Source organism: Mesorhizobium sp. M0029 (assembly GCF_040323735.1).
Classification (GTDB): domain Bacteria; phylum Pseudomonadota; class Alphaproteobacteria; order Rhizobiales; family Rhizobiaceae; genus Mesorhizobium.
In genome coordinates this window covers 498,927-556,367 of record NZ_JAMYVF010000002.1, presented here as the reverse complement: position 1 = coordinate 556,367, position 57,441 = coordinate 498,927, and the positions used below count along the sequence as shown (strand labels likewise).

The 57,441-nt window shown below is 63.7% G+C and carries 48 protein-coding genes and 1 pseudogene (1 of these 49 cut by a window edge); 19 read left to right on the top strand and 30 right to left on the bottom strand.

Features of this window, described 5'->3' with window-relative positions; genetic code table 11:
- On the top strand, positions 1–705 hold the 3' end of the coding sequence (locus NKJ76_RS05960) for a vWA domain-containing protein (RefSeq protein WP_352536986.1). The gene continues 1,407 nt to the left of window position 1, outside the view; 705 of the gene's 2,112 nt are visible here — the last part of the coding sequence; its start codon lies off the left edge, out of view; it ends in the stop codon at positions 703–705.
- A 240-nt stretch (positions 706–945) separates the two neighbouring features.
- Positions 946–1,212, top strand: a complete 267-nt coding sequence (locus NKJ76_RS05955; RefSeq protein ID WP_023753429.1) for a hypothetical protein — start codon at positions 946–948, stop codon at positions 1,210–1,212.
- 8 nt (positions 1,213–1,220) lie between these two features.
- Here the strand turns inward: NKJ76_RS05955 and bmt are convergent, their stop codons facing one another.
- Both bmt and NKJ76_RS05945 read right to left on the bottom strand, forming a co-directional pair.
- Positions 1,221–2,243, bottom strand: a complete 1,023-nt coding sequence (gene bmt, locus NKJ76_RS05950; protein ID WP_352536985.1) for a betaine--homocysteine S-methyltransferase — start codon at positions 2,241–2,243, stop codon at positions 1,221–1,223.
- Between the two features lie 115 nt (positions 2,244–2,358).
- Positions 2,359–3,216 carry a helix-turn-helix domain-containing protein gene (locus NKJ76_RS05945; RefSeq protein ID WP_023681768.1) on the bottom strand — a complete coding sequence of 286 codons (858 nt, stop codon included), beginning with the start codon at positions 3,214–3,216 and terminating at the stop codon, positions 2,359–2,361.
- Between the two features lie 223 nt (positions 3,217–3,439).
- Between NKJ76_RS05945 and NKJ76_RS05940 the strand changes: the two genes are divergently transcribed.
- On the top strand, positions 3,440–4,450 hold the full coding sequence (locus NKJ76_RS05940) for a fatty acid desaturase (protein ID WP_031197693.1): 1,011 nt from the start codon (positions 3,440–3,442) through the stop codon (positions 4,448–4,450).
- A 91-nt stretch (positions 4,451–4,541) separates the two neighbouring features.
- Positions 4,542–5,369: a phosphate/phosphite/phosphonate ABC transporter substrate-binding protein gene (locus tag NKJ76_RS05935; RefSeq protein ID WP_023741575.1), complete on the top strand. Its 828-nt coding sequence runs from the start codon at positions 4,542–4,544 to the stop codon at positions 5,367–5,369.
- Here the strand turns inward: NKJ76_RS05935 and NKJ76_RS05930 are convergent.
- The 4 genes from NKJ76_RS05930 to NKJ76_RS05915 all read right to left on the bottom strand — a co-directional run bounded on the left by NKJ76_RS05930 (position 5,334) and on the right by NKJ76_RS05915 (position 12,532).
- Positions 5,334–6,641 carry a M24 family metallopeptidase gene (locus NKJ76_RS05930; RefSeq protein ID WP_352536999.1) on the bottom strand — a complete coding sequence of 436 codons (1,308 nt, stop codon included), beginning with the start codon at positions 6,639–6,641 and terminating at the stop codon, positions 5,334–5,336. The two genes, NKJ76_RS05935 and NKJ76_RS05930, sit on opposite strands and share 36 nt — an antisense overlap.
- A gap of 55 nt (positions 6,642–6,696) precedes the next feature.
- Complete coding sequence (locus NKJ76_RS05925; protein WP_352536984.1) at positions 6,697–8,226, bottom strand: ArnT family glycosyltransferase; 1,530 nt, start codon at positions 8,224–8,226, stop codon at positions 6,697–6,699.
- An 84-nt stretch (positions 8,227–8,310) separates the two neighbouring features.
- Positions 8,311–10,881 (bottom strand): GcvT family protein, encoded by a 2,571-nt coding sequence (locus NKJ76_RS05920; protein WP_352536983.1) that lies wholly within the window; start codon positions 10,879–10,881, stop codon positions 8,311–8,313.
- Positions 10,882–10,954: 73 nt separating this feature from the next.
- On the bottom strand, positions 10,955–12,532 hold the full coding sequence (locus NKJ76_RS05915; RefSeq protein WP_352536982.1) for a trimethylamine methyltransferase family protein: 1,578 nt from the start codon (positions 12,530–12,532) through the stop codon (positions 10,955–10,957).
- 272 nt (positions 12,533–12,804) lie between these two features.
- On the opposite strand from NKJ76_RS05915, the gene NKJ76_RS05910 reads away from it, so the two are divergent.
- The 4 genes from NKJ76_RS05910 (at position 12,805) to NKJ76_RS05895 (ending at position 17,677) form a co-directional block, all read left to right on the top strand.
- Positions 12,805–13,923, top strand: a complete 1,119-nt coding sequence (locus tag NKJ76_RS05910; RefSeq protein ID WP_352536981.1) for an MFS transporter — start codon at positions 12,805–12,807, stop codon at positions 13,921–13,923.
- 97 nt (positions 13,924–14,020) lie between these two features.
- Positions 14,021–16,090 carry a prolyl oligopeptidase family serine peptidase gene (locus NKJ76_RS05905; protein WP_352536980.1) on the top strand — a complete coding sequence of 690 codons (2,070 nt, stop codon included), beginning with the start codon at positions 14,021–14,023 and terminating at the stop codon, positions 16,088–16,090.
- Between the two features lie 32 nt (positions 16,091–16,122).
- On the top strand, positions 16,123–16,245 hold the full coding sequence (locus tag NKJ76_RS05900; RefSeq protein ID WP_023670422.1) for a hypothetical protein: 123 nt from the start codon (positions 16,123–16,125) through the stop codon (positions 16,243–16,245).
- A gap of 52 nt (positions 16,246–16,297) precedes the next feature.
- Positions 16,298–17,677, top strand: a complete 1,380-nt coding sequence (locus NKJ76_RS05895) for an aspartate aminotransferase family protein (protein ID WP_023706071.1) — start codon at positions 16,298–16,300, stop codon at positions 17,675–17,677.
- Between the two features lie 423 nt (positions 17,678–18,100).
- Here the strand turns inward: NKJ76_RS05895 and mmsB are convergent, their stop codons facing one another.
- The 3 genes from mmsB to NKJ76_RS05880 form a co-directional block, all read right to left on the bottom strand.
- Positions 18,101–18,985, bottom strand: a complete 885-nt coding sequence (mmsB, locus tag NKJ76_RS05890; protein WP_352536979.1) for a 3-hydroxyisobutyrate dehydrogenase — start codon at positions 18,983–18,985, stop codon at positions 18,101–18,103.
- Between the two features lie 98 nt (positions 18,986–19,083).
- Complete coding sequence (locus tag NKJ76_RS05885) at positions 19,084–19,452, bottom strand: four helix bundle protein (protein ID WP_352536978.1); 369 nt, start codon at positions 19,450–19,452, stop codon at positions 19,084–19,086.
- A 28-nt stretch (positions 19,453–19,480) separates the two neighbouring features.
- Entirely contained in the window at positions 19,481–20,650 is a 1,170-nt protein-coding gene (locus NKJ76_RS05880; RefSeq protein WP_352536977.1) for an isobutyryl-CoA dehydrogenase, read from the bottom strand.
- A gap of 149 nt (positions 20,651–20,799) precedes the next feature.
- On the opposite strand from NKJ76_RS05880, the gene NKJ76_RS05875 reads away from it, so the two are divergent.
- On the top strand, positions 20,800–21,408 hold the full coding sequence (locus NKJ76_RS05875; RefSeq protein ID WP_352536976.1) for a dimethylsulfonioproprionate lyase family protein: 609 nt from the start codon (positions 20,800–20,802) through the stop codon (positions 21,406–21,408).
- A gap of 2 nt (positions 21,409–21,410) precedes the next feature.
- The gene (locus NKJ76_RS05870) at positions 21,411–22,886 is read left to right on the top strand and encodes a cobyric acid synthase (RefSeq protein ID WP_352536975.1); all 1,476 of its coding nucleotides are present in this window, start codon (positions 21,411–21,413) and stop codon (positions 22,884–22,886) included.
- 107 nt (positions 22,887–22,993) lie between these two features.
- On the opposite strand, the pseudogene NKJ76_RS05865 reads toward NKJ76_RS05870, so the two are convergent.
- The 3 genes and pseudogenes from NKJ76_RS05865 to NKJ76_RS05855 form a co-directional block, all read right to left on the bottom strand.
- Positions 22,994–23,212: pseudogene (locus NKJ76_RS05865) on the bottom strand (AraC family transcriptional regulator); the annotation flags it as partial.
- 98 nt (positions 23,213–23,310) lie between these two features.
- A complete protein-coding gene (locus NKJ76_RS05860) occupies positions 23,311–23,481 on the bottom strand; it encodes a hypothetical protein (RefSeq protein WP_023670429.1) in 171 nt (56 codons plus the stop codon).
- 52 nt (positions 23,482–23,533) lie between these two features.
- Positions 23,534–24,319, bottom strand: a complete 786-nt coding sequence (locus tag NKJ76_RS05855; RefSeq protein ID WP_352536974.1) for a TSUP family transporter — start codon at positions 24,317–24,319, stop codon at positions 23,534–23,536.
- Positions 24,320–24,515: 196 nt separating this feature from the next.
- On the opposite strand from NKJ76_RS05855, the gene NKJ76_RS05850 reads away from it, so the two are divergent.
- Complete coding sequence (locus tag NKJ76_RS05850) at positions 24,516–24,947, top strand: TerB family tellurite resistance protein (protein WP_023691035.1); 432 nt, start codon at positions 24,516–24,518, stop codon at positions 24,945–24,947.
- A 115-nt stretch (positions 24,948–25,062) separates the two neighbouring features.
- Here NKJ76_RS05850 and NKJ76_RS05845 read toward each other — a convergent pair whose 3' ends face one another.
- The 5 genes from NKJ76_RS05845 to NKJ76_RS05825 all read right to left on the bottom strand — a co-directional run bounded on the left by NKJ76_RS05845 (position 25,063) and on the right by NKJ76_RS05825 (position 31,617).
- Positions 25,063–26,685 (bottom strand): ABC transporter ATP-binding protein, encoded by a 1,623-nt coding sequence (locus NKJ76_RS05845; RefSeq protein ID WP_352536973.1) that lies wholly within the window; start codon positions 26,683–26,685, stop codon positions 25,063–25,065.
- Positions 26,682–27,551: an ABC transporter permease gene (locus tag NKJ76_RS05840; protein WP_352536972.1), complete on the bottom strand. Its 870-nt coding sequence runs from the start codon at positions 27,549–27,551 to the stop codon at positions 26,682–26,684. Before NKJ76_RS05840 ends, NKJ76_RS05845 begins: the two co-directional genes overlap by 4 nt.
- Complete coding sequence (locus tag NKJ76_RS05835) at positions 27,548–28,495, bottom strand: ABC transporter permease (RefSeq protein ID WP_352536971.1); 948 nt, start codon at positions 28,493–28,495, stop codon at positions 27,548–27,550. The genes NKJ76_RS05840 and NKJ76_RS05835 overlap by 4 nt, the downstream gene beginning before the upstream one ends.
- Before the next feature lie 244 nt (positions 28,496–28,739).
- Positions 28,740–30,215, bottom strand: a complete 1,476-nt coding sequence (locus tag NKJ76_RS05830; protein WP_352536970.1) for an ABC transporter substrate-binding protein — start codon at positions 30,213–30,215, stop codon at positions 28,740–28,742.
- A 121-nt stretch (positions 30,216–30,336) separates the two neighbouring features.
- Positions 30,337–31,617: an acetylornithine deacetylase/succinyl-diaminopimelate desuccinylase family protein gene (locus NKJ76_RS05825; protein WP_352536969.1), complete on the bottom strand. Its 1,281-nt coding sequence runs from the start codon at positions 31,615–31,617 to the stop codon at positions 30,337–30,339.
- A gap of 223 nt (positions 31,618–31,840) precedes the next feature.
- On the opposite strand from NKJ76_RS05825, the gene NKJ76_RS05820 reads away from it, so the two are divergent.
- Entirely contained in the window at positions 31,841–32,272 is a 432-nt protein-coding gene (locus NKJ76_RS05820) for a L,D-transpeptidase (RefSeq protein WP_352536968.1), read from the top strand.
- Positions 32,273–32,285: 13 nt separating this feature from the next.
- Here NKJ76_RS05820 and NKJ76_RS05815 read toward each other — a convergent pair whose 3' ends face one another.
- The 7 genes from NKJ76_RS05815 to NKJ76_RS05785 form a co-directional block, all read right to left on the bottom strand.
- Complete coding sequence (locus tag NKJ76_RS05815) at positions 32,286–33,293, bottom strand: lipid A biosynthesis lauroyl acyltransferase (RefSeq protein ID WP_031246103.1); 1,008 nt, start codon at positions 33,291–33,293, stop codon at positions 32,286–32,288.
- Positions 33,294–33,296: 3 nt separating this feature from the next.
- Positions 33,297–34,325 (bottom strand): zinc-binding dehydrogenase, encoded by a 1,029-nt coding sequence (locus NKJ76_RS05810; protein ID WP_023706062.1) that lies wholly within the window; start codon positions 34,323–34,325, stop codon positions 33,297–33,299.
- A gap of 36 nt (positions 34,326–34,361) precedes the next feature.
- Entirely contained in the window at positions 34,362–35,633 is a 1,272-nt protein-coding gene (locus NKJ76_RS05805) for a beta-ketoacyl-ACP synthase (protein ID WP_352536967.1), read from the bottom strand.
- A 42-nt stretch (positions 35,634–35,675) separates the two neighbouring features.
- A complete protein-coding gene (locus NKJ76_RS05800) occupies positions 35,676–36,866 on the bottom strand; it encodes a beta-ketoacyl-ACP synthase (protein WP_023681743.1) in 1,191 nt (396 codons plus the stop codon).
- A 55-nt stretch (positions 36,867–36,921) separates the two neighbouring features.
- The gene (locus NKJ76_RS05795; protein WP_010909964.1) at positions 36,922–37,203 is read right to left on the bottom strand and encodes an acyl carrier protein; all 282 of its coding nucleotides are present in this window, start codon (positions 37,201–37,203) and stop codon (positions 36,922–36,924) included.
- A 209-nt stretch (positions 37,204–37,412) separates the two neighbouring features.
- Entirely contained in the window at positions 37,413–37,961 is a 549-nt protein-coding gene (locus NKJ76_RS05790) for a histidine phosphatase family protein (protein WP_023670442.1), read from the bottom strand.
- A gap of 99 nt (positions 37,962–38,060) precedes the next feature.
- Positions 38,061–41,111, bottom strand: a complete 3,051-nt coding sequence (locus NKJ76_RS05785) for a caspase family protein (RefSeq protein WP_352536966.1) — start codon at positions 41,109–41,111, stop codon at positions 38,061–38,063.
- 145 nt (positions 41,112–41,256) lie between these two features.
- Between NKJ76_RS05785 and NKJ76_RS05780 the strand changes: the two genes are divergently transcribed.
- From NKJ76_RS05780 to NKJ76_RS05770, 3 genes are all read left to right on the top strand, one after another.
- Positions 41,257–42,207, top strand: a complete 951-nt coding sequence (locus NKJ76_RS05780) for an AEC family transporter (RefSeq protein WP_023681741.1) — start codon at positions 41,257–41,259, stop codon at positions 42,205–42,207.
- Positions 42,208–42,458: 251 nt separating this feature from the next.
- Positions 42,459–43,916, top strand: a complete 1,458-nt coding sequence (locus tag NKJ76_RS05775) for an NAD-dependent succinate-semialdehyde dehydrogenase (protein ID WP_023670445.1) — start codon at positions 42,459–42,461, stop codon at positions 43,914–43,916.
- A 193-nt stretch (positions 43,917–44,109) separates the two neighbouring features.
- The gene (locus NKJ76_RS05770; protein WP_352536998.1) at positions 44,110–45,135 is read left to right on the top strand and encodes an aldose epimerase family protein; all 1,026 of its coding nucleotides are present in this window, start codon (positions 44,110–44,112) and stop codon (positions 45,133–45,135) included.
- A gap of 9 nt (positions 45,136–45,144) precedes the next feature.
- On the opposite strand, the gene NKJ76_RS05765 is transcribed toward NKJ76_RS05770, so the two are convergent.
- Entirely contained in the window at positions 45,145–46,065 is a 921-nt protein-coding gene (locus NKJ76_RS05765) for a sugar kinase (protein WP_023735256.1), read from the bottom strand.
- Positions 46,066–46,219: 154 nt separating this feature from the next.
- On the opposite strand from NKJ76_RS05765, the gene NKJ76_RS05760 reads away from it, so the two are divergent.
- Together NKJ76_RS05760 and NKJ76_RS05755 are read left to right on the top strand one after the other, a co-directional pair.
- Positions 46,220–46,663 (top strand): FixH family protein, encoded by a 444-nt coding sequence (locus tag NKJ76_RS05760; protein WP_023735257.1) that lies wholly within the window; start codon positions 46,220–46,222, stop codon positions 46,661–46,663.
- A 4-nt stretch (positions 46,664–46,667) separates the two neighbouring features.
- Positions 46,668–47,867 (top strand): cytochrome-c peroxidase, encoded by a 1,200-nt coding sequence (locus tag NKJ76_RS05755; protein WP_027050313.1) that lies wholly within the window; start codon positions 46,668–46,670, stop codon positions 47,865–47,867.
- Between the two features lies 1 nt (position 47,868).
- Here the strand turns inward: NKJ76_RS05755 and NKJ76_RS05750 are convergent, their stop codons facing one another.
- Entirely contained in the window at positions 47,869–48,321 is a 453-nt protein-coding gene (locus NKJ76_RS05750) for an Lrp/AsnC family transcriptional regulator (RefSeq protein WP_023688158.1), read from the bottom strand.
- A gap of 163 nt (positions 48,322–48,484) precedes the next feature.
- Between NKJ76_RS05750 and putA the strand changes: the two genes are divergently transcribed.
- Positions 48,485–52,093, top strand: a complete 3,609-nt coding sequence (putA, locus tag NKJ76_RS05745; RefSeq protein WP_023735259.1) for a bifunctional proline dehydrogenase/L-glutamate gamma-semialdehyde dehydrogenase PutA — start codon at positions 48,485–48,487, stop codon at positions 52,091–52,093.
- A gap of 87 nt (positions 52,094–52,180) precedes the next feature.
- Positions 52,181–53,245: a glycosyltransferase gene (locus tag NKJ76_RS05740; protein WP_023673855.1), complete on the top strand. Its 1,065-nt coding sequence runs from the start codon at positions 52,181–52,183 to the stop codon at positions 53,243–53,245.
- Between the two features lie 45 nt (positions 53,246–53,290).
- Here the strand turns inward: NKJ76_RS05740 and hmuQ are convergent, their stop codons facing one another.
- Genes hmuQ through NKJ76_RS05720 form a run of 4 tightly spaced genes read right to left on the bottom strand, consistent with a single transcriptional unit; the run spans position 53,291 to position 57,318 of the window.
- Positions 53,291–53,605 (bottom strand): heme-degrading protein HmuQ, encoded by a 315-nt coding sequence (hmuQ, locus tag NKJ76_RS05735; protein ID WP_023673856.1) that lies wholly within the window; start codon positions 53,603–53,605, stop codon positions 53,291–53,293.
- A 50-nt stretch (positions 53,606–53,655) separates the two neighbouring features.
- Positions 53,656–54,747 (bottom strand): energy transducer TonB family protein, encoded by a 1,092-nt coding sequence (locus tag NKJ76_RS05730; RefSeq protein WP_352536965.1) that lies wholly within the window; start codon positions 54,745–54,747, stop codon positions 53,656–53,658.
- A 1-nt stretch (position 54,748) separates the two neighbouring features.
- Positions 54,749–55,183: a hypothetical protein gene (locus tag NKJ76_RS05725; RefSeq protein WP_023714381.1), complete on the bottom strand. Its 435-nt coding sequence runs from the start codon at positions 55,181–55,183 to the stop codon at positions 54,749–54,751.
- Between the two features lie 5 nt (positions 55,184–55,188).
- On the bottom strand, positions 55,189–57,318 hold the full coding sequence (locus NKJ76_RS05720) for a TonB-dependent hemoglobin/transferrin/lactoferrin family receptor (protein WP_352536964.1): 2,130 nt from the start codon (positions 57,316–57,318) through the stop codon (positions 55,189–55,191).
- Positions 57,319–57,441 lie beyond the last annotated feature (123 nt).

Sequence of the window (57,441 nt, the reverse complement as noted above, 5' to 3'; positions counted from 1 at the left end):
TCGGTGTTCGGCTTTGGACGCGGCAATCTGAACGACCAGATGATGCAGACCATCGCCCAGAACGGCAACGGCACCGCCGCCTATATCGACACGCTGGCCGAGGCCGAGAAGGTTCTGGTCGAGGATGCTTCCTCGACGCTGTTCACCATCGCCAAGGACGTCAAGGTCCAGGTCGAGTTCAATCCGGACAAGGTCTCGGAGTACCGGCTGATCGGCTATGAAACCCGCGCCTTGAACCGCGAGGACTTCAACAATGATCGCGTCGATGCCGGCGATATCGGCTCCGGTCATTCGGTGACCGCCATCTACGAGATCACGCCGAAGGGCAGTGGCGGCGAGCAGATGGATCCGCTGCGCTACGGCCAGGCGACGGTCAACAATGGCGGTGTCGCCAATGCCGACGAATATGCCTTCGTGAAAATCCGCTACAAGCTGCCGAACGACGACGTCTCGAAGCTGATCACCACGCCGGTGACGTCGGCCAACGAGGTCGCGTCCTTCGACCAGGCCAGCACCGACCAGCGTTTCTCCATCGCTGTCGCCGCCTTCGGCCAGAAGCTGCGCGACGAGGATGCGACCGCGAAGTTCGGCTACGACAAGATCATGGAGATTGCCACCGCCGCCCGAGGAGCCGACCCGTTTGGGTACAGGTCCGAGTTCCTTTCGCTTGTGCGCCTTGCCTCGGCGCTCGGCGGTAACCGGTAGTGGCAATACAGCCGGTTCCTTTCAGACGGGGGTCGTTCTGATACGGGGAACCGGCTACGGGCGGGTGAGGCAGGCCGGCGGGGGAAACCCTGCCGGCCTTTTTTCGGATCGATTGATCCGAAGCGCACAGATGATCCGCCTGATCGTTAAATTGCGCGGCTTTTCCGGAACGTCATCGCAATGCCCTGCTATTATTGCATGGGGTCGGGACTGGGCTTGGGGAGCCGGGAATTGCAGATCATGAACATTGGAAACACGACGCCGGCGGTGAGACACACGCAGGCGTCGGGAACGCTGTCGCCAGAATCCAGGCGCATCATGGATGACGTCGACGCAGCCCGGAATACCGCAAAGTCGGCGCTGACCAATGACCGCTTTCGTGTCATGCTGGAGCAGATCGGCAATCCGCAGTCGTCGGGTGACCTGGTGACGATGAATGAAAGCGCCGACAGCACCGCCCTGGATTTCAAGACGGCGCTATCGCGTTACGCTGAAAACAGCGAATAAGTTCGATATCAGGCCCGGGTGCGGCGGCGTTCGCGGCGGGCTTCGCTGGTCTCGGCGGTGTTTTCCGTCGCCACCTTGTTGCGCATCGGACCGATGCGCTCGACGATCGCCGCGACGGTCGGGCGTTCGGATTTGGTGTGCGCGTCGAGCGCCTTGCGCATGGCGGCAAGGTGCTGGAACGACGTGCCGCAGCAGCCACCGATGATCTTCGCGCCGCCATCCACCGCCAGCCGGACATAGTCGGCCATCAGCTCCGGCGTGCCGGAATAATGGATCTCGGTGCCACGAAATTCGGGAATGCCGCAATTGCCCTTGACGATCACCGTCGCTTCCGGCTTCGCCTCGGTCATGTCGAGCAGCGAGGCCAGGATGTCGGAGGCGCCGACACCGCAATTGGCGCCGACACCGAGCGGTGTCTCTGAAAGTCCGTCGACGACGCCGTGGATATCCCTGGGCAGCAGGCCCATCATGGTGCGGCCGGCAGTGTCGAACGAACCGGTATAGGTGTAGGGCAGGCCGACGCGGATGGCGGCCTCCGCCGCGGCGCGGATTTCGTCCGGCGCAGACATGGTCTCGATCCAGGCGACTTCGGCGCCGCCTTCCTTGAGACCCTCGATCTGCTCGGCAAAAGCCTCGACTGCTTCGTCATAGGTCATGGCGCCGAGCGGCACCAGCAACTCGCCGGTCGGACCGACCGAGCCGGCGACGATGACTTTCCTGTCGGCCTTGTCGGCGACCGCGCGGGCAATCTCGGCGGCGCGCTTGTTCAGCGCATGCACGCGGTCCTGCGCATGATGCAGCTTCAGCCGGTGGCGGGTGCCGCCGAACGAGTTGGTGAGGATGATATCGGCGCCGGCGTCGACGAAATTCTGGTGCAGGCTGGTGATGGTGTCGGGCGCTGCCTCGTTCAGCAACTCCGGCGCTTCGCCGGCCTCCAGACCCATGGCGAACAGATTGGTGCCGGTGGCGCCATCGGCGAGCAGCACGCCCTTTTCGGCCAGCAGAGCATCGATGGGATTGTTGGCGGGCATCGGATCGACTTTCAAATATTTGAATGGAATAAGGATATAAAGAAGTCTTTATGTCCAGTCAATGTGTTTGCGACCTGCAATTGCCGCGCGGCGCACCTTTCCGGGGCGTTGGGGATCAGGCAGAACCCGATGGAAATGACGCGCCGGCCAGATTGCGCGCGTAGGCGGCGGCCTCATGCGGGTTGATGTCGGCGGCCCGGATCAGATTGTCGAAATGCTGGGTCAGCGCTTGGACCGGCTGGGTGGCGTTCAGCACGACATACATGTCGCCGACATAGATGGCGGCGCGATAAGGGCCGAAGATGGTCAGCGGGATGGAATAGCGCATGCGGCCGTCATAGAGGAACAGGCGGAAGGTGGGGTAGAGATCGTCAAGCAGCGTCGCCATATGGGCAAGCTGCTGCCGGCGGTCAGCCTCGGGAAAGCGGTCCCAGACGCCCAGGCCGCGGGCAAAGATCTCAAGCGTATGGCGCGGCATGCAGACCTCCATGTCGGTCTCAGGGCGCCGGTTGTACTCGATGCGGTACTGCGTCTCGCTGGCCTGCGCCAGACGGCTGCGGTTGGTGATGTTGGCTTCGTAGTCGACCAGCTGGCGTGTGCGCAGGAGATCGGGAATGCCGGCCGGCACATAGCGGATCTTGGTGCCTGCGGCCTCGGCGAACCATTTGGCGAGCAGCGTGCGGTCGAAGCCGTCGGGCGCCTCTTCGATCTCCAGGCTTTCGCGGATTTCGCCGGTGACGCCTTCGTCCTGGGAGAGGCCGAGCAGCCAGTCCAGCGAGATCTTGAATTCGGCGGCGATGTTGAGCAGCGTTTCGGCGCGTGGCAGGCGCGTCGAGGCGCCGGACATCAGTTGCGACAGCGCCGACCGGTCGATGCCGACTGCTGACGCGAAAGCTGACTGGTTGAGATCGGACCGTGTCAGGAGCAGCTTCAGGCGCTCCCGGAAGATTGCCGAAAGGTCCCGTTTGTCCACTGTTCGTTCTCCGCACTCTCTTAGGAAAAATTTGCGCCCGAGCCGTCGAATCAGCACTTCCAGCGTAAATGAATCCGTAGGGTTGTTTACAATGTATAACATCTGCGGCTAAAAATGCGCAATCGCAACATTTTGTACACTTTGTCTCGTTGAGCGGAATCGCTTCTCCTGACACTATGCTGTCAGGAACAATTCCGGCGACTGAGGGACAGTGGTCGACAGCATGACAGGCAAGCGCATCAAGCGACGCGACGCAGCGGCCATCGAGTGGCCGACCGTGGTCCTCGCTTTCTTCTGTTACGGAATGTGGCTCGCTGCCGGGCTCCTGCTCTGGCCCTCTTATCCGACCCCGGCACTTCTTCTCCTCGGCTTCATCCTGGCCTTGCAGTCGTCGATCATGCACGAAGTGCTGCATGGCCATCCGACGCGCAGCGCGCTCATCAACGAAGCCTTCGTCTTCCTGCCGATCGGCCTGGTCTGGCCGTTCCGTCGCTTCAAGACGCTCCATTTGCGCCACCACGCCGACGAGCGCCTGACCGATCCGCTCGACGATCCCGAGAGCTATTACCAGGCGTTGTGGATGCATGACGATCTGCCGCCGACGATGAAATTCCTGCTCAAGATCAACAACACCATGGCCGGCCGTTTCTTTCTCGGCCCCTGGCTGTCCTGCATCGGTTTCTTCGTCGACGACGCCAGGCATGTGATTGCCGGCGACAAGGTGATCGGCAAGGCATGGCTGCTGCATGCGATCGGCCTCGCCATCGTGGTGCCGATCGTGCAGTTCGGCTTCGGCATTCCGGTATGGCTCTACATTCTGGTGCCGGTCTGGCTCGGCCAGTCGCTGATCGCGGTCCGGACTTTCGCCGAACATCAGTGGTCCGAGCACCCTGAAGGACGCACGGTGATCATCGAGCGCTCGCCGCTGTCGTTCCTGTTCCTCAACAACAATCTGCACTTCGTTCACCACAAGACCCCGACCGTTGCCTGGTACAGGCTGCCAAAACTGTTTGCCGACCGCCGCGACGAGTGGCTGCGGATGAACAATGGCTACGCCTATCCGAACTATTTCGCACTGATCAAAGCCTACGCCTTCAAGGCCAAGGAGCCGATCGTGCACCCGGTGCTGCGCCGCCAGCCCGAGCCGGGCAGGGCGTTCAAGCCGCGCATCAGGGCGCGCAGCATCAGCGGGCTTGGCAGCGCGCCGGTTCCGGCCGAGCCGCCGAAGGAATAATCCCCGGACTTCCCGAACCCGTGTCGGCCAATTCTGATTGGACGCCGCGTTTTTGCGATCCTTTCCCGAGCCATGATGATTGAGTGTCGGCATGAGTGATTTGGTTGCGGCATTGCCGATGTATGACTGGCCCGAAGTGCGCGGCGAGGTCGACGCGCAATGGGCAGCGTTGCGCGATGCTTTTCGGCACAAGGGCGTCGATGGGCCGCAGACAATCGTGCGCCGCAATGGCGACCTGCCGCCGGTGCCGGGCGGTATCCACGACGCCGAGGGCAGACTGATCGCGCCCGATCCGGCGATACTGCCGCCGGACGAACTCGACCATCACCAGCTTTGGCTGCATCCGGCGCTGCTGTTCGCGCAGACCTGCTGGGGGCCGATGGAACTCGGCCTGAGCAAGCATGTGCAGGTGGTCGGCCAGCCGAGCTACGACGCTTACGAGGGCGGCGAAGGCGAACTCTATTCGAGCGCGCTGGTGATGCGGACGGGCGAGGGACCGGAGGTTCGCTCGCCCGCGGATGGCAAAGCCTCGCTGCCGCTCGATCTGATGCGCGGCAAGCGTTTTACCTACAACAGCCTCGATTCGATGTCGGGCATCATTGCACTGGCGCGCGATCTGCAGGCCGCCGGCGAAAGCCTGGATATCTTTTCCTCGCGCAGCGAAAGCGGTGGCCATCGCGGCTCGATCGTCGCGGTCGCCGAGGGCAAGGCGGATATAGCTGCCATCGACTGTGAGAGCTGGGCGCTGGCGCAGCGTTTCGAACCTGCGGCAAACGCCGTGAAGGTCGTCGGCTGGACGGCAAGGCGCAAAGGCCTGCCCTACATCACCGCCAGGACGACGCCGGAAAAGACGCTCAAGGCTCTGCGCGAGGCGCTTGCCGGATCAGCCGAGCAGCCTCGCATCCAACGGGTAGGTTGAAAGCTGCTCGTTACCGGTCTCGGTGATCAGGATCTGTTCCTCGATCTTGACGCCATCATGGCCGCCGAGACGGCCGATATAGCTTTCCACGCACAGGACCATTCCCGGCTCCAGCACGCCGTCGGGCGTGTCCGGCGTCCAGTCGCTTGCATGCGGCAGGGTTGGATACTCGTCGGCGAGGCCGACGCCGTGATAGAGCACGCCGTAGCGCGCCGGGAAGCAATCTCCCGGCGGCACCACCGAGCGTTCGACTAGGTCGCGGAAGGATATGCCGGGCTGCATCAATTGCGTGTTGTGGGCGATCTGGTCGGCGGCGATGTGGAAGAGGTCCCGTTGCTCGTTCGATGGTCTCGCATCGCCGCAAAGCCAGGTGCGGGAGAGATCGGCGCAGAAGCCGTAGGGGCCGATCAGGTCGGTGTCGAAGGCGACGAGGTCGCCTGCTTCGATCACCCGCGATGAGCATTCCTGGAACCACGGATTGGTGCGCGGTCCCGAGGCAAGCAGCCGGGTTTCGATCCATTCGCCGCCGCGCGCAATGTTGCCGCGGTGGAGTTCGGCCCATAATTCGTTTTCGGAAATGCCCGGCGTCAGCGCCTTCTCCATTTCACCCATCGCCGCTTCGCAAGCGACGATGGCGCGGCGCATGGCGAGGATCTCGTCCGGCGATTTGATCAGCCGCGCATTTTCCATCACCGCTTCGCCATTGCCGATCGAAATGCCGAGGCGGGCGAGTTCCTCGACGCCTTCCGGGTTGATGTGGTCGACCGCAATGCGGCTGTTGCCGCCGCCATGCTCCTTGACCAGATCGGCGATGCCGGCCGCCCAGCGGCGGACTTTGTGCTCGGTCAGCTCGCCGCCATAGAGGTACATCCACGACACTGCCGGCCGCACCTCGTCGACGACGCCGGAATGGTCGGACAGATGCTCGCAGGAGAAATAGTCGAACAGCACCACGGGTCCCTCAGTGGCGACGAAGCAGTGGCGGGTCGGATTGTGCGCGACCCACAGCTGCATGTTGGTCGAATCGGTGGCGTAGCGGATGTTGACGGGGTCGTAGAGCAGCGCGCCGGCGTAGTTTCGGCGCTTCAGTTCGGCTCGGATGCGCTCGAGCCGGTATTGGGCCATAGCGGCGAGATCGGGCGCGGCGATGCCTGCCGCTTGCCATTCGGTTTCAGCCAGCGCGCCATAGCCCAGCACATGCTGGTTCAGCGACGCCGCCTTCTGGCGCGATGTTTCGCGCAAGGCTTCGACGGAGCCGGGCTCGAACGGCATGATCTTGCGATGACGACCGAACCCTTGTTTCTCCACCCGACGCCTCCCTGCCGACTTACTGTGGCGCTGCGCCCGCGGCCGCTTTCTTCAGCCGCGTGACCGTCAGCGTGCGGGTGGGCGGCTCGCTGTCGAACAGCATCGGAACGACCAACTGCTGCGGCGAGCCGTCAGCGACATAGCCGGCCTCGCTCAAGGCCCGCAGGATGCCCTCGGGAGGTTCCTTGTCATTGGCCATCACGAGCACCGCCGGCTCGATCAGCAAATGGCCGAAGTCCGGCATCTCGTCGTCGAGCACGACCAGATCGGGATCGACAAGACGCAGATTTCCCACCCAGTGCCAGCTCGATATCGCCGTGCGAACCGGACCGTTTGCCGTCAGCTGGCCATAGAGCGACTGGTAGTCGACACGCACGATGCTGCCGCGGCTGTCGCCGCCATTGAGGTGCGTGTACCAGGTCACCGGCAGCACGAGGATGGCAAGCGTTGCGCCTACAAAGACGACGACGTCCTGCACCTTCCTTCCCTTGTCGCCTCTGGCATCCATCCGCAAGGCCAGCGCGACCGGCAGCAACACAAGGATGGGAAGCATCCAGCGATCGCGAAATTGCGTCGTCCCGCTCGCCAGGACGAGCACGATGGTCATCGCCAGGGCAAAAGCGATGGTGCGCCACACCAGTTTCTCGGTCCATGGCGCCGGTTGCAGCGCGGGCGCTGGCTTTTTCCATGCGATGAGCAAAGCCGCGACGAATATGCCGGCCGGCAACACGGCGAAATACAGGATAGCCTTGCCCAGTCCGCGCATTCCGTAGAATGCGGTTTGTATGGCGCTTTCTCCTCTGCCCATGCCGAAGCCGCCGCTGTGCGACAGCAACTGGTCGGTGTAGGTCAGGTTCCAGTATAGCGTCGGCAGGCAAAGCAGCACCGCCACGACAAGGCTGATCGAAAACCGGCGGTTGAGGATGACGCCGCGCGTTTCGCGCAGCGACAGGGTGGACAGGATCAGCGCGCCGAGAAAGATCGCGTTGTTGTATTTCGACAGGATGGCGGCGGCCATCGCCACGCCAAACAGCACATAGGTGGCCAGGGAACGCCGCTGCACCAGTTCGACGAGCGCAAGAAACAGCACCACTGAAAAACAGAAAGCGGCGATCGAGTGGGTGAGGGCGTGCTGCATCTCCCACACCATCTGCGGAAACAACAGCAGGCCGAACAATGCGGCGGCGCCAGCGCGGCTGGAATAGCCCAGGCGGCGGACAGCGATGAAAACCGACGCCAGCGCCGCTCCGATCAGCAGGTACTTCACGATCTTGAGCGCGAGGATGTTCGTTCCGACCACGGCGGCGACGAGGCGGGCGAGCCAGGTGTAGAGCGGCGGCTGCGAGCCGCCATAGCCAGCCCAGAGGTAGTGCATGTACATCAGCTGCTCGGAATCGTCGACGCCGACACCGGTTCCTACGACATGGGACAGCAGCGCCATCACCACGATCTGAACGACGCAATAGACCGCGACGCAGACCAGTGCGGCGTTGAAGGGACCGACCTTGCCTTCGCAGAGCCAGTCCGTCCATTTCTCTAGATACTGCACGGGGATCGTCTTCTCATTGAGGGAAAATGCCTGCGGCCAATTGCCGAAGGCCCCTTACACGATCTCACGCTCCCTGTCGCCTTTTCAGGTCCGCATCTTCTCGCCGCTGGGGTCGAAGGGCGCCTCGACATTGATACGCGCCGGACGCCGGTGGCCGAGGATCTCGATCTCGAACAGTCCGGCACTTTCGTCCTCGGCGAGTGCCGCCGGCACATAGCCCTGCGCCATCGACTTCTGCACATAGTGCGCATAACCGCCCGAGGTGACCCAGCCGACCACGCGCCAGTCGCGGTCGACGATGCCGCGCACGGCGGAAGCGCCTTCGGCAGCCTTCGAGCCACGCACTTCCTTGCCCGCCATGTCGAAGCGCGGCGCGCCATAGCCATGCGGCTTTTCCACCGTGCCATAGTCCTTGCCGACCTTGGCCCAGATCGGCTCGTCGCCCATGACATCGGCGTCGGCCGCATCGATGATGAAGGAGACACGGCGCAGTTTCGGTCCTTCCGCCTGTTCCTTGGCGGCGGCCTCGCGGCCGATGAAGTCGTTCTTCTCCAGCTTGATGAAGCGGTCCATCCCGCCTTCGAACGGGCCGTAGATCGGCCGCAACTCGCGGTACCAGGTCGGGAAGTTCTTCTCCAGGCGCATGGAGAGCAAAGCGCGCATGCCGAAATCGACGAGGCCGAACTCCTCGCCGGCGTCCTTGATCGCCTTGTAGACCAGGCGCTCATAGGCCGGCGCCATCCAGATTTCATAGCCGAGATCACCGGTATAGGTGATGCGGTTGACCATGCAGGGCGCGCCCCCGACCGCCATTTCGCGGAAATCCATGAAGCGAAACGCCTTGGTCGAGATGTCGACATCGACCAGCTTCTGCAAGAGGTCGCGCGATTTCGGCCCGGCGATCGACAGGCCGACGAGCGTCTGATCGAAGCGGTGGATGCGCACCGAACCATCCTTCGGCAGGTGCTTTTCGAACCAGCGCATGTGGTACTTCTGCGCGGCGGACGAACCCCAGATCATAAATCTGTCTTCGCCTGCCTTGGCGATGGTGAAGTCGCCGATCAGCTTGCCGAACTCGTTGATCATCGGCGTCAGCACGATGCGGCCGATCTTCGGCATGCGGTTGGTCATCAGCCGGTTGAGGAAATCCTCAGCCGCAGGTCCCGACACTTCGTATTTGGCGAAATTGGCGATTTCGGTGACGCCGACGCGTTCGCGTGTGGCGCGCACTTCCTCGCCGATAGGACCGAAATCGTTGGAGCGGTGGAAGGAGACGACGTCCTTCGGCTCCTTGCCCTTCGGCGCGAACCACAGCGGGGTCTCCAGGCCCCAGCTATCGCCCATGACGGCGTTGTTGGCGAGCATGGTGTCGTAGAGCGGGGTGGTTTGTGCAGGGCGCGCAGCCGGCAGCTCTTCATTGGGGAAGCGGATGGAGAAGCGGCGCGAATAGTTTTCGCGCACCTTTGCGTTGGTGTAGCGCAGGCCGGCCCACTCGCCGAAGCGGGCGACATCCATGCCCCAGACGTCGAAGCCGGGATCGCCATGCACCATCCAGTTGGACAGCGCGAGGCCGACGCCGCCGCCCTGGCTGAAGCCGGCCATGACGGCGCAGGCGCACCAGAAATTGGTCAGGCCCTGCACCGGCCCGACCAGCGGATTTCCGTCGAGCGCGAAGGTGAAGGGGCCGTTGATGATCTGCTTGATGCCGGCTTTCTCGATGCCGGGGAAATGCTTGAAGCCGATCTCCAGCGACGGCGCGATGCGGTCGAGGTCGGGCGGCAGCAGTTCATGGCCGAAATCCCACGGCGTATTGACCGGCGACCAGGGTTTGCAGGCTTTTTCATAGGTGCCGAGCAGGATGCCGTTGCGCTCTTGGCGGGTGTAGATCTCGCCCTTGAAGTCGAGCACGCCGATCATCTCGCGGCCGGTCGATTTGTTGAATTCCTCGACCTCGGGCATCGGCTCGGTGAGCAGGTACATGTGCTCCATGGCCAGCACCGGCAGTTCGACGCCGACCATGCGGCCGATCTCGCGCGCCCACAGGCCGCCGCAGTTGACGACATGCTCGGCGTGGACGGTGCCCTGTTCGGTGACGACGTTCCAGGTGCCGTCAACTTCCTGCGTCAGTTCGACGACGCGGTTGCGCAGCACGATCTCGGCGCCCAGCTTCTTGGCCGCCTTGGAGTAGGCGATCGTCGTGCCGGAGGGATCGAGATGGCCTTCGACCGGATCCCACATGGCGCCGACGAAATTGGTCTCGTCCATCAGCGGGAACATCGCCTTGGCTTCGGAGGGCGTGATCAGCTCGGTGTCCATGCCGAGATAGCGGCCCTTGGCGTGGGCCAGGCGCAGAAAATCCATGCGCTCGGGCGTATCGGCCATCATCACGCCGCCGGTCAGATGCAGCGAGCAGGACTGGCCGGAGATTTCCTCGATCTCCTTGTAGAGCTGCACCGTATAGGCCTGCAGTTTGGCGACGTTGGGATCGCCGTTCAGCGTGTGGAAGCCGCCGGCTGCGTGCCAGGACGAGCCGGAGGTGAGCTCGGACCGCTCGATCAGCATGATGTCGGTCCAGCCGGCCTTGGCCAGGTGATAGATCACCGAGCAGCCAACGACGCCGCCGCCAATGACAACCGCTTTTACATGAGATTTCATGAGAGATAGGTCCGTTTTTGCGTAAATTGAATCAGGTGTGTCGGTTGGCGGGATGCCGCCAGTTGCTTGCCGATCAAAAATCGGTCGGCGCGCCGCCTTCGGCCGTGCGCTTTTCGACGAAGTCGTTGAGCTCTTCACGGATCGCCGGGTCCATATAGGGTTCCTCGTAGGATGCCAGCCGCTCCTTCCAGACCTTGTTGGCCTTTTCCAGCGCGGTCGGCGATCCGGCTTCGGCCCAGGTCTCGAAATTGCGCCAGTCGGAGAGGATCGGCGAGTAGAAGGCTGTCTTGTAGCGGTCCTGCGTGTGCTGGGTGCCGAAGAAATGGCCGCCGGGGCCGACCGACTGGATGGCGTCGAAGCCGAGCGCTTCGTCGGACAGGTCGAGCGGGGTGAGGAACTCGGCCACCATCTGCAACAGGTCGATGTCCAGCATGGTCTTCTCGTAGGAACAGCGCAGGCCGCCTTCGAGCCAGCCGGCGCCGTGCATCATCAGATTGCCGCCGCCCTGGATGGCGCCCCACAGCGAGAACACACTTTCATAGGCTGCCTGCGCGTCGACCGTGTTGGCGGCGCAGGTATTGGAGGTGCGGTAGGGGATCTTGTAACGGCGGGCAAGCTGGCCGCCGACAAGCTGCGCCTTCATATATTCAGGCGTGCCGAAGGCCGGCGAGCCCGACTTCATGTCGACATTCGAGGTGAAGCCGCCATAGCCAACCGGCGCGCCCTTTCTCACCATCTGGGCAAAGGCGATGCCGGACAGCGCCTCGGCATTTTGCTGCACCAGCGCACCGGCGATGGTCACCGGCGCCATCGCGCCGGACAGGGTGAAGGGCGTGATGACGACGACCTGACCCTTGCTCGACATCTGGATGATGCCTTCCATCATCGGCACATCCAGTTTCAGCGGCGAGTTGGTGTTGATGATGGTGAAGACGGACGGCTCTTCGAGCATCTGCTCATGGCTGATGCCGCGGGCGATCCTGGCGATCTCGATGCCGTCGACATTGCGCTCCTTGCCGAGCGAATAGATGTGGAACACCTTGTCGGTCAGCGTGGCGAGGTCGCGGATGCATTCGAGGTGGCGCACCGACGGGTGGATGTCGGTCGGCTCGACCGGATAGCCGCCGGTGCAGTTCAGGATGTTGTGCATCTGTGCCAGGCGCAGGAAGTTGCGGTAGTCCTGCTGGTTGCCCGGACGGCGGCCGCGATCGAGGTCGGAGCAGTTCGGTGCCGACGCCATCATCGACAGGATCACATTGTTGCCGCCGAAGCGCACATTGTGCGCCGGGTTGCGGGCATGGAGCGTGAATTCCGACGGGCAGTTGGAGATGAGATCGAGGATCATGTCGCTGTCGAAGCGCACGCGCTCGCTGCCCTCGCGGACATCAGCGCCATTTTCCTTCATGATGCGGCGCGCTTCGTCATGCAGCACGTCGACGCCTATTTCCCTCAAGACGCGCAGCGAGGCGAGGTGGATCGATTCCAGCTCGTCGTCAGAGACCAGCTTGGTCGGCGTTAGCGGATTTCTCAGTTGCCGAAAAGCCGGCTGTTCGAAGGTGGCCGAGCCGCCGGCGCGCTTGCCCGCACGGCCACCGCGACGGGCGCGGTCGGTTGCCAAAGGCGGTTCGGCTGGGTGCAGGGCGGCGGTCATGATGGTCCTCGTACGATGCTGGTAGCGGGCGGCATAATGGACCGGCGGCTGTCCGACCATTGCGGAGGCGGCGACCACTAGGACGAGGGAAGCGACATGCCCGAACGGCAGTCCGATAGCTGACAACCTTGCCGGGGATTGGCGGACAGGACGCGCCCACTGCGGCTCTTGGCGCAAGGGGATTTCAGGCGCGGCCCTTCCTTTCCCTAAATCGAACCGCTAGCTCAGTGGTTTGCCGCTGGATGGGCCGGCAATTTCATGTGGAAGGCATCATGGCTGCGACCGGTTCGAGCGATGGCGAAGCGGGGACGCAATGGGCGGCGGCGCTTGCCGGCGTAACTGCCGCCCTCGCGATGTTCGGTGCGGCGCAAGGGCTGAGCTCGCCGCTGTTTACGCTGCTGATGCAGAAGCAAGGCATGTCGCCGGCGCTGATCGGCTTGTCGGCAGCGATGATGCCGCTTGGTCTGATCCTTTCGGCCTCGTTCGTGCCGGCAGCCGTTCGGCTGGTCGGCGCGCGCAACCTGGCTGTGGGTTGCTCATTGATTGGGGCGCTGTGCTTCCTCGGCATCGGCTACCTGCAGGACTGGGTGGGCTGGTTAGTCATCCGCTTCATCATCGGTATCGTCATCAACCCGCTCTATATACTGGGCGAAGTATGGGCGCTGTCGCTGGCGCCGCCGTCGCGCCGCGGCAGGGTGATGGGGGCATTCAACACCGTGCTGGGCGCTGGCTATGCTGCGGGGCCTTTGGTCCTGACCGCGGTAGGGATATCGGGCTGGGTTCCTTTCCTGGTCGGCATGGCCGGCTTCATCCTGTGCGCCGCGATCCTTCGTGCTGTTTCCTCAAGCCTCGCCGGCTTCGAGGATGACGGCCAATTGCCCGGCGGCTTTTTCGGTTTCGCCAGGCTGGCGCCGGCGCTGTTGTTTGCCGTGCTGGTTTCGGCGGCGGTCCAGCAGGGCACCTACGCATTGATGCCGGTCTTCGGTGCTGCCTATGGCCTGCCCGAAAGGACGCTGGCGGCCCTGGTGATGGCACTGTCGCTGGGAAACATCTTCCTGCAAATCTGCGTCGTGGTGACGGTGCTGGGCTGCGCCCTGTTGCCGCTGCTCATCGAGACGCCGCTGATCTGGCCTTGCGTCTTTATCTGGGGCGCGGTCTCCTATGGCATCTACACCATGTCGATCATCGAGCTCGGCGAGCGCTTTACCGGCTCGGCGCTGGTCGCCGGCAATGCCGCCTTCTCCCTGATGTGGGGCATCGGCGGCATCGTGGTGCCGCCGCTGGCGGGTGGCGTCATGGATGTGATCGGCGCCTCCGGTCTGCCGATCACGCTGGGCGCGATTTGTCTGGCACTGGCTGTGGCCACGGTCCTGCGCCGGCGGATGGTTTGAGGCCGCATTCCCCCGATGACCTGACGTACCATCTTGAATAAAACCGCTTGCAACGCGATGTAGGCAGGGCTGCCCGCCACTAGCCTGGAGACCATGCGTGACCCAATCGACGACAAAACGCCAGACGGATGCCACCGCGGAGGACAAGTTCCTCTGGCTGGAGGACCGGACCAGCAAGGAATCGCTCGACTGGGTGCATCGCCAGAACCAGATCACCGTGGCCGAACTACAGGGCGATCCGTCCTACCAGGCGGCCTTCGAGACGGCGCTCGACCTGATGACGGCCGAGGACAACATTGCGGTCGGAGCCGCGCTCAACGGCCAAGTCTATAATTTCTGGCAGGACAAGACCAATGTGCTCGGCCTCTGGCGCCGCACGACGGTTGCTTCCTACAAGACCGAGAAGCCTGTGTGGGAGACGATCATCGACTTCGACGTGCTGTCGGCCAAGGAGGGGGTGAAGTGGGTGTTCAGCGGCGCCAGCCGCCTTTACCCCGATTTCAACCTTTGCCTGGTGGCGATGTCGCCGGATGGCGGCGATGCGAGCGAGATGCGCGAATTCGACATCGAGACCAAATCATTCATCGAGGGCGGCTTCCGCGCTCCCGCCTCGAAATCCGGCTTTTCCTGGCTGGACAGGGACACGGTCATTGTCTCGGCTGCCTTCGATGAAGACGACAAGACCCAGTCCGGTTATCCGCGCGTCGTCAAGCTGTGGAAGCGCGGCACCCGGTTGGAGGAGGCGACGCCGATCTTCGAGGCCGAGAAGCAGGATCTCGCGGCCGGCGCGGGGGTCGAGCATGATGGCGACAGGCAGTATTTGTTTCTGGCCCGCACGATCGCCTTCTTCTCCTCGCACAGTTTTCTGCGCCTGCCGTCGGGCGAAAACCGGCGCATCCCGCTGCCGGACGATGTCACCGACACCGCGCTGTTCAAGGGCCGGTTCGTGTTCGGGGTGCGCAGCCCATGGACGGCGCCGGGCGGCACTGAGTGCTTGCCGGACGGCCTCTCTTCCTTCGATTTCGAACACTGGATGGACACCGGCGACCTGGGCCCTGTTGAAACCATGCTCGCGCCAGCGCACCGTGTTTCGGTCGCCGGCATTGCCCGCACTCAGGACCGGCTGTTCATCAATCTGATGGACAATGTGCGCGGCAAGGTCGTTGTCGCCGAGCGCAGCGGCGACCGCTGGTCGCTGAAGCCGGTGGCGCTGCCCGAGAACGGCAATGTCGGCATCGCGCATGCCGAGCATTTCGGTTCCAGCGTCTCCTTCTCCTTCACCGATTTCCTGACGCCGAGTTCGATCATCTGGTCGGACGATGACGGGGTGACGCTGGCCACCGTGAAATCGCAGCCGGCGCGGTTCGACGCCGCGCCGCTGGTCTCGGAACAGTTCGAGGCGCGCTCGAAGGACGGCACCATGATCCCGTATTTCGTCGTCAGGCGGCGCGACCAGAAGGGTCCGGTACCGACGCTTCTCTATGGTTATGGCGGCTTCGAAATACCGCTGCTGCCCGGCTATGCCGGCGTGCGCGGCAGGCTGTGGCTGGAGAAGGGCAATGCCTATGTGCAGGCCTGCATTCGCGGCGGCGGCGAGTTTGGGCCGGCCTGGCATCAGGCGGCGCTGAAGGGCAATCGCCAGACTGCCTTCGACGATTTCGCCGCGGTGGCGCAGGACGTCGTCAGGCGCGGCATAGCCACGGCTGCTTCCCTCGGCATCCAGGGCGGCTCGAATGGCGGCCTGCTTACCGGCGTTTCCCTGACGCAGCATCCCGAACTGTTCGGCGCCGTCATCATCGAGGTGCCGCTGCTCGACATGCTGCGCTACACCGAACTGCCGCCAGGCGCCTCGTGGATCGGCGAATATGGCGATCCGGCAAAACCGGAAGAAGCCAAGTGGCTCGCCGCCTATTCGCCGTACCATCATGTCTCGGCCGATGCCGTCTATCCCCCGGTGCTGCTCACGACATCGACCGCCGACGACCGCGTCCATCCCGGCCACGCCCGCAAGATGGCGGCGAAGCTGCAGGAAGCAGGTCACGGCAAGACGTTGTTCTTCGAGGAGACGGAAGGCGGCCATGGCGGTCGCGGCGACCGCCGGCCGCAAGCGGCGCAAACCGCCATGAAATACGTGTTCCTGCAAAGGGTATTGAGCGGCACCGCTTGAATTCCGGGCCTCGGGCGGCATAGACTGCCGCCATGGTCTACATGAGCACATCCGGCGCCTTCGGGGTCGCGGTGACACCGTCGCCGCGCACGCTGCGCGCCGAACTGCTCAGGCTGTGCGCCCGCATCGGCTATTCGCCGCCCGCCGTCCTCTGACGAAGTCGCCCCGGCAGCTTGCCGGTTTGATTCCAGAGGAAAGAGCAAACCCATGACTTACCAGAATTATTCGCTGAAGCAGCTTCAGCAGATTGACGCCGCGCATCATCTGCATCCCTTCACCGACCACAAGGAATTGCGCGAGACCGGCTCGCGCATCATCACCCACGCCAACGGCCCGTTCATCTACGATGCCGACGGCACCGAAATACTCGACGGCATGGCCGGGCTGTGGTGCGTCAATGTCGGCTATGGCCGCGACGAGCTGGCCGACGCCGCTTACGCGCAGATGAAGGAATTGCCCTACTATAATTCCTTCTTCAAATGCTCGACGCCGACGCCCGTGCTGCTGTCGAAGAAGCTGGCCGAGCTGGCGCCCAAGGGCATCGCCCAGGTGTTTTACGGCTCCTCCGGCTCGGAGGCCAACGACACGGCGCTGCGGCTCGTGCGCCACTATTGGGTGCTGGAAGGCAAACCGGAGAAGAACCGCATCATCTCGCGCAAGTCGGCCTATCACGGCTCGACCGTCGCCGGCACGTCGCTCGGCGGCATGGATTTGATGCACAAGCAGCTCGGCGGGGCGGTTCCCAACATCGTCCATGTGATGATGCCCTATGCCTATGAGTTGGCGCTGCCTGGCGAAAGCGACCATGATTTCGGCCTGCGCGCGGCCAAGGCGGTCGAGGATGCCATTCTGGAGGCCGGCGCCGACAAGGTGGCTGCCTTCATCGGCGAGCCGGTGATGGGAGCGGGCGGGGTGAAAATACCGCCGATGAGCTATTGGCCGGAAGTGCAGCGCATCTGCCGCAAATACGATGTGCTTTTGATGCTGGACGAGGTCATCACCGGCTATGGCCGCACCGGCGAATGGTTTGCGGCGCAGACCTTCGGCATCGAGCCCGACACCATCACCACGGCCAAGGCACTGACCTCGGGCTATCAGCCGCTGTCGGCGCTGCTGGTCGGCGACCGTATCGCGGCGACGCTGGTCGAAAAGGGCGGCGAATTCTACCACGGCTATACCTATTCGGGTCACCCGGTGGCCTGCGCGGTGGCGCTGAAGAATCTCGAGATCATGGAGCGAGAAGGCCTGGTCGACAGGGTCAGGAACGACACTGGACCTTACTTCGCCCAGGCGCTGCAGGAGCGCATTGCCGGCCACGAACTGGTCGGCGAGGTGCGATCGATCGGGCTGATGGGCGCGGTCGAGATCGTCAAGGACAAGGCGACCAAGGAGCGCTTCCTGCCGGCGGGCAGTGCCGCCGTCACCGTCCGCGACCACGCCATCGCGCAAGGCCTGATGCTGCGCGCCACCGGCGACACGATGATCCTGTCGCCGCCGCTGATCTGGACCCGCGCGACGATCGACATGGCTTGCGATCGCATCGCCAAAGCGCTGGATCTGGCGCAAGCGGATTTGCGCAAGAAGTAGATGGAACGACAGCCGACGCCTTGCAATCAGGGCGCCCGGACTGTGCGCCTGCTTATCGTCAGGGTCGAAGGGGTCAGCGCACCGATCGTGCTGGTCAATGAAGACCATCAGGCAATTCCGAACGCTGCAATCGAAATATAATTCAGACAGAACAGTATAGGACTGCAAAACGCAAAAACCGCGCTCCATCGGAACGCGGCTTTGCCAGATACGCATGGCATTTCGCCAACAATACACTTGCGAAAATTACGGGCTCCGGTACGCGAGACCTGATCCGGAGCGCCGGGCGGATGCGATATGTCCGCCTCGCCATCCGTTATATAGGCACATCGTTACCGCCGGGTTATCGAGAGCTTAAGCAAATCTAAATTTGCAATTTTTCCGCGCAATAAAAATCGAGAAAAGCGCTGCCAAATTCGAAACTTATAGAGAACTGCCGCGAAGGAAATTTATGATGCCGGAAAAATCGTCGCCGCCATTTCCCTGGGCGTTGAACAGCGCATAAAGCTGGGCCGCTTCGGCCCCCATCGGCGTCACCGCGCCGGCGCTTTGGGCGGCTTCCTGCGCCAGTTTCAGGTCCTTCAGCATGAGTGCCGCGGCAAAGCCCGGTTTGTAGTCGCGGTTGGCGGGTGAGGCCGGCACGGGACCCGGCACCGGGCAATAGGTGGTCAGCGACCAGCACTGGCCCGACGAGGTCGAGGCAACGTCGAACAGCGCCTGATGCGAGAGGCCGAGCTTTTCGGCCAGCACGAAAGCCTCGGCAACCCCGATCATCGAAATGCCGAGCATCATGTTGTTGCAGATTTTGGCTGCCTGACCGGCGCCGTCGTCACCGCAATGGACGATGCGGCCTGCCATCGGCTTCAGGACCGGTTCGGCCTTGGCGAAGGCATCCTTGGCGCCGCCGGCCATGAAGGTCAGTGTTCCCGCAGCAGCACCGCCGGTGCCGCCGGAGACGGGGGCGTCGATCGAATGCAGCGCGTGTTCCCTTGCTACGGCATGCGCCTTGCGGGCCGACTCGACATCGATGGTCGAGGAATCAATGAACAGGGCGCCTGGTTTGGCCTTGGGTGCGATGTCCTCGTAGACCGAGAGCACGTGCTTGCCGGCGGGAAGCATGGTGATCACGACATCGACGTCCTTCACCGCGGCAACAGCATTAGCCATGACGGTGACACCATGCTCGCGCGCGACGGTCAGGTTCTCCGGCATCAGGTCAAAGCCGTGCACCACGTGCCCCGCCTTGACGAGATTGGCAGCCATCGGGTTGCCCATATTGCCCAAGCCGATGAAGGCGACAGTGGTCATAGCGGTGCTCCATGATGAGTAGGCAGTAGGCAGTAGGCAGTAGGCAGTAGGCAGTAGGCAGTAGGCAGTAGGCAGTAGGCGGTAGGCAGTAGGGCGACCTATTTGGGTGCGAGTTTGATAATAAGTTGGCGAAGCATCTTTCCGATGGCCTCGGCCGCCAGAAGCAGGTGCTCAGCTTGCCCATGCGTGGCAACGCCAATGCGTTGAGCGATTTGGAGGTGTGTCTCGAACTCCTTCAGCGAGCCTTGGGCTATCCTGAGAAATTGCTGATAGGAGCCTCGGTTGTCTCGGCCATAGCCTTCCGCGATGTTTGCAGGGATAGAGGTTGCTGAACGGCGGATTTGGCTGGTCAGCCCATATAATTCCTCTTTGGGCCATGTCTTGGTCAATGAGTAGGTGCTGACAGCCAGATCCATCGCCTGCTGCCATACGATAAGATCCTTGTACGAGTTGATCTTGCCGGTCATCCTTTGCCTACTGCCTACTGCCTACTGCCTACTGCCGTCCGATCAACGCCCGCGCGATAATCACGCGCATAATCTCGTTGGTGCCTTCGAGGATCTGGTGGACGCGCAGGTCGCGCACCAGTTTTTCGATGCCGTAATCATGGAGATAGCCGTAGCCGCCATGCAGCTGCAGCGCCTCGTTCGCGACGTTGAAGCCGATGTCGGTGACGAAGCGCTTGGCCATGGCCGACCATTTGCCGGCATCCGGCGCCTTGCGGTCGAGTTTCGAGGCGGCGGCGTAGAGAAAGATCCGCGCTGCCTGCAATTCGGTCTCCATGTCGGCCAACCTGAACTGCAGCGCCTGGAACTGGTTGATCTTCGAGCCGAAAGCCTTGCGCTCGGCGGTATAGGACAGCGCCTTGTCGAGCGCCGATTGCGCGCCGCCGAGCGAGCATGCCGCAATGTTGAGGCGGCCGCCGTCAAGGCCGGCCATGGCGATGCCGAAACCTGCGCCTTCCCCCGACAGCAGGTTTGCAGCCGGCACCTTGCAGTCCTCGAAGATCACCTGGCGGGTCGACTGCATGTGCCAGCCCATCTTGTGCTCGTTGGCGCCGAAGGACAGGCCGGGCGCATCCTTCGGCACGACGAAGGTGGAAACGCCCTTCGGCCCGTCGGCGCCGGTGCGCGCCATGACGACATAGAGGTCGCTGTCGCCGGCCCCGGAGATGAACTGCTTGGCGCCGTTAAGCACATAGTCGTCGCCGCTCTTCACCGCGCGCGTCTTCAGCGCCGCGGCATCCGAGCCTGAGCCCGGCTCGGTCAGGCAGTAGCTCGCCAGCCATTCCATCGAGGTCAGCTTCGGCAGGAAGCGTTGGCGCTGCTCGTCGTCGCCGAAGCGGTCGATCATCGACGCCGCCATATTGTGGATCGAGATGAAGGAGGAAAACGCCGGATCGGCGTGCGACAGTGCCTCGAAGATCAGCACGGCGTCGAGCCGGCCGAGCGCCGAGCCGCCGACATCGTCCCTGACATAGATGCCGCCAAGGCCAAGCGGGCCGGTCTCGCGGATTACATCGGCGGGAAAGTGTCTTGCCCGGTCCCATTCGAGCGCATTGGGCGCAACGCGATCGGCGGCGAAGGCCTGTGCCATCTCCTGGATGGCGCGCTGCTCCTCATTGAGTTCGAACTGGCTGGTGCTCGCATCGACGGCGGCGTCCATGGCGTGCTCCCTGTGTTTCCCCAGCTGGGGTTGGCTTGCTGGCCTGTTGTTTTTGGCTTTGCGCGCCGCTCAATCTAGACCAATGATGCCGCCGCGCAACCCGGCTCGCCGCGCAGCCGCTGTGCATGAATGGATCAACGGAGCATTGCGTGCCGACGTATTTCGACGAATTGCTCGACCGCTTCCATGCCTATCTCCGGGGCGTGGACAACGCGCTGGTGCGGGACGCCGTGACCCGGATCGGCTGGAATATGACGGCGCGCGTGCTCGAAGCGCATCCGCTGCCTTGCCTTGGTCTGTTCGACCGCATTGTCGAACTGGCGCCGCCGGACCCGCAGCCTCTGGTGCAACTGCTGGCGGAGCGTCGTGACGATCTGTGCTGGGGGCAGACCTACAACGCGAGCGATTTTGGTGAAGCGTTCTTGCAAAAATACGGCTGGCTGGAGGTGTTTGGCACGCGCGGCCATTTCGCCAATGAAGAGGTCGCGGCCGGATTGCTGATCCTGGGACCCGGCATCACCTATCCCGACCATCATCACATTGCCGAGGAGATCTACATTCCGTTGACCGGCGGCACCGAATGGCGCATGGGCGAGGGCGGCTTTCACATCCGCCAGGCGGGCGAAATTATCCATCACGCCTCCAATGTCAGCCATGCCATGCGCACCGGCAGCGAACCGTTGCTGGCGCTCTACATCTGGCGCGGCGGGCCGCTGTCGCAGAAGTCGACCGTTTCCGGCGCGAAGGGCAGGGGCTGAGCATGGCAAAGGCGATCATGCTGCAAGGCACGGGTTCGGATGTCGGCAAGACGGTGCTGGTGGCGGGGCTCTGCCGCGCGGCCAGGAATCGCGGGCTGAAAGTCAGGCCGTTCAAGCCGCAGAACATGTCGAACAATGCCGCCGTCGCCGACATTCCGGGCGACAACCGCCCCGGCGGCGGCGAGATTGGCCGTGGGCAATGGCTGCAAGCGCTGGCGTGTGGTGTTCAGCCGACCGTGCATATGAATCCGGTGCTGCTCAAACCCCAGAGCGACATCGGTTCGCAGGTGATCGTGCAAGGCAAGGTGTTCGGCGAGGCGCGAGCGCGCGACTACCAGACAATGAAAGCGGGGCTGATGGACGCCGTGCTGGAGTCCTGGACGAAGGTCGGTGAGGCCGCCGATCTGGTCGTCGTCGAGGGCGCCGGATCGCCGGCCGAAATCAACCTGCGCAGCCGCGACATCGCCAATATGGGCTTTGCCACGCGCGCCGACGTGCCGGTCATCCTGGTCGGCGACATCGACCGCGGTGGCGTCATCGCTTCGGTCGCCGGCACGCATCTGATCCTGCCGGAGGAAGACAGGCGCATGATCGTCGGCTACCTCATCAATAAGTTCCGCGGCGATGTCTCGCTGTTCGACGACGGCATCCGGTCGATCGAAAGCTTCACCGGCTGGCGCTGCTTTGGCGTCGTGCCGTGGCTGAAGGCGGCGACGCGATTGCCTTCGGAGGATTCGGTCGTGCTCGAACGCCTGGCATCGGGCGAGAAGCGGGCGTTGAAGGTCGCCGTGCCGATGCTTGGCCGCATCGCCAATTTCGACGACCTCGACCCGCTCAAGGCCGAGCCGCAGGTCGAAGTGGTGTTCGTGCCGCCGGGGCAGCGCTTGCCGGAGGATGCCGGCCTGGTGGTCATTCCCGGTTCCAAATCGACGATCGGCGATCTCATGAAGTTCCGCGAGAATGGCTGGGATCGCGATCTCCTCGCCCACCGCAAACGCGGCGGCCATATCGTCGGCATTTGCGGCGGTTTCCAGATGCTCGGCCGCCTGGTGCGCGATCCCGATGGCATCGAGGGCAGCGTCACCGAGGCCGAGGGACTCGGCCTGCTCGACATCGAGACGGTGATGGAACCGGAAAAGACGGTGCGCAATGTCAGCGCCCGCTCAGTGCCGTTCGGCCTCGCGCTCGAGGGCTACGAAATTCATCTCGGCCGCACCACCGGGCCGGACATGGCGCGGCCGTCGGCTGTGATCAACGGCATCCACGACGGTGCCATTTCCGCCGACGGCAAGGTTTTTGGCACCTATCTGCACGGCCTGTTTTCCGCCGACGCTTTCCGGGCGAGATTCCTGGAAAGCCTCGGCGTGAAAGGCGGCGGCATCGACTATCGCGCGGACGTGGAAAAAGCGCTGGACGAGATCGCCACCGAGCTGGAGCGCCATCTTGAGTGCGATGCGATTTTTGGGTTAGCAAGGTAGGACCGTCCACCGTTTCGCCATCCTCGGGTCTGCGCGTCCGCTTCGTTTCCACTCCGTGGATGTCGAAGTTCGGGCGCTTTCGCCGACCTTCGACGCGGCGCTGAAGGACCAAGGCCGATGGCGAAGGATTCTGCGAAACTGATCACCAGCGGGACGGTGAGCGAGGCGTATTCGACATTGCGAAAATGGCCGGGCGCCGTTTCGCGATAGCCACAAATGTCGGTGACCGCGTTCTGCAGCCGCAGGCCCGGCGCGCGCCGCACCATCTCGAACCGGTCGGCTACCGGGCGGTGCTGTTGATCGTGGCGCTCCGTCTCGCCGGACATGGTCATCCTCCGCGCGGAAGAGCCTAACGGACCATGCATCCAAAGCAAAAGCGCCCGGCTTTTGACCGGGCGCTTCGAATTGCAGAAGTCGCGGGCGCCTAGGCGCCGCGCATCAGGCAGGCGGCGGCAAGCACGATGTATGCGATGAGGACAATCCACACCGCAGCCAGAGGAATGAACGCAAGAACGCCAAGCGCGGCGAGCACGCCGATGATGGCGATGACTAGGGATATGATGAAAACAAGCTGAGTGGGTGCACTAAGATTCATGTGTGGTCCCTCCAACATGATTCGTACAACGGCATCCTATCAGGCGTGCGGCTCATACACCAACTAGCTGGCGCAATGGGTTCGCCGGATCGGCCAGCAGCTTCACCGCCAGCGCGAGGCAGATGATCACCAGCAGCGGCTTGATCAGCCTTGCGCCGATGCGGATGGCAAGGCTGGCGCCGAGCCGGGCGCCGAGGAACTGGGCGATGCCCATCATCAGCCCGATCTTCCAGTAGACGACGCCGGCGATAGCAAAGACGATGAAGCCGCCGATGTTGGAGGCGAAATTGAGCAGCTTGGTGTGTGCCGTGGCCTTGAGCACGCCGAAGCCGGCGAGGCTGACGAAGGCCAGCATGTAGAAGGAGCCGGCTCCCGGCCCGAACAGCCCGTCATAAAAGCCGACCAAAGGGGCGATGATCAGCCCGAACAGGAAGGGCGACAGGCGCTCGGCGCGGTCGACATCGTTCATGTTGGGTTTCACGGCGAAGTAGATCGCGATGGCGATCAAAAGCAGCGGCAGCAGCGCCCGCAGGAGATCACCCGGCACGAATGCCGCCAGCAAGGCGCCGACGGCACTGCCGGCAAGGGCCAGAAGCGCCGATGGCAGCTGTCGGCGCAGATCGACATGGCCATTCATGGCGTAGTGGATGGTCGCCGAAGCGGTGCCGAAAATGCCCTGCAGCTTGTTGGTTCCAAGTGCTGCGACCGGCGGGAATCCGGCAAGCAGCAGGGCCGGGATGGTGATCAGCCCGCCGCCGCCGGCTATCGAATCGACAAAGCCGGCTGCAAAGGCGGCCAAGGCAAGCATGATGACGGTGTGGGTAGCGAGGTCGAGCATCGGGATTTCTGAACATTCCGGCGGGAAAGGTGATGCCGCGCCTTCTCATGGCCATCCGGTTTGCGCAAGGCCGATTCCGCGCTATGTCTATCCAAGCGCGTTGCGCTTGGATTTCCTGTGGTGCATGTCATTATCCCAATACCGCTGCGCAGTTTTGGATCATGTGCACTGGGCGGACGCGGAAAAGGGGACACTGTTGGCGATGGCATTGCTCGACCAGATACGCTCGATCTTCGATGGTGACCCCGGCGTGCGCAAGGTTGCCGACGACCCGGTGCTGTCGGCGGAACTCTTGATGCTGTTTCGCATGATCCTGGCCGACGGCTCGGTTTCGGAGAGCGAAATGGTCGCCTTCCGGCGCATCTGCAAGGACGCCTTCGGCATCCCGGAAACCAGCATCGACGCGGTCATCGAATATCTCAATGATTTCGGCTACGAGACCAACGGTTCGCAAGCCATGGCGCTGTTCCGCGATCTCGATGTCGAACGGCGCAAGTTGCTGGCGCTCCACATGGCGGAGATCGCCAAAGCCGATTCCAAACTGGCAGAGAGCGAGGTGCGGCTGTTGCGCCGCACGCTCGATTTGCTCGACATCAGCCCGGTCGATGTGGTGAAGCCGGAGGAGTGAGGCAGACCAGGGGCAACGGCCGCCCAGCCGGGTCCCCGCTGCTTCGCAGCGTCCCAGCGTTCGTGACCTTTCATCGTGCCACTGGCACGATGAATTCGCTGCGCGAACCGGTCACTCACCCCTGTTCCTGCATACGGTGAGCGATCGCCCGATGCAGATCGGGCGCAGCCGCGACCAGCGCCCTGGCCGCCTCCGACTGCGGATGATCGAGCACGTCACCGGTCTTGCCGCGCTCGACGATCCTGCCGTCATGCATGACCAGCACCTCATCGGTGATGGCGCGGGCGACGGTCAAATCGTGAGTGATGAAGAGATAGGCGATGCCGAGCTTCTGGTTGAGCTCTGCGAACAGATCGAGGATCTGGGCGCGGATCGAGACGTCGAGCGCCGAGACCGGCTCGTCGGCGACGACCAGCTTCGGCCTGGTGATAATGGCGCGGGCGATCGACAGGCGCTGGCGCTGGCCGCCGGAAAACTCATGCGGATATTTGTCCATGTCGCTGACGCCGAGGCCGACCTCGTGCAGCGCATGCGCCACCATCTCGCGCCGCTCGGCCGGTGTCGGCTTCTTTTCTAGTACATGCAGCGGCTCGGCGACCAGTTTCTCGACCTTCTGGCGCGGGTCGAAAGAGCCGTAGGGATCCTGGAACACCACCTGCATGTCGCGCCGCGCGGCTTTTAGCTCCGCCTCGCTTTTGCCGGTGATGGTCTCGCCGCGAAAGCGGATCGTTCCCGATGTCGATTTGTCGAGCGCCAGGATCATGCGGGCAAGCGTTGACTTGCCGCAGCCGGAGCGGCCGACCAGCGCCACCGATTGGCCCGGCGCCAGCGACAAGGACACGTCGTCGACGGCGCGGATTGGAGCCGCTGACTTGAACAGGGAGGTGCGCCGGCCCGGATAGTCCCGTGTCACGCCTTCGACCTCAAGCAGCGGTTTGCCCTGGCCGGTGGCGTGAACCTTGGCGCGCGCGGGCACGTGCATGGAGGCCAGCGCCAGCTGGCGCGTGTAGGGATGCAGCTGTTCCGATAGCGTGCGTGCGGTGTCGCCGGCTTCCATCACCTCGCCATGGCGCAGAATGGTGATGCGGTCGGCCATCTCGGTGACGACCGCGAGATCGTGCGAGATCAGAAGGAGGCCCATGCGGTTTTCGCTGACAAAGCCGCGCAAGAGGTCGAGGATCTGCGTCTGCAGCACCACGTCGAGCGCCGTGGTCGGCTCGTCGGCGATGAGCAGCTTGGGTTTCAATGCGCAGGCAATGGCGATGACGACGCGCTGGCGCTGGCCGCCCGACAGTTCGTGCGGATAGCGCGACAGCGGGAATTTGGCCTCAGGCAGGCCAACGCGGTCGAGCATTTTGCGCGCCCGGTCTTCGGCGTCGGCACGGCTTGCCCTGGTGTGCCAGCGTATCCCTTCAGCGACCTGCTCGCCGATGGTTTTTACCGGATTGAGCGCCGTCATCGGTTCCTGGAACACCATGCCGATGTCGTCGCCGCGCAGCGCGCACATCTGGTCCTCTGTGGCCGCAAGGATGTCGATGCCGTCGAAGGTCACGCGGCCGGTGGCGCGCGCAGCATGCGGCAGAAGCTGCATGATGGTCAGCGCTGTCATCGATTTGCCCGAGCCGGATTCGCCGACCAGGCCCATCACCTCGCCGGGCGCGACGGAGAGGTCGACCCCTTTCAGGATCGGCGTGTCGCCGATGGCCAGCGACAGGTTCTCCATCTGCAGCAGGCTCATCGCTGCCGCCGCGATTTCGGGTCGAGTATGTCGGCGATGCCGTCGCCGAGCAGATTGAGCCCAAGCACCGTGACGACGATGGCCATGCCGGGGAAGATGGCCATCCAAGGCGCCACCACCATGCGCGTCTGCGCGTCGAACAGCATGCGGCCCCAGCTCGGCATTGGCGGCTGTGCGCCGAGGCCGACATAGGAGAGGCCGGCTTCGGCCAAAATGCCAAGCGCGAACTGGATGGTGCCTTGCACCAGAAGCAGCGTGGCGATGTTGGGCAGCACGTGCTCGATTGTAATCTGCGTCTTGCTCTTGCCGGCGGCGCGGGCGGCGAGGATGAATTCGCGCGGCCAGATCGCCAGCGCACCGGCCCGGGCGACGCGCGCAAACACCGGAATGTTGAAGATGCCGATGGCGATGATGGCGTTGATTGCGCCCGGTCCGAAGATAGCGGTGATCATGATGGCCGACAGCAGCGCCGGGAAGGCGAAGACAAGGTCGTTCAGCCGCATCAGCGCCTCGTCGACGAACCCGCCGCGCGCCGCGGCGAAGGCGCCGAGCGGCACGCCGACGCCCATGCCGATGCCGACCGCGACCAGCGCCACGGCGATCGAGTTGCGGGCGCCGACCATGATCATCGACAGGATGTCGCGGCCGAAATGATCGGTGCCGAACCAGTGCGCCGCAGAGGGCGCGAGCGTCTTGTCCGAGATCACCAGTTTGGTCACGTCGTAGGGCGTCCAGACGTAGGAGATGACCGCTGTTGCAGCCACCAGCACCGTGATGGCGAAGCCGATGAGGAAGGAGCGGTTGCGGAAGGCCTTGGCCAGAATGCTGCCCAACGTCTCCTGCGGGATGTCGATGTGCAGCGTCATTGCCGGCCTCGAAGGCGCGGATCGACGATGGCGTAGGAGACGTCGACGACGAGGTTGACCGCAATGACGGCGACGACCAGCAGCATGACGATGCTTTCCACCACGATCAGGTCGCGCTGAGTGATCGCCTGGAACACCAGCCGTCCGAGGCCGGGGAGATAAAAGACGTTCTCGATGATGATGGTGCCGGCGAGCAGGAAGGCGAATTGCAGGCCCAGAATGGTCAGAACCGGGATCATCGCGTTGCGCAGCGCGTGCCGCCACAGCACGGCGCGATAGGGCAGGCCCTTGGCGCGGGCGGTGCGGATATAGTCCTCGTTCAGCACCTCGATCAGCGCCGAGCGGGCAACGCGCGCCAGGATCGCCGCCTGCGGCAGAGCGAGGGCGATGGCCGGCAGCAGCAGCGATTTCAGCGCCGGCCAGGCGCCGGCGCTCCAGCCGGGAAAGCCGCCGGCCGGCACCAGCCGCAGCCAGACGGCAAAGAGGTAGATCAGCATCAGCGCGAACCAGAAGTTCGGGATGGCAACGCCGAGCTGGGCGGCGCCCATAGCGATCGTATCGCCGGCCCGCCCGCGCCGGCTGGCGGAATAGAGCCCGACCGGGATGGCAATGATGGTGGACAGCGCCAGCGCGATCAGCGCCAGCGGCAGGGAAACCGCCATGCGCTCGCGCACAAGGTCGATGACCGGCACCGAATAAGTGTAGGAGCGGCCGAAATCGAGGCTGAGCAGACAGCCGACCCAATGGAGGTAGCGCAGGAGAAGCGGCGCGTTGAGGCCCATCTGGTTGCGCAGGAGTTCGACCTGCTCGGCGCTGGCGTTGAGGCCCAGCATCAGCCGCGCCGGGTCGCCGGGCAGGATTTCGAGCACGGCGAAGACGACCATCGAGGCCAGGATCAAGGTGGCGATGGCAATGGCGAGGCGTTTGAGGAGGTAGGCGGTCATGTTGGAGGGGCGCCCGGTGCGGCTGCGCCTTGAAAGTCGAGTTCCCGCCCACCCCCCTCTGTCCTGCCGGACATCTCCCCCGCAAGGGGGGAGATCAGCAGTTTCTGTGTCGTCGACCAGCGTTCAACGTTCGCGATAGGCGAAAGCGGAGATGATAGCCCGATCTCCCCCCTTGCGGGGGAGATGCCCGGCAGGGCAGAGGGGGGTGTGACGGAGCGCAAACGCCGCCCTTTGGCCCGCCGCCTCAATCCATCCACTTCACCTTGGTCAGATCATTCGCCTGGATCGGCGCATTCTCCCACAGGCCCTGCAGCTTGGCGTCCCAGACGCCGACCTTCGGCAGTTCATAGAGGAAGCCGACCACGGCGTCGTCGGCCAGGATCTTCTGTGCTTCGCCGAGCAGCGTGTTGCGCTTGGCGTCGTCGGAGGTGAGGTTCAGCTCGGCGATGATCTTGTCGAAGGCGGGGTTGTCGTAGTTGAAGTAGTAGTCCTTGCGCGAGTAGATATCGATGTCGTTGGGCTCGGTGTGGGAGACGATGGTCAGGTCGTAATCCTTCTTGGTGAACACCTGGTCCAGCCACTGCGCCCATTCGACCGGAATGATTTCCAGGTCGATGCCGACATCGCGCAGCTGCGAGGCGATGATCTCGCCGCCAAGGCGTGCATAGGAAGGCGGCGGCAGTTTCAGCGTCGCCTTGATGCCGTTTTCGAAGCCGGCTTGCTTCAGCAGCTCCTTGGCCTTGTCGACATTGTGCGGGTACAGGCCGGTGAGGTCGACATAGGCTTTGCTGGCGGGCGACATGTGCGAGCCGATCGGGACGCCGAGGCCGGCCGAGGCGCCGTCGATGATCGCCTTGCGGTCGAGCGCGAAGGCAATTGCCTGCCGCACCTCGAGCTTGTCGAAAGGCGGCTTCTTGTTGTTGATCGCCAGAATGGTCTCGCCCTCGGTCGAGCCGATCACCACCTTGAAGCGCGGATCGTCCTTGACCTGCGCGACGCTGTCGGGATCGAAGAAAGGGAAAGCCTGGATGTCGCCCGAGAGCAGCGCCGGCACGGCGGCGGCGGCGTCGGGAACGATGCGGAACTCGGCTTTGTCGAGGAACACCGGGGCGCCCCAGTAGTTGTCGGATTTGACCAGCGTGATCGACGAGCCCTTGGCCCAGCTCTGGAATTTGAACGGGCCGGTGCCGATAGGCTTTTCCTTGTTGGTGTCGGCGCTCTCGGGCGCCACAATCACCGCGTCGCCCCAGCCCAGATTGTAAAGGAACGACCCCTGCGGGTTCTTCAGCGTCACCTTGACCGTTGTCGGATCGACGACTTCGACCCTATCGATGGCGGCGAACAGGGCCTTTTGCGCGTTTACGGAATTGTCGGCACGGGCGCGGTCGAGCGAGAACTTCACGTCGCCGGCGTCGAAATCGCTGCCGTCATGGAATTTGACGCCGGTGCGCAGCTTGAAGGTGTAGACCTTGCCGTCGTCGGAAATGGCCCAGCTCTCGGCAAGGTCGGGCAGCACTTCGCCATTCGGGCCGATGCGGGTCAGGCCCTCGAAGACGTTGGCGTAGAGCACTTCGTCGATCGCCGCGGCAGCACCGGCGGTCGGATCGAGATGTGGCGGCTCGAGCGTAATGCCGATCACCAGGTCGGTGCGTGCGGCAAATGCCTGACTGCCGGCCAGTGCCAGCACTGCGGCGGCAAGAATGGTTTTCCACAATTTCATCGTGCAACTCCCAAATGCTCGAACCCTGGTGCGATAGAAGCGTGATTTCGAGGTGGAGTAAATTGCGTTTCGTGCTCTGCAGCGGCGCGGGGAGGAATGTTTTTTCAGCGAAGTCGATGGTTCAGTCCGCGGCCGTGCCCCTAAGCAGCACATTCAGCCCGATCGCCATCACTTTGGCCGACTCCACCATATCAGAGATACCGACCCATTCGTCGGGCCGGTGGGCGAGGTCCAAAATGCCCGGGCCATAGGCGATGCAATCATAGATGTGGCCGATGCGGGCGATGTGCTTCTGGTCGTAAGTGCCTGGTGAAATGACATAATCCGGCTCACGGTCGAAGATCGCCATGATGCCTTGCGCCACCGCCTTGACCACCGGCGCGTCGCGCTCGGTCATCAGCGGCAGCACCTCCATCAGGTCGCGAATCTCGTAGTCGAACTTTTTGCGCTCGCGCTTCAGCCGGTCGAGGATATCGGTCACCTCGCTCTTGACCGTGGCAAGGTCCTCCTCGAGCAGGAAGCGGCGGTCGATGGTCAGCCGGCAGGCGTCGGGCACGTTGGGTGAGGGCAGGCCGGGGCGGAAATCCTCGGTCTGGCCGCCATGGATCGAGTTGATGTTCATGGTCGAGCGCTTTGCGCCTTCGGGCACGACAGGCATGCGCGTCACCTTGCGGTCGAGCGCCGGAAACAGGTCATCCTCGAAGGCCTGCAGCACGGCGCCCATGTGGCGCACGGCATTGTCGCCGAGGAACGGCATCGAGCCATGCGCGATCTCGCCCTTGGTCTCGATCTCCGCCCACCAGACGCCGCGATGGCCAAGACAGATGCGGTCCTTGTTCAGCGGCTCGGGGATGATGACGTGGTCGACCTTGGGTTTCGAGAAATAGCCAAGCTTCGCCAGATGGGCGACGCCGCCGAAGCCGCCGGACTCTTCATCGACGGTGCCGGAGATTTCGATGGCGCCGGGAAAGTCGGGGAAAACCTCCATGAAGGCTTCCGCCGCGATGATCGAGGCGGCCATGCCCCCTTTCATGTCGCAGGCGCCGCGCCCGTAGACCTTGCCGTCCTTCACCACGCCGGCAAAGGGATCGACGCTCCAGCCTTCGCCGGCTTCGACCACATCGATGTGCGAGTTGAAATGGACGCAGGCCCCAGGCGAGCGGCCGTCGAAGCGGGCGACGACATTGACGCGGGGGTAGCGGTCGGTGTCGCCGGGCGTGCCTTCGGCGCGGATGAATTCGGTTTCGAAGCCAAGCTTGCCTAGGCGCGCACCGATATATTCGGCGCAGGGACGATATGCTTCGCCGGGCGGGTTGATGGTCGGGAAGCGGATCAGGTCGGCGGTCAGTGCGACCAGGTCATCAACACGGGCGTCTATTGCTTTGAAGAGTCGTTCGTTCATTCCCGGATTTGAGCAGGCAAGGGGGTGGTTTTGCAAGCATCGCGCCACTGGCGCCGAAACTTCGTGTCGCAGCGGCAACTATGGCGGGAAAATCGTTCAAATTCGCTGCTTTAGATTGGCGAATTTATCAAGGAGTGTGTGTTAGATCACTCACCTGTCGTTAAGAAGATGAAAAACACCGTGATGACAGAGCAGGCAAGGGGCATCAAAGGGGTTTGATCTCATGACTAAAATTGTTCTCATGGCAGCTGCTTTTGCTGCGATGCTGTTCGGCACGTCCATCGAAAGCAGGGCTGCCTCGCTGGTGGCTAGCATCGACGTCTCGTCGCAGACCATGACCGTCAGCCAATACGGCCAGGTGCTTTATCGCTGGAGCGTGTCGACCGCCCGCGTTGGCTATTTCACGCCGCGTGGCACCTATCGGCCGCAACGCACCGCGCGGATGTGGTATTCGAAGAAATACCACATGTCGCCAATGCCTTACTCGGTGTTCTTCCATGGCGGCTACGCCATCCACGGCACCGGCGCGGTCAGGCAGCTAGGGCGTCCGGCATCGCATGGCTGCGTGCGGCTGCACACCGCCAATGCCGCGATGTTCTATGCGATGGTGCGCGAAGTCGGCTTCGGCAATACGCGGATCGTTGTGACGAACTGAGGCTTTCGACGACTTAAGATTGACGCTGCCCCTGGCCGGTGGCGTTGGCCTGTCCGCGCCGGCGGCGACGCCGGCCTGAGATTTCCCACCTTTTGTGGAACCACATCCACTGTCCCGGATCCTCGCGCACCCAGCGCTCGACCACGTTGGCGAGCAGTTGGGTGGTGGCCGCGACATCGACGCTGCCGCTTTCATTGCGCGGCAAGGTCAGCTTGTCCTCGATCTCGAGGCGGAAGCGGTTGCCAGGCAGCCGCACACATCGCGCCGGATAGACGTCGCAATCATAGTGACGGGCGAGCATGCCCAGAACCGGATTGCTCTGGCATGGGCGGTTAAAGAAGATTGTCTCCAGTCCGCTGGAGAATTTCTGGTCGACCAGCACGCCGATATTGCCGCCTTTCTCCAGAATCGACGCCAGCGCGAAGGAGGCGCCGGTCGAAGACGGCAGCAAGGCGCCCATGCTCGAACGCCGCGTCGAATGGATATAATCGGCGAGGTAAGGATTGTTCGGCGGACGAAACAGCGCCGTGATCTTCATGCCGAACGTCGCGGCCGCGACCGGCAGCAGTTCGAAATTGCCGAGATGGCCGGTGAACAGGATATGCGGTTTGTCCTCGCCAGCTATCTGATGGAAATGATCGGCGCCGCCGACTTCGACGCGGCCGGGCCTCGCTGCATTCGGATCATAATCGAAGAGCGCGTCAAGAAAGATGTATTCGGCGGCGAGCCGGGCCATGTTGCCCCACATGTCGGAGGCGATGGCCTCGATCTCGACATCGCTCTTTTCGGGATAGGCAAGGCGCAGATTGTTGATGGCGACACGGTGGCGCCCGACCCGCGGACCGATGCGCCGGGCCGCCCGGTCGGCGAAATTGAGCGCCCTGTCCGCGGGCAAGAGGCGCAGCAGCGATATGATCGTCATCGCCACGCGCGCCACCAGCCAGTGCTCCATCTGGCGCAGTCTTCGGCCATAGCGGAACATGAAGTCCCGGCGGGCTTTCTTGAACACCGAGCCGGCCATAGGCTAGGAAACGCGCAGGATGATCTTGCCGAACACGTCGCGGCCTTCCATGCGCTTCAGCGCGGCGTCGATGCCGTCGAAGCCGACCTCGGTGTCGATGACAGGTGCTACCTGTCCTGCCGCCATCTTCTGCATGGCGTTGGCCATGTTCTCCATGCGGCAGCCGAAGGACCCGAGCAGCTTCAGCTGCTGCTGGAACAGCTGCATCAGATTGATCTGGGTCGACACGCCCGAGGTCGAGCCGCAGGTAACGAGGCGGCCGCCGCGCTTGAGGCACAGCATCGAGGCGGCAAAGGTGTCGGCGCCGACATGTTCGAAGACAACGTCGACGCCCTTCTTCCTGGTGAGCTTGCGCACGACCCCTTCGAAACGGTCGTCGCGGTAGTTGATGACATGGTCGGCGCCGAGCGCCTTGGCCTTGTCGATCTTGTCGTTGGAACCGACCGTGGTGATGATGGTGCAACCCATGCGCTTGGCCAGCTGGATCGCCGCCGAGCCGATGCCGGAGCCGCCGGCATGGATGAGGATGGTTTCGCCGGGCTGCAGCTTGGCATTGTCGAACAGCATGTGCTCGACGGTGCCGAAGGTGACAGGGGCGACGGCAGCGCCGACATCGGTCACGCCTGGAGGGGCCGGGACCAGCAGGCGCGCCGGCAGGTTGATCTTCTCCTGCGCAAAGCCGTCGAGATGGAAGCCGTGGACGCCCGAGACATGTTCGCAGAGATTGTCACGGCCTTCGCGGCAGGCGCGGCAAAGGCCGCAGGTGCGCGCGCCGTAGATCGACACCAATTGTCCGGGCAGCAGGCTGGAGACGCCGGGGCCGACAGCTTCGACCTCGCCGGAGGCTTCGGCGCCGACGACCAGCGGCAGCTTACGCTTGGCGAAGGCCATGCCACGCCAGCCCCAGACGTCGATATGGTTCAGCGCCACCGCCTTGATGCGCAGCGTGACTTCGCCCAATGTGGGGGGCGGCGGGGGCGGCAGGTCCACCGTTTCAAGACGGCGGTCCTCGATAAGTTGCAGTGCGCGCATGGAGCCTGTCAGTTCAGTCTGGCTGAAAAAGGTCGCTTAGACCGGTTCCCGCGCCATGACAAGGCAAGTGTTCTGGCCGCCGAAGCCGAACGAGTTCGAGAGCACGGTGCCGACTTCGGCATTGCGCTTCTTGTTGGGCACCACGTCGAGCACGATTGCCGGGTCGGGATTGTCGTAGTTGATGGTCGGCGGAATCACGCTTTCGCGCATGGTCATCAGCGAAAACGCCGCTTCGACAGCACCCGCCGCCGACAGCGTGTGGCCGATCATCGACTTGTTGGACGAGACCGGCATCGAGCCGATGCGATCGCCGAACACGGTCGACAGCGACAGATGCTCCATCTTGTCGTTTTCCGGTGTCGAGGTGCCGTGAGCGTTGACGTAGTCGATCTCGTCCTTGCTCAAGCCGGCATCGGCAAGGGCGGCGCGGACTGCTGCGATCGCCGGCGAACCGTCGGGCTTGGAACGGGTGCGATGGAAATCGTCGGCCTTTTCACCGCAGCCGCGCAGGATGCCGAGAACGCTGGCGCCCCGAGCAAGGGCTGCCTCAAGCGATTCCAGCACCAGAGCGCCGGAGCCTTCCGCCAGCACAAAGCCGTCGCGGTCCTTGGAGAAGGGTTTTGACGCCTTTTCAGGGATGTCATTGTGGGTCGACAGCGCCGAGAGCAGCGAAAAGCGGATCAGCGCCTCGGCGGTTGCCGAACCGTCGGCGCCGATCGACAGCGCCCGGTCGCATTCGCCGCGGCGGATCGCTTCGACGCCGAGCTGGATGGCGGTGGCGCCCGAAGCGCAGGCCGTCGACAGCGTGATCGGCAGGCCGCGCGTGCCAAAGCGGTCGGCCAGCCGGTCGGCGATCGCGCCGAACTGCGTGCTTGCGAACGTATCTGTTTCCTTCAGCCCGCGCGCCACCCTGAGCAGCCTTTCGGCGCCGGCGCCTTTGCCGTCGGAATTGTAGAGCGCGAAGCGGTCGTGCCAGTCGAGTTCGACCGGCGGCGAGGCGAGGAAGAGCGGGCCACCGAAATCAGAGGAATCGAGGCCGGATTCGGCCACCGCCTCATTCGCGGCGGTTTCGGCCAGTTCGTAGGTCAGCAGGCTGGCGCCTTTCGAGCTTGAGTCGAGGAAATCGACCATGCCGGAGATGCGGGTGTTGAGGTGGTCGACGGGAAAGCGGGTGATCGGGTGGATGCCCGATTTGCCGGAGGTCAGTGCCGCCCAATTGTCTGCCTTGCCGACGCCGAGCGAGGTTACCACGCCGATGCCGGTGACGGCGACGATCGGCCTGCCCATGTGATCTCTGAGATTGGCCATCCGGAACCTCTTAACTTTGCAGCATGATCGCGCAGCGCTGCTTCAAGCAGCGTTGACCAGCGCCATGCCCTCGAATTGGTGATAGCCGATCGCCGTTGCGAGCACGGTTTCGGGAATGCCTTCGAACGGCTTCTCGGCCGCGGCGTCGAATACGGGGTAGGCGGCCTTGCGGTCGACGGCCAGGGCGGCGAGGGCGACCGCGAATGGAAACTGCGCTTCCTTCATATGCCCGGTCAGCGTGGCGAAGCCGCGCGCCGATATCGCCGGATTGGCATCCAGCGCTGACTTTTCGGCTGAAGTTGCGGTATGCGCCCCGGAGGCGCCCGACAGGGCCAGCAACTTGCCGTTCGGGAGAGCCGCCTGTTTGAGCAATGCCGCGATCTCGGCGTCAAGCTCGCCGCGCGAGCGCCGGGCGCGGCCTGAGACGACCGGTCCGAGTTCGGCATAGATTTTCCGTCCACGGCTTTGCGCGTGTTCGCGCTGCTCCAGCACCAGGAAGGCGCCACCGGAGCCGGAGACCAGGCCGCCGCCCTCGGCGCCCTGTCTCTGCCAGACCGGCTTCCATGGGCCGCGATGCAGATAACCGGCCAGCTCATAGCCGAGCAGCATGTCGGAATGTTCGGTCTGGAAGGCGCCGCCGACCAGTATGTGCGTCGACTGTCCGGAGCGGATGCGCGCGGCGGCGGTCTCGACGGCGGCGACGCCGGCACCTTCCTCGCCCATGAAGGTCCTCGACGACCCCGTCACCTTGTGGACGATGGAGATGTTGCCGGCGAGCAAATTGGAGAGCTGGGCCAGGAAAAGGGTCGGCCGCAATTCGGTGGTCAGTTTCTCGTTGAGCAGCACGTCGCGGTCGTTGCGGCTCTCGGACGCTGCGAGGATGGCGGCATCGACCGCCTCGTCCCGCTCGCCGCCGCCGGCGGCCACCACCATGTCCATCGTCGTGCAGAGATCGTCATTGCCCTTGATGCCGGCGTCGTCCAGCGCCATGCCGGCGGCATAGGTGCCCAGCCTCTGCCAGGTTTCCATCTGCCGCTGGTCGCCGCGCTTGGCGATCTGCAGGTTCCAGTCGATCTCCGGCAGGGGATGCACGGTGTAGGGGGCAAAGCGCGCGGATTCGAGCACCGGCTGCAGGCCCGGCTGCGCCAGCTTCTGCCAGTGGGTATCCGGACCCTCTCCCAGCGAGGAGACAAGGCCGATACCGGTGATGACGACGTCGCGAGGGCTGCTCATGAGCGGCTTTGTGGGTCAGGCGGCGCAGCCCGTCAAGGCCGCGCGCCAGCCGATATCAGGCGGTCTTGGCGGCGACCAGCGCGTCGATCTTGGCGCACAGGTTCTTCATGACGAAGTAATCGTCGGTCGAAGCCTTGCCGTCATTGACTTCCTGGGTCCACTTTTCCAGCGGCACCTTGATGCCGAATTCCTTGTCGATGGCAAAGACGATATCGAGGAAATCGAGACTGTCGATGCCGAGATCGTCGATCGTGTGGCTCTCGGGAGTGATGGTGTCGATATCGATCTCGCTGGTGTCGGCAATGATCTTGGCGACTTTGTCGAACGTGGTGGACAAGGGCTCTTCCTTCGGTTGCGGGCGGAATCTGTCCGCATCTGGTTTGGGCGCTGTCTAATCGGTTTTTCCCGGCAGGAAAAGGCCTGATGCGCCGGGCGCAGATGGGATGGCCCTCCCGTGAAGACAAGAAGGGCCGCCCGACAAGCCGGTGGCCCTTCCAGTTGACGTTACGTCAGCTTAGTTTTCACGGAGCTTGACCACTGGCTCTCTCAGAACGTGACACGGCCGAGCACGCGCAAGCCATCGCCCTGCGGCTCGACCACCACCGCTTCGCCCTCGCGCGGCGAGACGCCGGTCAGCGCGACGATGTTTTCGAGATGCGTGACCATGACCAGATTGTCGGAACCGGTGTAGGCGCGGATTTCCTTCATCACCGCGTCGAGCTGCGCGGCCTTCTCGGTCGGATCGCTCCTCAGGAGGTCTAGCGGCGCAAAGAGCTCCGGCTCCGCTTCGAAGGCGATGCGGGCAGTGTCGAGGCAGCGGCAATAGCGGCTGGACAGCACCCGCTCGATGGGGGCGGCGCGGGCGCCGAACAAGGCGCCGATCTTGCTCGCCTGCTGCTTGCCGCGCGCCGATAGGTTGACCTGGGTGGCGCAGTTGTCGATGACGAAATTGGCGGGGTCGGTGGTGCCGGTGACCAGTGCGTGGCGAAGCAGCACGACATGGCCGCCGTCACGCAGCAGCGCCCAGCCGGCGTCGGTCGCGTGGGCGACGGCGGGAACAGCAAGCAGGAACAGCGATAGCACAAATCGAATCATCGAAACCTTTTCCGGGAGCCGGATGCCGCTCCGGTCATTCTGATATAGGGATCGGAAAGCCGGCACAAAGACAAGCGAAAGGTGAACCCTCGGTTCGCTTCACATTTTCGCCATTTGCTTCTTCGCCAGCTCGATCTTCTGATCGGTGAGCGGGATAGGGATCGTGTAGCCGGCTTCGGTGAAGCCCTGCTTGGCGTTCTCGAAGAATTCGATCGCCTTGAGATATTCCGGCTTGCCCGCGCCATAGCTGGCGCGGTTCCAGTGGACGTCGCCGATATTGTTCTGCTCGAAGGCCCACTGCAGCGGCTGACTTTCGCGCGTAAACACCTTCAGCGCCGCCGTGAACGCCGCTTCGGCGTCGTTGAGATATTTGTCGGTCCGCTGGAGATTGCCGAGATTGAGCAGGCTCATACCGATGCCATTTTGAGCGTTGGCCCAGTCGACTGGCGCGGCCTCGATGGTGAGTATTTCGAGCGCTGCCCGCCGCGCCGCAATCGAATCCTGCAGCGTCTTGGCATCGCCATTGCTCATGCTCAACCAGTGCAGCGTCGAGCCCAGGCCGGCCTGGGCCATTGCCCATTGCCGCGGGTTCGTCTCGCGCTTGTACTCGCGCAACGCATTGCCGTAGGCGTCGACCGCCTCGCTGTAATGCTCGGGCTTGTCGGTGACGCCGCCGAGAAGCTGCAGCGTGTTGCCGAGATTGTAGTAGCTCATCGCCCAGTCCTGCGGGAACTTCCGCCTGACATAGACCTGCCGTGCCGCCTGGAAGGCTGCCGCCGACTGTTCCAGCTTGGCCGCATCACGCGTGCGCTGGCCCAGCGTCTGATAGATCGAGCCGAGATTGTTCTGGGCTGACGCCCAGTCCATCGGGAAGCGCTTGCGGGTAAACACCGTCAGAGCGTCGTCATAGGCAGCAGCAGCTTCTTCGAGCGTAGCCGTGCCCATATCGAAGCGGGCGATACCGCTCAGCGCATTGCCCAGGTTGAGGCGGCTGGTCGCCCAGGACACCGGGAAAGTTTCGCGGGTTCGCACTTCCAGCGCGGCGCGAAACGCGTCGGCCGCCTCGTTGATCTTCGCCTTGTCGTTGAGCTGGATGCCAAGCGTTACAAGCGTGTTGCCGAGATTGTTCTCGACCATCGCCCATTCCACGGGTGCTTTCTCGCGTGTGTATTCCTCAAGCGCCAGCCGGTAGGCTGCTTCCGCCTGGGTGAGATGCTCGCCGGCAGGCTCACGCTCGGAGAGTGCATAGAGCGCGAGGCCTAGATTGTTCTGCGAACCGGCCCAGTCCAACGGCAGCTTGTCGCGCGGACGCTTCTCAATGGTGGCGCGCGTCGCCGCCACCGCTTCATTGAGACGCTTCGGGTCGCTCTCGCGTTCGCCGATCTTCAGAAGCACGTTGGCCAGGTTGTTCTGCGCCGCGGCCCAGTTGCGGTCGTCCTTCTCGCGCTCGAACACCACCAGCGAATCGCGGAAAATCACCGCTGCTTCTTCGAGATGCGCAGTCTCGGTTTCGCGCTCTCCAATGGTCTGCAGCACCACCGCCATGTTGTTGCGGGTGATTGCCCAGTCGCGATTCTGTTCGCCGTTGGGGATGAAGTTCAAGATGGTGCGATAGGCCTCGATGGAGTGCTGCAGCGCATCGAGGTCGCCGGTGGCGTAGCCATGAGCGTTCAACGCCTCGGCCTCCTGGTTCTTGTAGTTCCAGCGCAGCTTTTCGTCCCACTTCTCGACCAGCGAATACGCCTTGGCATAGTCGTTGGCGGCGGATTTGTAGTCGAAGACCAGCGCGGCGGCGTCGGCGCGTTTGGCATAGATGGCGGCGTCGGCGATGCGCTTTTGCCGGAGCAGGTCCTCGGCCTCGTCGACCGCACCGCTGTTTTCCTCGATCCGGCCGACCGCGTCGTCGAGGAATTTGCGCGCCGTCACCATGGCGCCCTGGCCTATGGCCTTGTCGGCGGATGCGACCAGGCGACTGATCTCGGGATCGTCGGTGCGCAGCGCGGCGCGCTCGGCCATCATCTTCTTCAGACGCTCGGCCTGGCTGTCCAGCACCTTCTGCAGGTCGTTCGGATCCTCAGGGATCTTTTCCGTGCCGAGCGCCTTGAGCACGCCGTAGAGCGCGTCAAGGGGCACGCCGTCCTGCAGAGAAGCCAACTCCACTTGAGCCCGTTTGGGATCGGGCAGGTCGGAAATGGTCAGCAGCAATTGCCGCCGCTCACCGGTGATCAGCCCGTCGTCGCCGGTCGGTTCCGGCGGCGCGACGCCGAAATAGAGCAGGCGACGCAGGCTCTCGCTGACCCAGGGGCGCTGCTTTGCCTTGGTGTCGAGGTAGACCTCTTCGGTGACCATGCGCATGACCGAGCCGAATTCCGTGCCTTTCATCGCGGTGAGGTGGCGCAGCAGGGCGGCGGCGTAGGGGCTGTTTTCGCCGGCTGCGCCATCAAGCGCGGGTCGGCCCGGCTCGGCGGCGAAGCCGACGACGGTTCCCAGGCTGGCATCATCCACTGAGGCATCGGCGAGGGCCTTGGCGCCGCGCACCGGCTCCAGCCCACCGGCGCCGACAGGCTCGGCGGAAGCCGTCGGCCCGCGGCGCACGACCGCGTCCGGCGGAAACGGGTTGGTGCGGCAGGCGTCAAGCAGCACGATCGTCACCGGCACGGTCTTTTTCAGCTCGTCCATGACGGCTGAAATCGGCACCAGCGCCTCACCGGCATTTTTCAACGACGAGACGTCGGCATCGACCGGCACCAGATAATTCTCGCCGCCCGCCTCGATGCCGTGACCGGAATAATAGATGAAGGCGACGTCGGCGCCGTCGGCATCCTCGACAAACCGATCGAGATCGCGCTTCAGCTTGGCGGCATCGCGATCGGTGACGTTGCGGGCGTCGAAGCCGAGATCGGTCAGCATCTTGGCCATGTCGCGGGCGTCGTTGGCCGGGTTGGCAAGGGCTGCGATGTGTTCGTATTTCGACTGGCCGATGATCAGCGCAACGCCCTTGAGGCTTTTGGTCTCGGCGGCCTGAGCCACAGATACGGCAAGGCAAAGCAGCATAGCGACGAAACCCGCCAGCCACCCCTGTCTGACCAGCCACACTTGTCTGACCAGCCACTCCCGTCTGAAATGACGCTGTTTCGGCGTCGCAATCATTCGCTGTGTGTCCGCCCTGATGATCCCAAGCCTGTATAGCGCTGCCACCCGACCATGATCAAATTCAGGCGCCGGGCGGATCTAGGATCAGTTTCTGAAGATCATGGCGATTGCGCTGGAATCCGGGCTCGCCTATCCCTGAAAAATGTCTCCGCTCACCGAAACCGTTCTTTTCGTCTTCAGCCTCGTCGCGCTCGGCTATGTCACCGGGCTCACCGGCTATCTGAAACCGGCCAGCGGGGACGGCATCTCCGAATTCGCCATCAACGTCGCGATGCCGCTGCTGCTGTTTCGGACGATGGTGAATTCGGATTTCCACGGCGTGGCGCCCTGGTCGCTGTGGGGTGCTTATTTCGCGGCGGTTGCAATGACATGGGCCGCCGGCCATCTGGTGACGACACGGATCTTCGGGCGGGACGCGCGCACCGGCATCGTCGGTGGAGTGTCGTCATCCTTCTCGAATGTGGTGTTGCTGGGCATTCCCTTCGTTCTCGGCGTATTCGGGTCCAGCGGATTCGAAGTGCTGTCGCTGCTCGTTTCCGTGCATCTGCCGACCATGATGATGGCTTCGATCATCATGTTCGAGATATTTGGCCGCGGCGGCAGCGAGCCCGTACACCCGCTGCGCATCATCCAGAGCTTTCTGAGAAGACTGTTCACCAATCCGTTGATCATCGGCATCCTGGCCGGGCTGGCATGGCGCCTCACCGGCGCGCCGCTGCCGAACCTTGCCATGCGACTGGCCGATGCGCTGGCTAACACCGCCGGGCCGGTGGCGCTGTTCGCCATGGGGCTCAGCCTGCGCCGTTTCGGCATTTCCGGTAACATCCGACCGGCGCTGGCGCTGTCGACGCTGAAACTGTTCCTGATGCCGGCGCTGGTGCTCGGCCTGGTCTGGCTGTTTGGCCTGCCGCCCTTGACGGCCAAAGTGGCGGTCGTGGTGGCGGCGCTGCCGTCCGGCATCAATTCCTATCTCATCGCCGTGCAGTTCAACACCGGCCAGGCGCTGGCGTCGAACCAGATGACCATCGCCACGGCAAGCGCGGTTGTTACAACCGCCTTTTGGCTGACGGTGGTGGTGCATGTCTTTGGGTAGGCTTGGTCTTCTGTAAGGCTGGTCTTTGGCAAGGCTGGTCTTTGACAAGGCTGCGGCCCAAACTAATTTACATGTGAATTTTCTCTGGCGTTGGGCTGGCCCAAAGCCTATATGCCATCTTGCAATTGCTTGCCGGGCTTGCCCTAGGTAAAGAGCAGTGGCTTCAGCTTGTCGGCTCCGCCGCCATTGTGCACGCTCGTTCAAGAGATCCAGGAAACCGGCCCGTCAGTGCGCCGAACGGAGGCTAGACCATGCTGCAGAAAACCAGCCATTTCATGCGCCAGGCCAATCTCATCAACGGCGAATGGGTGCAGGCCGACAGCGGCCAGACGGTCGACGTCAACAACCCGGCCACCGGTCTCAAGATCGGCACCGTGCCGAAGTCGGGCAAGGCGGAAACCCGCCGCGCCATCGAAGCCGCAAGCGAAGCCTTCAAGACCTGGCGCAAGACGACCGCGCTCGAGCGCTCGAAGCTGTTGCGCAAGCTGCATGACGCGATGATGGACAATCAGGATGTGCTGGCCGAACTGCTCACCATCGAGCAGGGCAAGTCGCTCGCCGAATCCAAGGGCGAGATCGGTTCGGCCGCCGCCTATATCATGTGGTTTGCCGAGGAAGGCCGCCGCACCTATGGCGATGTCGTGCCATCGCCATGGGGCGATCGCCGCATCCTGGTGACCAAGGAGCCGGTCGGCGTCATTGCCGCCATCACGCCGTGGAATTTCCCCTCCTCGATGCTTGCCCGCAAGCTTGGCCCCGCGCTTGCCGCCGGCTGCACCGCCGTGGTCAAGCCGGCCTCGCAGACGCCGTATTCCGGCCTTGCATGGGGCGCGCTCGCCGAGGAAGTCGGCTTCCCCAAGGGCGTCATCAACATCCTGACGGGTGCTGCCGGCGAAATCGGCGACGAGATCTGCGCCAATCCGCTGGTGTCGAAGATCACCTTCACCGGCTCGACCGAGATCGGCAAGCTGCTGATTCAGAAGTCGTCCGTCACCGTCAAGAAGGTCTCGATGGAACTCGGCGGCAATGCGCCGTTCCTGGTCTTCGACGATGCCGACCTCGATCGCGCCGTCGCCGGCGCCATCACCGCCAAATACCGCAATTCAGGCCAGACCTGCGTGTGCACCAACCGCTTCCTGGTGCAGGCCGGCATCTACGACAAGTTTGTCGAGAAGCTGGCCGCTGCCAGCAATGCGCTGAAGGTTGGCTCGGGCCTGGAAGAGGGCGTGCAGCAGGGACCGCTGATCGACGTGAAGGCGGTCGAGAAGGTCGAGGAATTCATCGCCGACGCCACGTCGAAGGGCGGCAAGGTCGTTGCCGGCGGCAAGCGCCACGCGCTTGGCGGCTCATTCTTCCAGCCGACCGTCATCGCCGATGCGAAGCCCGACATGCGCTTCATGAAGGAAGAGATTTTTGGCCCGATCGCCCCGGTGTTCAAGTTCGAGACCGAGGAGGAAGCCATTGCGCTCGCCAACGACACCGAGTTCGGCCTGGCCGCCTATTTCTACACCGGCGACCTCGGCCGCGCCTTCCGGGTCATGGAAGGCCTGAAATACGGCATGGTCGGCGTCAATGAAGGCCTGATCACCACGCCGGAAGCGCCGTTCGGCGGCGTCAAGGAATCGGGCCTCGGCAAGGAAGGCGGACATCAGGGCATCGAGGATTATCTCGACACCAAATATGTCTGCATCGGGGGTCTCGGCCTCTAAATCATTCACGGGCAGGGCAGGCCGCGCGCCTGCCCTTGCCAGACGACATTCAGCCGGACTGGAGCGGTTCAGCGTTTCACGGAATCGCCGAACCGCTCCAGTTCTTTGTTTTTTGCAATTCCGGACGGAAAACCGTTTCACACTTTTCCTGGAATTGCTCTAAGTCGATAGATCGACGAATTAGCATTTGGACATAGCGATGAAGGACGGCGAAGTCTTCGGCACGACGCAGGCAGGCGAATCCGTTCGCCGTTTCACCATCCGGGGCGGCGGCATCAGCGCCAACATCATCGGGCTCGGCGCAATCATCCAGGATCTGCGGCTCGCCGGCCACGATGCGCCGCTGGTGCTGGGCTACGATCGCTTCGAGCCTTACGAGACTGACCGGGCCTTCTTCGGCGCGGTCGTCGGCCGCTATGCCAACCGCATCCGCGACGGCCGCTTCACCATTGCCGGCCAGCGCTACCAGACCGAGCGCAATTTCCTCGGCAAGCACACGCTGCATGGCGGCTCGGAGGGCTTCTTCCACCGGCCGTGGACGGTTTCGCTGCACGGCCGGGATTTTGTCACGCTGACCCTGCACGATCCCGAGGGCGCGATGGGCTTTCCCGGCGCGCTCGACGTCACCTGCACCTACCGGCTGAAGATTCCCGGCACGCTCTCGATGGAACTGACCGCCACTTGCGAGGAGCCGACGCTGTGCAATCTGGCGCAGCATTCCTATTTCAATCTCGACGATGGCGGCGCCGGCGACATTCTCGACCACCGGCTGATGCTGAACGCCGGCGCCTATACGCCTGTCGATGGCGAGATGATCCCGACCGGCGTCGTCAAACCTGTCGACGGCACGCCCTTCGACTTCCGCCAGGCGCGGCCGCTGCGGATGGAAACGGAAGGCGAGCAGCTTCCCTACGACGTCAATTTCTGCCTGGCGTCAGCCCGGGGCCCGCTTCACCAGGTGGCGTGGGCGCAAGGCGCCAATTCCGGCGTCGAGATGGAAGTCTGGACCACCGAGCCGGGCCTGCAGCTTTACACCGGCCAGTATGTCGCGCCGACCTCGGGCGGCCTGGACGGACGGCGCTACAAGGCGTTTTCCGGCTTTTGCCTGGAAGCGCAGACCTGGCCCGACGCGCCGAACCGGCCCTATTTCCCGCAGGCCACGCTGTGGCCGGGCCAGATCTATCATCAGGTGACGGAATATCGTTTCAGGCTTCCCTAAGGTCTTAGACTAGCCCTCGAAAGCGGTTCTTAGAACCTCGAACGGCGCCAGCGCGCCTCGCACCTGCACGACAGCGGCGGCGACGCGATGCGCGCGCTGCACGGCATCCGCCGGGGCATGGCCGGCAAGCCGGGCGGCGAGATAGCCGCCATTGAAGGAATCGCCGGCGCCGGTGGTGTCGACCGGGGTGGCGACATGCTGGGCCGGAACCGGCTGCAGGGCTCCGCCAGTGGCGATCAGCGCGGGCTTCTCGCCATTCTTGACGACGACTTCGCCGACGAGTTTTCCGAACCGTTCGGCGGTCGCTTGCGGTGCCGAGTCGCCAAACAGCATCTGCTCGTCGGGAAAGGTCGGCAGCGCGATGTCGGCGACGGCAAGCGCGTCGAGTATCGCGGCTTGCGCCTCCTCGCGGCTCTGCCACAGGCGCGGCCGGTAGTTGGGGTCGAAGGCGACGAGCGAACCGGCGGCCCGCGCCTTGGCCACTTCTGCCAGCAACGTCTTGCGCGCGGCGGCATCCAGAATTGCCAAAGTGATTCCGGAAAAATACACAAGCGCCTGGTTTTCAAGGCTTTTTGCCAAGGCGGCCGGGTCCGAGGCAAGCCGCCTGGCCGCCGCGTCGCTGCGCCAATAGGTGAAGGCGCGTTCGGCGCCGGTCAAGGTGATGGCGTAGAGGCCGGGCCGCGCGCCTGGGATGACCGGGCTGGCGCCGATGCCGATGCCGTTTTCGGCGAAGAACGAAATCTGGCCCTGCGAGAAGGGATCGTCGCCGAAGGCCGAGACATAGGTCGCCGGCCGCTTGCCGCTCAGCGCATGCAGCGCCCACAGCGTGTTGAACGTGTCGCCGGCAAAGCCCATGCGCCAGTTCGGCCCGGCCTGGCCGGACAGTTCGAGCATGCATTCACCGATCGAAGCGACGCCGTCTGCTGCCATGTATCTGTCTCCGGATCAGTTCGCTGCTGTAGCTTTTTGCGGCCGGCAGCGCCATGCTTGGCGGCGGCGGTTTTTTGCGCCAGAAGCGTTTTCCCACAGAAGCGGCGGGACGCGAATTGCTTCCCGAGACGTTATGCCCAGAAGAGGAACCGGTTTGGCATCGATATGGCGTTATCTTCTTGCGGGCGTTGGTCTGGCCGCCTTGCTGGCTGGCATATTGGCGATCGTCTATCTGACCGCGCCGCAGTCGGCGCCGGGCCCCGATGTTTCGCGCTCGAAGAAGACGGCGAACGGCTTGTTTGTCGCCAGCATTCAGCCGGAACGCGGCGTTATCCGGCAAGGCGAACTGCAATCCTGGTTGCTGACCCTGAAGACGGTCAACGGCGATTCCGTGGAAGGTGCGGCGATCTCGGTGTCCGGCGGCATGCCGCAGCACAATCACGGCTTGCCGACCAGTCCGCAGGCGACCGACTATCTTGGCGAGGGGCGCTACCGGATCGAGGGGCTGAAATTCACCATGAGCGGCGTGTGGCAGTTGCGCTTCGCCATTTCGGCGGCGGCCGGTTCCGACACGGTCGTCTTCAATGTGGTGCTGTGAGCGGATGAACCGCCTGTTGCGCCTTCTGGCCTTGGCTGCGGTTTTGCTCGTTGCCGGCTGCGGCAAGCCGGACTTTTCCGATGCCGAGAAGAAGACCATCGCTTCGCTGGCGCTGAACACCTTGCCGGCGCTCAAACCAGACACCACCAACCGCTTCGCCGACGTGCCGGCCGCCGCCGCCTTGGGCTCCACTCTGTTCTTCGACCAGGGGATGAGCCGTGACGGGAACGTATCCTGCTCGACCTGCCACAAGATCGACCGGCAGTTCCAGGATGACCTGCCGCAATCCGTCGGCGTCGGCCGAACCAACAGGCGCTCGATGCCGCTGGCCGGCATTGCCCGCAATCCGTGGTTCTTCTGGGATGGACGGCGCGACAGCCTGTGGGCGCAGGCGCTGACGCCGCTGGAAAACCCGCTTGAGCAGGCGGGGAACCGCGCCGCCTTCGCCCATTACATCCAGAAGCGCTTTGGTGCGCGCTACGAGCGCATCTTCGGGCCACTGCCGGATCTTTCCGCCGTGCCGGCCAACGCCAGCCCGCTCGGCAACGAGGCCGAGCAGGCGGCATGGAAGGCAATGACCGCGGCGGAAATGGACGACGTCAACCGCGTCTTTTCCAACATCGGCAAGGCGATCGCCGCCTTCGAACGGTCGGTCGAACCGGCACAGACGCGCTTTGACCGCTTTGCCATCGATCTTGCGTCAGGCGCCAAGCCGAAAGCCGACGATGCCTTTTCGCCGGAGGAGATGCTCGGGCTGAAACTGTTCATCGGCAAGGCCAATTGCGTCACCTGCCATAACGGCCCGCGCTTCACCGACAACGCTTTCCACAACACCGGCGTGCCGCCGGTCAGGGATTTGCCATTGGATCGCGGCCGTTTCGATGCGGTGGCCCAGGTTCAGGCCGACCCATTCAACTGCTTCGGCGCCTTCCGCGATGGCGACGCCGGCGCCTGCGGCGAGCTGCGCTTCATCGTCAAGGCAGCACCCGAACTGATGCGCGCCTACAAGACGCCGTCGCTGCGGGGCGCGGCGACACGGCCGCCCTATATGCATGCCGGACAGTTCTCCACGCTGGAGGAGGTGGTGGCGCACTATGCGAAGGCGGAGGCGAGCGTCGAGGGCACCTCCGAGGTCCACCCGCTGCAACTGTCGGACCGCGAACGCGCGGCGCTGGTGGCGTTTTTGAAGACGCTGTCGGAGTGAGTCAGCGATCCTTCACCGTCTCCATGGCCACGAAGGTTGAAGTCTGCGCAACATGCGGCAATGCCGAGATGCGCTCGCCGAGGACACGGCGATAGGCGGCGATGTCCGTGGTGCGGACCTTCAGAAGATAATCGAAGCTCGACGCCATCATGTGGCACTGCTCGATCTCCGGCACGGCCTGCACCGCGCGATTGAAAGCATCGAGCGCGGCCGAGCGTGTGTCCGACAGTTTGACCTGGACGAAGGCGACATGACCTTCGCCCATGCGCTCGCGATCGATGATCGCCTGATAGCCCCTGATATAGCCGTCCTTCTCCAGGCGCTTCACCCGCGCCTGCACCGGCGTCTTCGACAGGCCGACCTTGCCGGCCAGTTCCGACATGGACAGCCGCCCGTCGCGCGCCAGCGCCGACAGGATGTTTCTGTCGATGCGGTCCAATTGGTCTCCTGTCACGGATATCACAGTCCATCTGACAACAATTTAGCCGCATGATAGACCGCTCGGCCTGGCATGTCGATTTCTTTGGACCGGCCGAAAATGCGGCTCTGTGCTAGCTTGCGCCATTCGGTCCGGCGACCGCCGGCCCGCTCCCAGATGCTTGCTCCGCAGGACCGCCATGCCGCTCGACACCATCCGCCAGCAGATCCGCGCCAACTACCTGCCCGACGAAGACGCGGCTGTGAAGCGCCTGGCTGCCGCGACAGAACTTTCGGCCGATGACCGCAAAGCCGTCTCGGCCCGTGCCGCGGATCTGGTGCGCGCGGTGCGCGGCTCGTCCGACCCGCGGCTGATGGAGGTTTTTCTCTCCGCCTACGGCCTCTCCACCAAGGAAGGAGTGGCGCTCATGTGCCTGGCCGAGGCACTGCTGCGCGTGCCTGACACCGAGACTATGGACGACCTGATCGCCGACAAGATCGCACCGCATGACTGGTCGGCGCATTCGGGCGGTTCGAGCTCGATCTTCGTCAACGCCTCGACCTGGGCGCTGATGCTGACCGGCCGTGTGCTCGACGAGGGCGAGGGCGGCATTGAAGGCACGCTGCGCTCGATGGTTCGCCGGCTGGGCGAACCGGTGATCCGCAAGGCGGTCGCCGCCGCCATGCGCGAAATGGGCGAGCAGTTCGTGCTCGGCCGCACCATTGCGGAAGCCGTCAAGCGCGGCAAGTCGATGATCCAGAAAGGTTATCTCTATTCCTTCGACATGCTGGGCGAGGCGGCCCGCACCGAGGCCGACGCGCTGCGCTACCTCAAGGCCTATGCCGATGCGATCTCCTCGCTCGATTCAGGCTCCAACGGTCCCGATATCCGCCAGAACCACGGCATCTCGGTCAAACTGTCGGCGCTGCATCCGCGCTACGAAGAGGCACAGAAGGAAAAGATGCTGCCGGTGATGGCGGAGCGGCTGCTGTCGCTGGCGCTGGCCGCACGCCATTCGCGCATGGGCCTCAACATCGACGCCGAGGAGGCCGACCGGCTCGACCTGTCGCTCGATGTGATCGAGCGTGTGTTGTCCGAGCCGGAGCTTGCCGGCTGGAATGGCTTTGGCGTCGTCGTCCAGGCCTACGGCCCGCGCGCGGCCTTCACCATCGACTGGCTCTATGCGCTGGCGAAAAAGTACGACCGCAACATCATGGTGCGGCTGGTCAAGGGCGCCTATTGGGACACCGAGATCAAGCGGGCACAGACGCTCGGGCTTTCCGGCTACCCTGTCTTCACCCGCAAGGCCAACACCGATGTTTCCTACATGGCCTGCGCCAGGAAGTTGCTGTCGATGACCGACCGCATCTATCCGCAATTCGCCACGCACAACGCCCATACAGTCGCTGCCGTCCTGTCGATGGCTGACAACCGTGACGCTTTCGAATTCCAGCGCCTGCACGGCATGGGCGAGGCGCTGCATGAGACGGTGCGCCAGGCCGAAGGCACGCGCTGCCGCATCTATGCGCCGGTCGGCGCGCACTCCGACCTCTTGGCCTATCTGGTTCGCCGCCTGCTGGAGAATGGCGCCAACTCCTCCTTCGTCCATCAGCTCACCGACGAGGACGTCGAGCCGGAGGATATTGCGCGCGATCCGCTCGAGACGGTCGAGAGCCAGGGCCCCGCCGCCAATCCGGCAATCGCTCGTCCTGCGACGATCTTCGGCGCTGGTCGGCGCAACTCGAAGGGGTTCGACATCACCGATCCGGTGACGCTGGCGGCGATCGACAAGGCCAAGGCGGCCTTTGCCGGGCCCGAGCGCTGGCATGCCAAGCCGATCACGCGCGCCGCCGGCTACGGCAAGCAGCGCCCGGTGGTCAATCCGGCAAAGCCTGCCGAGATCGTCGGCACGGTCGCCGAAGCCGCTGCCAAGCAGGTCGCGACCGCGGTGCGCTTTGCTGTGGAAGCGCAGCCGGCCTGGGCGAAGCGTCCCGTCGCCGAGCGCGCCGCCATCCTCAACCGCGCCGCCGACCTCTATGAGGCCAATGCGGTCGAGTTTTTCGCGCTGGCTACAAGGGAAGCCGGCAAGTCGCTGGCCGACGGCGTGGCTGAAGTGCGCGAAGCCGTCGACTTCCTGCGTTACTACGCTGCCGAAGCGGCCAACAACGAAGCGGGCACCGAGGCGCGCGGCGCGATCGTGTGCATTTCGCCGTGGAATTTCCCGCTCGCCATCTTCACCGGCCAGATCGCGGCAGCGCTCGTCACCGGCAATTCGGTCATCGCCAAGCCAGCCGAACAGACGCCGCTGATCGCCTTCCGCGCCGTCGAGCTGCTGCGCGAGGCCGGCGTGCCGGAAGATGTGATCCAGCTTCTGCCGGGCGACGGCCCGTCGGTCGGCGGACCGCTGACCGCGGATCCGCGCATTGCCGGCGTCTGCTTCACCGGCTCGACCGAGGTTGCAAAGCTGATCGAGAAGCAACTGGCCGAGACAGCTGCGCCCGACGCCATGCTGATCGCCGAGACCGGCGGTCTCAATGCCATGATTGTCGATTCCACAGCACTGCCCGAACAGGCGGTGCGCGACATCCTGGCGTCCGCCTTCCAGAGTGCGGGCCAGCGCTGCTCGGCGCTGCGCGTGCTTTACGTGCAGAAGGATGTCGAGAAGAAGATGCTGGAGATGCTGAAGGGCGCCATGGAAGCGCTCACCATCGGCGATCCCTGGCAGATTTCGACCGATGTTGGGCCGGTCATCGATGACGAGGCGCAGAACTCGATCCGCGAGTATTGCACCAAAATGGGGCTGCAGGGCCGGCTGATCGCCAAGCTCGAAGCACCCAAAGATGGCCGCTTCGTTGCGCCGCATGTGTTCCGGGTCAAAGGCATCGAGGAGATGGAGCGCGAAGTGTTCGGTCCGGTGCTGCATGTCGCCAGCTTCGACGCCGACGGGATCGACGCCGTCATCGCCGCCATCAACCGCAAAGGCTATGGCCTGACCTTCGGCCTGCACACCCGCATCGAAGGCCGCGTCCAGCATTTCGTCGACGGCATCCATGCCGGCAACATCTATGTCAACCGCAACCAGATCGGCGCCGTCGTCGGCTCGCAGCCCTTTGGCGGCGAGGGGCTTTCGGGCACCGGGCCGAAGGCCGGCGGGCCGCATTATCTCCGGCGGTTCCGCAAGGGGCCGGAGGCGGGCACGGAGATTGCCGAGGGCCACAAGGTGACGGCGACCGAACTGGCCGACAATCTGCCCGATCCGACGCTTGGCGGCTGGTCGACGCGGCCGGACCGCATCGCCATCTTGAGAAAGCATCTGCGCGGCAAGGGCGCTGCAGCGATCGGCGCTGCAGCCGCCATCGATTTCGGCCAGGTCGACCTGCCCGGACCGACCGGCGAGGCCAACACGCTGTCGCTGTCGCCGCGTGGCCGGGTGCTGTGCCTCGGTCCGGACGCCGACACGCTGCTTGCCCAGACGATCCAGGCGCTGGCCGCCGGCAATGCGGTGCTGGCCGTGGCGCCGAGCGCGCCGGCGGCACTGTCGGCGCTGACCGGCAAGGGGTTGCCGCTGGCGGCCATAGACGGTCGGCCAGACCCAGTCGAAGCGCGTTCGCTGCGCGTCCATGTCGTCGCCTTCTCGGGCAGGCCCGAGGCGGCGCGGATCGTGCGCAAGGTCATTGCCGACCGCAGCGGGCCGATCGTGCCGCTGGTCAGCGAGGTGCTCAACCCGGCGGCCTATGCGCATGAACGCGCTGTCTGCGTCGACACCACGGCCGCCGGCGGCAATGCCAGCCTGCTCGCGGCGGCCTAGGGGGCTTTTCGCGGCTCGCTTGCCTGCGTCGGGTTGCAAGGGTATGCGCAAGGGATAGAGAGCAACTCGAGCGGGGCAGCCGAACAGATGGAAGACACGTCCCGACCGTTTGAGCTGCCGCGCGTGGCGGTGGTCATCACCTGCTTCAATTATCGGCCGTACGTCGAACAGGCGATCCGCTCGGTGCTTGCGCAGACCTACCGGAATTGGGAATGCGTCATCGTCGACGATGCCTCGACGGACGGCTCGGCCGACCATGTCCGACAGCTTCTAAGGGATATAGACGACCCGCGCCTGCGCCTGTTGGCGCGCACGGAGAATGGCGGCCAGACCGCGGGATTCCGCGACGGCTTTGCCGCAACCGACGCGCCCTTCGTCGCGTTTCTCGACGCCGATGACGTGTGGCTGCCGGATTTTCTCCTCGCGCATCTGTCCGCCCACCTCAACACGACGCATTCGGCCGCACTGTCGAGTTCCGATGTGTTCCTTGTCGATGGCGACGGCACCTTGCTGGGCGGTACCTTCCTTGCCTTGCGCAAACCGCGGTCCGGAGCGGATCGCAGTGGCGTCGCCATCGCGCCCGGTGGCCGGCTTGCCGGCATGGCGCCCGGGATCGCCTACGCATCGGAGCATCCGGTAACCTATTTCGCACCTGCGGTGACGGGCTGGCTGTGGTCGCAATGCTCGGCGATCATGTACCGGCGTGGCGCGCTGGAACCGGTATTGTCCTTCCCGTTCAAGGCCAAGGTCGGGACGGATTATCTGACGGCGACACTCGCGCACCAGGCCGGCGGCAGCCTCATCCTGTCAGAAGGTCTCGGGCTCTATCGCCTGCATGGCTCCAACCTGTCCACCGGAACTGCCTTTGCCGGCGGCAATGTGCGGCAAACGCCTGCATACAGGAGCTACAGGAGCGTGTTGGCGGCGGATGCCGCAGACTATTTGCTGGCGAATTCTGCCTGGCTCAGCGATCTCAACGGGCGCAATTTCATAGCTGCATTCCTGACGCAGCATGTGCGCCAATTCCCGGAGCTGGCCGGTGATCCGCGGTTGGCGCGCTACCTGACACGCGGACAGCCCTGGCGGCGGCTGCGCCTGCACATTGCCCAGTGGCTTCAGCGACTGGGCGGCCGGAATTCAACCGGAACATGACGGCATCTGCCCGTCGTCAGATCTCGTCGACGGGTGAAATCTCAATCAGGCGCCTTCGACGACCGAAAAGCCTTCGAACTGCGGATGGCCGAGATAGTGCACCTTCGACGTGCCGGTGTTGCGGTGGGCGGCGCGAAAATTCTCGGATTTGGTCCAGGCGACGAAATCCTCATGGCTTGCCCACACCGTGTGCGAGGCAAATAGCGTGTAACCCTCGGGCTCGTTGACCGGGCCGCGCAGCAAGTGGAATTCCCTGAAGCCTTTCATCTCCGAGAGGCTCGAATCGCGGTTCTTCCAGACATCCTCGAAAGCGGTCTCCGAGCCGTTCTGGACCTTGAAGCGGTTCATGGCGATGTACATTGGGCTTCCTCTTGAATTGATGGACGATTTGGCGAAGGTCTGCGAGCTGGTTAAAACGGACCGATCCGCGCCCTGAACACCCAACTTGATAATCCGGTCTCGGGTGGAATGGGCGGGAACGGGGCTTGCTGGCGCACCAGTTTCAAAGCGAATTGGTCTAGTTCGGCAGACCCTGAACTTTCGACAAGCTGCAAGTCGCTGACGCTGCCGTCAGCCATGACGACGAAATAGACCCTGGCATTGTTGCGAGCCTTGGCTTGAATTTCCTTCGAAACGCGCCGGTTAGCGCGGGCAAGCTTGTTCTGAACTTCAACGCTGTAGCCGGATTCCATCGAATTGCCCGCCGCGCTCTGTTTTCCGCCTTTGCTGGCAACCGCCGTTGCCTCGCGCTCCTCGCCATCTGCCGTGCCGCCAGTCTCTCCCGATATTGGTGCGCCCGATATTGATGTACTTGGCCTCGGGCTTGGGACTGGTGGCCTCGCGGCAGGCAATTCAACGGCAGGCTCATTGGCGGGAGACGCCTCCGAACTCTGCGTTTGAACCGGTGACGGTGCAGGCGTCTCAGCCTCTGGGGCGACACTTTGATCATCCGGGATGGCGGCCGTTGGTGCATCGGGAGCGACGGTTGCCTGCTTGGCAGATTCCGGCGCAGATTTGGGCGCCGCCGGCTCCTCTACGGCTTGAGGCGCCTCGGTTTGCGGCGTGGGTTGGACGGGCTTGGCCGGCTGCGGATCGGTTACCAGGGTAACATCCACCGCGTCGGGTACCGGGTTTTGCAAAGCGGTGCCGAGGACGTCTGCGCCTGATCGATCGGCGCCTTCGGCCTGTATTGCCTTCCCGGTATCGAATGTCCCGGCGGGTGCGACCATGAACGCCGCTGCGGCAGCGGCATGGAGTAGGCAGGACGCGACGATCGCCACAGTCCATTTGCGGTCCGCGGCCGCCGGCTGTGCGAGCTTGGCCGGCGTAATCGCCAGTTCGCTGCCGGCGTCGGGAAGGGGGGTGATGTCCTGCATGGTTCGCGGCGAGACCTGCCGCGAGCGCGGCGGAATTGTCAAATCAAGATCGGTTGCCGGCCATGACGGCGGAGCTGCGACGGGTCGTGTCGCATTGTCGTGCAGGAAGGCGGGATGCAGGCCCACCTCAAACGCCGAATGCGATACCGGTCTTGGTCTGCGTCTTCAGGCCGCGCATGCAGGCGCCCGGTTCGACGCCGGCGCATTCGGTGGCGCTGTTGATCAGCACGCGGCTGAGTTTGGTGCAGTCGGTGCCGGCGAGGTCGAAGCGGGTCACCTTGGTCTTGCCGGCCGGCAGGTCCTTGAAGTCGAGCACGCTCAGGCGGTCGACAATGCCGGCCTCGTTGAACAGCGCGATTTCGAATGCCGCCTTGGAAAGATCGGCGCCGAGCGCATTGTTGACGACGAAGGTCAGGCGGCAACCCTTTTCGGAGGGCTGCGCGGCATTGAGCTCGAGGCTGAGTTGCGGAGCCGGCGCGGACTGAGCCCACGCCGGCATCAAGCCAAGCGACATCGCCAGCGTCGAGGTCAGGAGCCGAAGCGATGCCGTCAAACTTGTCATGGGTGTCAGCCTCCAAAGCGCATGGTTGCGGCCAGCTTCAGCGTGATGCCGGGTTCATAGATGACGGCGGTGGTGCCGCCGTTCAGCGGGTTGGAGTATTTGACGTCGAACAAATTGTCGGCGCGGAAGTCCACCTTCAGATTGTCGGTGGCCTGGTAGCTGGCGAAGGCGTTGACCAGAGTATAATCCTTGGCTACGGGGTTGCCCTTCGGCTTGCCGTTGTACTGCACCTCGCCGCCGACGGTCAGCTTGTCCTGAAGGAAGCGGAAGCCGAGCTGCCCGGTGACCTGCGAGGACGGGATGGTGGCAAGGTCGGCGCGCTCACCTTCATCGGAGATGGTGTGGCCGTTGGTGATCGAGGCGGAGAGCCCGGCATAACCCCAGGCGGCATCGTAGACGCTTTCCAGTTCGAAGCCGTTTATCTTGGCCTGGGCGACGTTCTGGTACTGGAAGCAGATCGGAATGCCGGGGCCGAACGGGCAGCCGCTGGTCGGGTCGAATGCCGACAGCGTGACGCCTTCGATGTAGTCGTCGACATCGTTGTGGAAGTAGGCGGCCTTGAGCCGGAACGCGTCGCCGGCCTCGATAAGGTCGTCCAGCTTGTAGTTGACGCCGAACTCGGTGGTCTTGCCGGTTTCAGGCCGCAGGTTTGGGTTGGGCAGGAACGGGAAGGTGACGCCTGCCGGATGGTTGCCGCTGATCAGCGTTTCGGTCAGCGACGGCGAGCGGTAGCCTTCCGCGTAGGTGCCATAGAACTGCAGGCCCGCCAGGCTGGCGCTTTCGAAGGGCGTGACACCAACGGTGATGCGCGGCGACAGCCTGTCGCCTGAGGTTTCGTTGTCCGAATCCTTCAGGCTGTAATTGTCGTAACGCAGACCGGTGATGACTTCGAGCCAGTCCCAGCTCAGCCTGTCCTGGATATAGGCGCCCGAAACGTTGCGCTTGCCCGACGGCGTATAAAAACTGTCGCCGCCCGACGTGCCGCCGGTCTCGACATCGTCGCCGACCCAGTCGCCGCCATAAGTCAGCTCATGCGAGATGCCGGCGGTCTCGAAGCGCGACGTGTTCCAGATGTCGATGCCGGTCGTGCCGACATCGAAGGTCGACGTTGAGCCTGCCGGAAGCACGACGGGAAGACCGGTTACCGGATCGAAGCGGTTTTGCGAAACAAGCGTGGTGAGGTCGAGATTGGTCTTGTTGTAGGAGGCGTTGATGTGGAGATCGAGCCAGCTCCTGGCGTCGTCAGTGATGTTGTAGCGGGCGGTGAAGGTGTTCGACTTCAGGTCGACGTCGTTGGCCGGCACGCCGCCGCTGGTTTCCGTCCAGCCGTCGCTCGAGCCGACCCAGCCGAGCTTCAATTCGCTGTTCTCGCTCGGGCGGATTGTGGTCTTGAGCAGGCCGCTCAGCAGGTCGAAGCCGGTGCCGTCGACGGTGTCGCCGCTGCCATTCTTGTAGTCGCCGTAGTCGCGGTAGACGATGTTGCCCAGCACATCCAAATCGTCGTTGAATTTGTAGGCGCCGCTGGCACTGGCGGTCCAGCCCTTGCCGTTGCTTTCATAGCGCCCGGTGACGGAGCCGGCCCAGGTTTCGCCCGGTCTGAGGAAATCCACCGCATCCTTGGTGTCGAAGAAGACGACGCCGCCAATGGCGCCGGAGCCGTAGGTGTTGGCGGTCGGTCCGCGAATGACGTCAACGGATTTGATGAGCTCGGGATCGACATAGAAGGTCGACTGCGTGCCGTGGTCTGAGCGCTGGAAATTCTGCCTGGCACCGTCGATGATGACGGCGACGCGACCGAAATCCTGCAGGCCGCGGATGTTGATGCTGGAGCTGACGCGTCGCGCATCGGCCTGCACGGCGACACCAGGCACACCGAGCAGCATTTCGTTCGGCGTCGTCGCCATGCGGCGGTCGAGCTGTTCCTGGTCGACATGGCTGGCTGAGGCCAGCGATTCGATTGCCGTCTTGCCGGTGCGGCTGATGACGAGGATCTTGTCCAGCAGGGTCGCGCCGGCGGGCGCCGGCTTGGTGTCCTCGGTTTTCCTGGTCTGGTCGGCCTGGTCAGCGGCCGGCTGAGCGCTGGCCGGCGATGTCAGCAGCGCGATCGTCGCTGCCCCCGCAAGCAAGGCTGCCATTGCCTTTGCCATAGGCCGATGCACCGGATCGGCGTTCGCCAGACCCAGTCGTCCACAATTTCCCAAGCCCATGCCCCAACTCCAAAATTCCAGGTTCGATGCTGGCTGGCTTGGTGCTCGCTG

Bases quoted from the DNA above. Each gene is read 5' to 3' on its own strand.
- putA (WP_023735259.1), top strand. From the start codon at position 48,485: ATGCCGCTCGACACCATCCGCCAGCAGATCCGCGCCAACTACCTGCCC.
- NKJ76_RS05845 (WP_352536973.1), bottom strand. From the start codon at position 26,685: ATGAGCCTGCTGCAGATGGAGAACCTGTCGCTGGCCATCGGCGACACG.
- NKJ76_RS05780 (WP_023681741.1), top strand. From the start codon at position 41,257: ATGTCTCCGCTCACCGAAACCGTTCTTTTCGTCTTCAGCCTCGTCGCG.
- NKJ76_RS05815 (WP_031246103.1), bottom strand. From the start codon at position 33,293: ATGGCCGGCTCGGTGTTCAAGAAAGCCCGCCGGGACTTCATGTTCCGC.
- NKJ76_RS05805 (WP_352536967.1), bottom strand. From the start codon at position 35,633: ATGGCCAATCTCAGAGATCACATGGGCAGGCCGATCGTCGCCGTCACC.
- hmuQ (WP_023673856.1), bottom strand. From the start codon at position 53,605: ATGTACATCGCCATGAACCGCTTCAAGGTCCAGAACGGCTCGGAGACC.
- NKJ76_RS05840 (WP_352536972.1), bottom strand. From the start codon at position 27,551: ATGACGCTGCACATCGACATCCCGCAGGAGACGTTGGGCAGCATTCTG.
- NKJ76_RS05775 (WP_023670445.1), top strand. From the start codon at position 42,459: ATGCTGCAGAAAACCAGCCATTTCATGCGCCAGGCCAATCTCATCAAC.
- NKJ76_RS05785 (WP_352536966.1), bottom strand. From the start codon at position 41,111: ATGATTGCGACGCCGAAACAGCGTCATTTCAGACGGGAGTGGCTGGTC.
- NKJ76_RS05825 (WP_352536969.1), bottom strand. From the start codon at position 31,617: ATGAACGAACGACTCTTCAAAGCAATAGACGCCCGTGTTGATGACCTG.
- NKJ76_RS05910 (WP_352536981.1), top strand. From the start codon at position 12,805: ATGGCTGCGACCGGTTCGAGCGATGGCGAAGCGGGGACGCAATGGGCG.
- bmt (WP_352536985.1), bottom strand. From the start codon at position 2,243: ATGCCCGCCAACAATCCCATCGATGCTCTGCTGGCCGAAAAGGGCGTG.
- NKJ76_RS05830 (WP_352536970.1), bottom strand. From the start codon at position 30,215: ATGAAATTGTGGAAAACCATTCTTGCCGCCGCAGTGCTGGCACTGGCC.
- NKJ76_RS05955 (WP_023753429.1), top strand. From the start codon at position 946: ATGAACATTGGAAACACGACGCCGGCGGTGAGACACACGCAGGCGTCG.
- NKJ76_RS05880 (WP_352536977.1), bottom strand. From the start codon at position 20,650: ATGGACGCCGCCGTCGATGCGAGCACCAGCCAGTTCGAACTCAATGAG.
- NKJ76_RS05920 (WP_352536983.1), bottom strand. From the start codon at position 10,881: ATGAAATCTCATGTAAAAGCGGTTGTCATTGGCGGCGGCGTCGTTGGC.
- NKJ76_RS05755 (WP_027050313.1), top strand. From the start codon at position 46,668: ATGAACCGCCTGTTGCGCCTTCTGGCCTTGGCTGCGGTTTTGCTCGTT.
- NKJ76_RS05885 (WP_352536978.1), bottom strand. From the start codon at position 19,452: ATGACCGGCAAGATCAACTCGTACAAGGATCTTATCGTATGGCAGCAG.
- NKJ76_RS05790 (WP_023670442.1), bottom strand. From the start codon at position 37,961: ATGATTCGATTTGTGCTATCGCTGTTCCTGCTTGCTGTTCCCGCCGTC.
- NKJ76_RS05915 (WP_352536982.1), bottom strand. From the start codon at position 12,532: ATGACCGCCGCCCTGCACCCAGCCGAACCGCCTTTGGCAACCGACCGC.
- NKJ76_RS05820 (WP_352536968.1), top strand. From the start codon at position 31,841: ATGACTAAAATTGTTCTCATGGCAGCTGCTTTTGCTGCGATGCTGTTC.
- NKJ76_RS05800 (WP_023681743.1), bottom strand. From the start codon at position 36,866: ATGAGCAGCCCTCGCGACGTCGTCATCACCGGTATCGGCCTTGTCTCC.
- NKJ76_RS05725 (WP_023714381.1), bottom strand. From the start codon at position 55,183: ATGACAAGTTTGACGGCATCGCTTCGGCTCCTGACCTCGACGCTGGCG.
- NKJ76_RS05765 (WP_023735256.1), bottom strand. From the start codon at position 46,065: ATGGCAGCAGACGGCGTCGCTTCGATCGGTGAATGCATGCTCGAACTG.
- mmsB (WP_352536979.1), bottom strand. From the start codon at position 18,985: ATGACCACTGTCGCCTTCATCGGCTTGGGCAATATGGGCAACCCGATG.
- NKJ76_RS05895 (WP_023706071.1), top strand. From the start codon at position 16,298: ATGACTTACCAGAATTATTCGCTGAAGCAGCTTCAGCAGATTGACGCC.
- NKJ76_RS05900 (WP_023670422.1), top strand. From the start codon at position 16,123: ATGGTCTACATGAGCACATCCGGCGCCTTCGGGGTCGCGGTGACACCG.
- NKJ76_RS05720 (WP_352536964.1), bottom strand. From the start codon at position 57,318: ATGGCAGCCTTGCTTGCGGGGGCAGCGACGATCGCGCTGCTGACATCG.
- NKJ76_RS05930 (WP_352536999.1), bottom strand. From the start codon at position 6,641: ATGCCGTTCGAGCCCGGCTCCGTCGAAGCCTTGCGCGAAACATCGCGC.
- NKJ76_RS05870 (WP_352536975.1), top strand. From the start codon at position 21,411: ATGGCAAAGGCGATCATGCTGCAAGGCACGGGTTCGGATGTCGGCAAG.
- NKJ76_RS05860 (WP_023670429.1), bottom strand. From the start codon at position 23,481: ATGAATCTTAGTGCACCCACTCAGCTTGTTTTCATCATATCCCTAGTC.
- NKJ76_RS05940 (WP_031197693.1), top strand. From the start codon at position 3,440: ATGACAGGCAAGCGCATCAAGCGACGCGACGCAGCGGCCATCGAGTGG.
- NKJ76_RS05740 (WP_023673855.1), top strand. From the start codon at position 52,181: ATGGAAGACACGTCCCGACCGTTTGAGCTGCCGCGCGTGGCGGTGGTC.
- NKJ76_RS05810 (WP_023706062.1), bottom strand. From the start codon at position 34,325: ATGCGCGCACTGCAACTTATCGAGGACCGCCGTCTTGAAACGGTGGAC.
- NKJ76_RS05855 (WP_352536974.1), bottom strand. From the start codon at position 24,319: ATGCTCGACCTCGCTACCCACACCGTCATCATGCTTGCCTTGGCCGCC.
- NKJ76_RS05835 (WP_352536971.1), bottom strand. From the start codon at position 28,495: ATGACCGCCTACCTCCTCAAACGCCTCGCCATTGCCATCGCCACCTTG.
- NKJ76_RS05935 (WP_023741575.1), top strand. From the start codon at position 4,542: ATGAGTGATTTGGTTGCGGCATTGCCGATGTATGACTGGCCCGAAGTG.